This is a genomic window from Pseudomonas sp., assembly GCF_035277045.1.
Lineage (GTDB): Bacteria > Pseudomonadota > Gammaproteobacteria > Pseudomonadales > Pseudomonadaceae > Aquipseudomonas.
In genome coordinates this window covers 57,001-114,052 of the sequence record NZ_DATELE010000167.1, presented here as the reverse complement: position 1 = coordinate 114,052, position 57,052 = coordinate 57,001, and the positions used below count along the sequence as shown (strand labels likewise).

Below are 57,052 nucleotides of genomic sequence, written 5' to 3'. Positions count from 1 at the left end.
CTGTGGACCGGGTTGCGCGATGCCGACTGCAAGGTCGAGACCTACGCCGAGAAGGCCGGTACCAAGGCGTTCGAGGCGGCGTGGAACACATGCGTGGCACAGCGTAGCGACGACCGGTCGGAGTATCTGCAGTCGATTGGCCAGCAGTGAAACAGCGGTGCCTGCGCGCAGGCACCACACCGCCCCTTGGCTCACCAAGGCCCGTGGTAGACCTCCAGAGGCAATGCCTGGCCGTAGTACGAATACTTGATATGGCTCGGCAGGCCGCTCACGCTATTCAGATTGGCGTGTTCGAAGTCACCGGCCTCGGCCGCACTGTAACAACCCAGGTAGCTGCCGGCTGATCGCCAGCACAATGCGCGCTCCGGGGCCAGGTTCCTGATACGCGCGGACCGGGGAATCGTCACCTTGCCCTTGCACGCCGAGCCACTGGGGCTCACCTGTTGCGCGCCTGGGTACTCAACGGACATGTAGCAGGAATTTCCTTGGAAATTCGTTTCCGAGAAGACTTCGATGGTCACCAGGTTCGTCGCTGGCGGGTAGAAATTCTCCACCGTCTCCCTGCGCTCGTTGAGACGGCGCGCCGCGTCGTGGTGCTCGACCGTGCCCATGGCGCTGCCTTGGTAGCGCAGGCGGGGATTGGAGAAGTACGGCAGCGCGCCGTGCGAGGTGACCATCTGGGTGTGGAAAGCGGGTGCCACCGTACTTCTATAGCCATGCATGTAAGGCGGATTGGAGACTTTATCGCCAGGGTTCCAGCCGTGATTCACGCCCAGATTATGGCCCAGCTCATGCGCCAGCGACCCGGCGCAGGAGACGACCGAGTGGGCTTGTACCTTGGGTGATGACAACCAGGCCATGCCACAAAATTGAGTTGCGGTCGAATACATCGAAACCAGGTCCGCCCTCAATGTCTCGCGCACCTTGAGCACGTCTGCTCCAAATGGCCTGGCCAGGCGAATGTCGTCAAGCTGCTGGCTATAGGTTCTGCCCGTCTCGTCATAGTCGGCATCGTAGTAGCCGGCCAATTCGAAGGTGATGGCGACATCACTGTTTCTCATGTACTGGTTGGCATCGTTCAGTGCTTTCGCAAGTTCCGCCCGGTTGTTGGGCCGCGTGGCCCTGGACTGATTGGTCGTCACGAACAGCACGCGAATGGTGCTGTGGGCGGACTGTGCCTGCCGGCCGGCCCGGTCGCCGCCATGGTTGGGCACCAGGGGCTTCCCATGCGCGGGAAGCTTCGACTCGTCGACCTTGATCAGCGCATTTCGTCCAGGACCGACATGATCGAGCTGGTAGAGCTGTCCGTCGACGACAAGACTGCCGACCAGCTTGTCACCCTCGCGCACGATCGACAGGTAATACCGGGGATCGATGTCGATCTCCGAAGACGCGGCCGCCTGTGCCTGTGTCAGGTCGGACGGCTTGTAGCCGATCCACCCCTCGATGCCTGGGGTGATGGTCGTGAAGTCGCGCAGGTGAAAACGCGCGGTCTTGCCGTCGGGCAAGGTGACCGCCAGCTCCTGGGTATCACGGCTCACCACGGCCGGGTTGACCTTGATCAGGGTGACCTGTTCATTGGCGGGCGCTGCCAGCAGGGTGGCCAGGTAACTGTCGGCTGTGCGCTGCAGGACCGCGCGGTCCTGGGCAGGTTCGAGGGTGAAGAGCTGCGGTGCGCCGCCCGTGGTTGTAACTGCGTCATGGGTCGTTGGGGTGCAGGCTGATACCACCGCCAGTCCTGCGCCCATCAGACATGACTTCCAGAGTGCCCTTTTCATGGTTCCGCTCCTGTGAATTGAAGGCTCACTTAATTCCAGGAAGGGTATTTCGAGCTACTCGCAAGGCTGCCAGGTAGCGAAGAATGGGCAAAAAAATAACCCCGGGAAGCCGTGAGCTACCGGGGCCAAGAGCGAGCAACATCCACTGCGAGAGATGGGTGACCAAACCCGGTAAAGCCGTGAATGAACCCAGTGTGCAGGCTTACCGGCGTGGGGATTTAGCCGAAAACGACGTGTTCTTAGCCAAAGCAGCCATGCCCGGATTCTGCGCTTGCCCAGGTGCGGGCTTGGTCACAGAATCGGCTGACAATCTGGGCAGCAAACAAGGACTACAACCATGATGCATGCGGATTTGATTGACCAGGAAGACCTGGTGGGCCACCTGCGCGCCCTGGGTTTCGAGATGCCGGCCGGCGCTACCGCCGAGCAGGCCTGCGAATGCGCGGTGCGCGGCCTGAGCGAGCCGCGGGCCAAGGCGCTGCGGGGGATGGTGGAGCAGATGTATGGCGGCAGTGCGACCATTCTGCCGGCCGTGCGCCAGGCGATCGACCAGCAATTGCTGCCAGCGCTGGTGCAGTACATCAAGCGCGGCTGAGCCAAGCGGCGCCGCCCTGGCCAGGGCGGCGCCGGTCATTCACAGCCTCACGCTGGCAAATGTCGACTCGTTGCGCGCCTGGCTCAGCGAGGCCAGGGGCCCACTGTGTGGCGACAGCACCATGGCCTGTGGAATCGGCATCATCGCGACCTGCTGGGCGGTGTTGGAACCCACGCGCTCGTCACGCGGCGGAATGCCGAAATACTCGCGGTAGCACTTGGAGAAGTGCGGCGTGGAGACAAAGCCGCACACCGACGCCACTTCGATGATCGACATCGGCGTCTGCTTGAGCAGCTGCCGGGCGCGAATCAGGCGCAGCTTGAGGTAATAGCGCGACGGCGAGCAGTGCAGGTATTTCTGGAACAGCCGCTCGAGCTGACGTCTGGACACGGCGACATACACCGCTAGTTCATCCAGGTCGATCGGCTCCTCGAGGTTGGCCTCCATCAACGCGACGATCTCCTGCAGCTTCGGCTGGTTGGTGCCGAGCATGTGCTTGAGCGGCACGCGCTGGTGATCCTGCTCGTTGCGGATGCGCTCGTAGACGAACATCTCGGAGATCGCCGCCGACAGCTCGCGGCCGTGATCGCGGCTGATCAGGTGCAGCATCATGTCCAGTGGCGCGGTGCCGCCAGAGCTGGTGAAGCGGTTGCGGTCGAGGGTGAACAGGCGGGTGCTCATGCTCACCCGCGGGAAAGCCTCTTGCATCGAGGCCAGGCATTCCCAGTGCACGCTGCAATCAAAACCATCGAGCAGACCGGCGCACGCCAGCGCCCAGCTGCCGGTGCACACAGCACCCAGGCGGCGCGACTGGCGGGCCTGGCTCTGCAGCCAGGTGACATGCTCGCGGGTAACACTGCGCTGGATACCCACGCCGCCGCAGACGATCACGGTGTCGATGGGCGGCGCGCTGTGCATCGGGGCGTCCGGGGTGATCTGCAGGCCATCGCTGGCCCAGACCTGGCCACCGTCAGCGGTCAGCGTGTGCCAGCGGTACAGCTCGCGGCCCGACAGCTGGTTGGCCATGCGCAGCGGCTCCACGGCCGATGCAAGGGAAATGAGGGTGAAGTTGTCCAGCAGGAGAAACCCGATGGACTGGGGTGCTGTGCGGTTCTGGGACTGGGTCCCGGAGGTATACGACGTCATCGCGGTTTCTCCTCACACAATGCAGGGTGTGCCTCGGCGTGGGCACTGTTGTTGTAATGGCCCCGATTCGTATGCAGGGGCTTTGCCAATCCCAACGCAATTGCCATGCCTGAAATTGAACGTCGCTCCAACAAAACCCAAAAACGACGTCGCACGGCTGTCTATGCGCCTTTTCTTCTTAGCTTAGAAGTATAGGCAAACAACCGTGCCAGGGCATTCGCAGGCGATGACTGAGCAGTTCGGTATCACTTGTGGGACGGATGTCCAGAAACGACATTCATCGGTGTCACCGACAACCGCAGCGTCGCAGATGGAGTCGTGCGTGGGCGGGCGCGCCAAAAGGTGGCATGCCCGCCATGAAGGGGCGAAAACAGCGCAGTGTTCAGCACTCGATGACGCTGACGGCCAGGCCGCCGCGGGAGGTTTCCTTGTACTTGTCGTGCATGTCGGCACCGGTGTCGCGCATGGTGCGGATCACCTGGTCGAGGGAGATGAAGTGCTCGCCATCGCCGCGCAGCGCCATCTGCACCGCGTTGATCGCCTTGACCGCGGCGATCGCGTTGCGCTCGATGCAGGGCACCTGGACCAGGCCGCCGACGGGGTCGCAGGTCAGGCCGAGGTTGTGCTCCAGGCCGATTTCGGCGGCATTCTCCAGTTGCTCTGGGGTAGCGCCGAGGATTTCAGCCAGCCCCGCCGCCGCCATCGCGCAGGCCGAGCCGACTTCACCTTGGCAGCCGACTTCGGCTCCCGAGATGGAGGCGTTCTTCTTGCACAGGATGCCGACCGCCGCCGCGCCGAGGAAGAAGTCGACCACGTGGTCCTCGGACACCTCGTCGCTGAAGCGCATGTAGTAATGCAGGACCGCGGGAATGATCCCGGCCGCGCCATTGGTCGGCGCGGTGACCATGCGCCCGCCGGCGGCGTTTTCCTCGTTGACCGCCAGGGCGAACAGGTTGACCCACTCCATGGCGCTCAGGGTCGAGCCGATCACGTTGGGCTTGCCCAGTTCCTGCAGGCTGCGGTGCAGCTTGGCCGCGCGCCTGCGAACGTTCAGCCCGCCTGGCAGGATGCCTTCGTACTTCAGGCCGTTTTCGACGCACTCCTGCATCGCCTTCCAGAGCTTGAGCAGACCCGCGCGGATCTCTTGCTCGCTGCGCCAGACCTTCTCGTTCTCCATCATCAATTGCGCCACGCGCAGGTCGTTTTTCTTGCACAGCCGCAGCAGCTCGGCGGCGCTGCTGAAATCGTACGGCAATACGGTGTTGTCGGCGTCCAGCACGCCGCTGGCCGCCTGGGCGGCGTCGACCACGAAGCCGCCGCCGACCGAGTAGTAGGTGTCGCTGTGCAGCTCGTCCTGCTCGCCGAAGGCCACCAGTGTCATGGCGTTGGGGTGGTAGGGCAGGTTCTCGTCCAGCAACAGCATGTCGCGGGCCCAGACGAAGCTGACCGGCAGACGGCCGTCGAGCAGCAGGGTGTCGGTTTCACGCAGGTCGGCGATACGCGGGGTGATCTGGGTCGGGTCGATGGAGTCGGGCCACTCCCCCATCAGGCCCATGATCACGGCATTGTCGCTGCCGTGGCCGACGCCGGTCGCCGAGAGCGAGCCGTACAGGCGTACTTCGATGCGCCGGACCTGCTCCAGCTCGCCCCGCTCGCGCAGGCCCTGGACGAACAGGGCGGCGGCGCGCATGGGTCCGACGGTGTGTGAACTGGAAGGCCCGACACCGATCTTGAACAGGTCGAACACGCTGATGGCCATTGTCGAATCACCTCTTGTTGGGCTTGTCTCCCCGCCTGCGGCGAGGGGGGGCGAAGCTGCTAGGCTAAAAAAGCAGTCCGCCGCGAATGCACGCATCATCAGCCTTTTGCCAGCGCACCCGACGTCTGCAACCGACGTACTTTTGTCCGCCTACGCCGCACGCGAACGGCCTTCCGAGCGCCGTTTTCATGCAGCCGCGCGCCGCAAAAGCGGCTCCCTGGTGGTGGAAAAACCTGTATGCGACATCGCCTACGCTGGATGCGACCCGTCCTGTACTGGATACGACCCACCCCGTATGCGTTTGCCCAATGCTGGTAGATGATCGAAGCGACTCGATTGCACGGCCCCGATCCTGCTGCCCGGCAGGATCCGCCGACCGATGCGCCTCATAAAGCACGGCGGCCCGGGACATCCGAAAAAAAATCCAAGGAGTCCATCCATGAAAGGTTCACCCTCGCTGTTGCTGGCCGCCCTACTGAGTGCGCCGCTACTGGCCCAGGCTGCAGAACCCAAGCAGTGCCACACGGTCAACTTTTCAGACGTCGGCTGGACCGATATCACCGTGACCACCGCTGTGACCAGCGTCGTCCTCGAAGCACTTGGCTACAAGACCCGCACCACCATGATCTCGGTGCCGGTGACGTACAAGTCGCTGGCCGACGGCAAGAACATGGACGTTTTCCTCGGCAACTGGATGCCGACCATGGAAAACGACATCAAGCAGTACCGCGACGCGGGCACCGTGGACACGGTGCGCGCCAACCTCGAGAACGCCAAGTACACCCTCGCCGTGCCCCAGGCCTTGTACGACAAGGGCCTGAAAAACTTCGCCGACATTCCCAAGTTCAAGAAGGAACTCGACGGCAAGATCTACGGCATCGAGCCGGGCAACGACGGCAACCGCACCATCCAGAGCATGATCGACAAGAACGCCTTTGGCCTGAAGGAAGCCGGCTTCAAGGTGGTCGAGTCCAGCGAGGCCGGGATGCTCTCGCAGGTCGATCGCGCGCAGCGTCGTGGTACCGACGTGGTGTTCCTGGGCTGGGAACCGCACCCGATGAACAAGCGTTTCAAGATGCAATACCTGTCCGGTGGGGACGATTTCTTCGGTCCCGACTTCGGCAAGGCGACCGTCCTGACCAATACCCGCAAGGGCTATGTCGAGGAATGCAGCAACGTGGGCCAGTTGCTGAAGAACCTGTCGTTTACCCTGGACATGGAAAGCACCCTGATGGGCAACGTCCTAGACGAAAAGATGAAGCCCGATGCCGCCGCCGAGGCGTGGCTCAAGAAGAACCCGCAGGTACTGGACACCTGGCTGACCGGGGTAACGACCGTGGATGGCAAACCCGGACTGGAGGCGGCCAAGGCCAAGTTGACGCAGTAGCAGCAAGCACGCCCCGGAGCCGGACCGTGCCGGCCCCGGGCTGACTTCAATCTTTGCAGGTGGAAGCTCGCTATCATGCTTATCGATCAAAAAATACCACTGGGCCAGTACATTGCGGCCTTTGTCGACTGGTTGACGCAAAACGGCGCCGACTACTTCGACGCCATCGCCCAAGGGCTGGAGTTCATGATTCATGCGGTGACCGGCGCGCTGACCTGGTTCAACCCGTTCGTGCTCACCGCCCTGATCGCCGCGCTCGCTCACTTCATCCAGCGCAAGTGGGCGCTGACCGCGTTCTGCGCCCTCTCCTTTCTACTGATCTACAACCTGGGCTACTGGCAGGAGACCATGGAAACCCTCGCCCAAGTGATGTTTGCGACCTTTGTCTGCGTGGCCATCGGCGTGCCGCTGGGCATCGTCGCCGCGCACAAGCCGATGTTCTACACCGCCATGCGCCCGGTGCTCGACCTGATGCAGACGGTGCCGACCTTCGTCTACCTGATCCCCACCCTGACCCTGTTCGGCCTGGGCGTGGTGCCGGGGCTGATCTCCACGGTGGTGTTCGCCATCGCCGCGCCCATCCGCCTGACCTACCTGGGCATCTGCGACGTGCCGCAAGAGCTGCTCGACGCGGGCAAGGCTTTTGGCTGCTCGCGGCGCCAACTGCTGTCGCGCATCGAGTTGCCGCACGCCATGCCGAGCATCGCGGCCGGCGTGACCCAATGCATCATGCTGTCGCTGTCGATGGTGGTGATCGCGGCCCTGGTGGGCGCCGATGGCCTGGGCAAACCCGTGGTCAACGCACTGAACACGGCCGATATCGCCCTGGGCTTCGAAGCTGGCCTGGCGATCGTGCTGCTGGCGATCATGCTCGACCGTATCTGCAAGCAACCGGATGTAACGGTAAGGGGTGAAGCATGAGCATCATTCGCTTCGAGGACGTAGACGTCATCTTTTCCAACCGCCCTCGCGAGGCCCTGAGCCTGCTCGACCAAGGCATGACCCGCGAGCAGATCCTGAAGAAGACCGGGCTGGTGGTGGGCGTCGAAAAGGCCAACCTGGATATCAACAAAGGCGAGATCTGCGTGTTGATGGGTCTGTCGGGCTCGGGCAAGTCGAGCCTGCTGCGTTGCATCAACGGCCTCAACACGGTCAGCCGCGGCAAGCTGTTCGTCGAGCATGAGGGCTCGCACATCGATATTGCCCACTGCACCCCGGCCGAGCTGAAGATGATGCGCACCAAGCGCATCGCCATGGTGTTCCAGAAGTTCGCCCTGATGCCCTGGCTGACGGTGCGCGAGAACATCAGCTTTGGTCTGGAGATGCAGGGCCGGCCCGAGAAGGAACGGCGCAAGCTGGTGGACGAGAAGCTGGAGCTGGTGGGCCTGATGCAGTGGCGCAACAAGAAGCCCGACGAGCTGTCTGGCGGCATGCAGCAGCGGGTCGGTCTGGCGCGCGCGCTGGCGATGGACGCCGATATCCTGCTGATGGATGAGCCTTTCTCGGCGCTCGACCCGCTGATCCGCCAGGGTTTGCAGGACGAGTTGCTGGAGCTGCAACGCAAGTTGAGCAAGACCATCGTGTTCGTCAGCCATGACCTGGACGAGGCCCTGAAACTCGGTAGCCGCATCGCGATCATGAAGGACGGCCGGATCATCCAGTACAGCAAGCCCGAGGAAATCGTGCTCAACCCGGCCGACGAGTATGTGCGCACGTTCGTGGCCCACACCAACCCGCTCAACGTGCTGTGTGGCCGCAGCCTGATGCGCACGCTGGACCAGTGCAAGCGGATCAACGGCTCGGTGTGTCTCGACCCGGGTGGCGATTCGTGGATCGACCTGGCCGAAGGCAACACCATCAAGGGCGCGCGTCAGGGCGTCAACGGCCTGGACCTGCAGAACTGGGCGCCGGGGCAGGCCGTGGAAGCCTTGGGTCGCAAGCCGACCTTGGTGAATGCCGACATCGGCATGCGCGATGCGCTGCAGATCAGGTATCAGACGGGGAACAAGCTGGTGTTGCAGGAGGGGAATTCGGTGGTGGGGATTCTGGGGGACAGCGAGCTGTATCACGCGTTGCTGGGCAAGAATCACGGGTGAGGACAGGGCCGCTTCGCGGCCCATCGCGGGACAAGCCCGCTCCCACAGGTTGCCCATGCACCCTGGCATCTCCCACAGAGAAATGAGCTGCACCCAGGAGTTGGATACCTATCCAATTCCTGGGGCTGTGGCGGTATCTCCCACAGAGAAATGAGCTGCCCCTGGAGTTGGATACGCATCCAACTCCAGGGGCAATGCAGTTCCTGTGGGAGCGGGCTTGTCCCGCGATCGGCCGCAAAGCGGCCGCAGACTCACGCGATCAGCGCACCACAATCCCACGCTGTGCCATGTAGGCCTTGGCCTCTGGCACGGTGTACTCGCCGAAATGGAAGATGCTCGCCGCCAGCACCGCGCTGGCATGCCCTTCCAGAATCCCGTCCGCCAGGTGCTGCAAGTTGCCCACGCCACCGGACGCAATCACCGGAATGCCCAGCGCATCGCTGATCGCCCGGGTAACACCCAGGTCGAACCCGCTCTTCATGCCATCCTGGTCCATGCTGGTCAGCAGGATCTCGCCCGCCCCCAGCCCTTCCATCTTCCTGGCCCACTGCACGGCGTCCAGCCCGGTCGGCTTGCGCCCGCCATGGGTGAAGATCTCCCAGCGCGGTTCTTCGCCCGGCGCCGAAACCTTCTTGGCGTCGATCGCGACGACGATGCACTGCGAGCCGAACCGGTCGGCCGCCTCGCCCACGAACTCGGGGTTGAACACCGCGGCCGTGTTGATCGACACCTTGTCGGCACCGGCGTTGAGCAGGTTGCGGATGTCTTGCACGGTGCGCACGCCGCCGCCCACGGTCAGCGGGATGAACACCTGGCTGGCCATGCGCTCGACGGTATGCAGCGTGGTGTCACGGCCATCGACGCTGGCGGTGATGTCGAGAAAGGTAATCTCGTCGGCACCCTGCTCGTCATAGCGGCGAGCGATTTCCACCGGGTCGCCGGCATCGCGGATGTTCTCGAACTTGACGCCCTTGACCACCCGGCCGTTGTCCACGTCCAGGCAAGGGATGATGCGTTTTGCCAGCGCCATGCGGGAGTCCTCAGCCTTTGTAGGCATCGCAGAAGGCCTGGGCCTCGGCGACGTCCAGGGTGCCTTCGTAGATCGCGCGGCCGGTGATGGCGCCGACGATGCCAGGCGCCTTGGCGTCCAGCAGGGCCTTGATGTCACCCAGGTTGTGGATGCCACCGGAGGCGATCACCGGAATGCGCGTGGCTTCGGCCAGGGCCTTGGTGAAGGGCACGTTGCAGCCCTGCATCATGCCGTCCTTGGCGATGTCGGTGTAGACGATCGCCGAGACCCCATCGGCCTCGAAACGCTTGGCCAGGTCGATGACCTGCACCGAGCTGACTTCGGCCCAGCCGTCGGTGGCGACGAAGCCATCCTTGGCATCCAGGCCGACGATGACCTTGCCCGGGAACGCGCGGCAGGCTTCGGCGACGAACTCAGGCTCCTTGACCGCCTTGGTGCCGATGATCACGTAGCTGACGCCGGCCTTGACGTAGTGCTCGATGGTTTCCAGCGAGCGGATGCCGCCGCCGATCTGGATCGGCAGGGTGGGATAGCGCTTGGCGATGGCGGTGACCACTTCGCCGTTGACCGGCTGGCCTTCGAAGGCGCCGTTGAGGTCAACCAGGTGCAGGCGGCGGCAGCCACCTTCGACCCACTTGGCGGCCATGCTCACCGGGTCATCGGAGAACACCGTGGAGTCTTCCATGCGGCCCTGGCGCAGGCGCACGCAGGCACCGTCCTTGAGATCGATAGCGGGGATAATCAGCATCTTCTGAACCTGTCTAATCGGTAAGCTGCGATGCTCGGGAAGTCAGGGCTTCTCGAGCGCCCACAGGTCGCTTTCGATGCTCTCGAACCGCTCCTTGAGGTGCAGCTGAACATCGGCAATCGCCCTGTTGTAGTAATGCGGTGCAATGTCCTTGCTGAACAGGTCGAGCACCTCGGCCACCTCGAACGAGCCCAGTTGCAGCTCGAAACGGTCTTCGAGAAACCGCTTCAAGGTATCGAGCGCCTCGCGCTCCTGCTCCGGGGCGAGGGTAATGACGGGGGCCTTGGCTTTCGACCGGCTCATCACCAGCGCCCGTCCCAGGCGATGAAGTTCTGCAGCAGCTGCAGGCCGTGGGTGTGGCTCTTCTCGGGGTGGAACTGCACGGCGAAGCGCGAGCCCTCGGCCAGCGCCGCGGCGAAGTCGACGCCGTAATGACCGCGCCCGACCACCTGGCCCGGCTTGCCGGCGTTGATGTAGTAGCTGTGCACGAAGTAGAAGCGCGCGCGGTCCGGGATGTCGTGCCACAGCGGGTGATCGACGGCACGGGCGACTTCGTTCCAGCCCATGTGCGGCACCTTGAGGTGCTCGCCGTCTTCGACAAGGTCCTTGCCGAAGAACTTCACCTGGCCGGGGAACAGACCGATGCAGTCGACGCCGTCGTTTTCCTCGCTGCGGTCGAGCAACGCCTGCATGCCGACGCAGATGCCGAGGAACGGACGGTCCTGGCTGACTTCACGCACCAGGCTGTCGAAGCCCAGGCGGCGGATCTCGGCCATGCAGTCGCGAATCGCGCCTACACCGGGGAAGACCACGCGGTCGGCCTCGCGGATGACCGCGGCGTCGCTGGTCACCAGCACCTTGCCGGCACCCACGTGCTCCAGGGCCTTGGCCACCGAGTGCAGGTTGCCCATGCCATAGTCGATAACGGCTACTGTCTGCATTACAGGCAACCCTTGGTCGATGGCATCTGGCCAGCCATGCGCTCATCGCGCTCGATGGCCATGCGCAAGGCGCGGCCGAAGGCCTTGAACACCGTCTCGATCTGGTGGTGGGTGTTGTGGCCGCGCAGGTTGTCGATGTGCAGGCTCACCAGGGCGTGGTTGACGAAACCCTGGAAGAATTCCTGGAACAGGTCGACGTCGAAGCCGCCGACCGAGGCGCGGGTGTAGGGCACGTGCATCTGCAGGCCGGGACGGCCGGAGAAGTCGATGACCACGCGCGACAGCGCTTCGTCCAGCGGGACGTAGGCGTGGCCGTAGCGGAAGATGCCTTTCTTGTCGCCGATGGCCTGGGCGAACGCCTGGCCCAGGGTGATGCCCACGTCCTCAACGGTATGGTGATCGTCGATGTGCAGGTCGCCCTTGCACTCGATGTCCAGATCGATGAGCCCGTGGCGGGCGATCTGATCGAGCATGTGTTCGAGGAAAGGTACACCGATATCAAATCGGGCCTTGCCAGTGCCATCCAGGTTGATCGAGGCCTTGACCTGGGTTTCCAGGGTGTTGCGCTCGACGTAAGCCTTACGTTCGACCATCACCAGCTCCGCAAAATCATTGGGCGAAAAGGGCATCATTATAGGCCCAGAACCGCCCGGCTTGAAACGCGGATGACATATGGCAGGCAGAAATGTCACTAGAAGGACATTGCGGTGTCGAATTTCGCAATACCGCTGTGTCAGGGCCGGCCTCTTCGCTGGCAAGCCAGCTCCCACAGGTATAGCGCCAGTCTTGAGAGCAGCGTCGTTCCTGTGGGAGCTGGCTTGCCAGCGAAGAGGCCGGCCCATGACACAGCAAGTGCATGGGCGGCAGCGCCTGAATAAAAGGCGCCGCCACGCTCAGGTCAGTGGAACAACACCGCCGTCTTCTGCAGGGTCACCCAGATGCCCCACGCCAGCGGAATCCCCACCGCCAGCCAGGCCGCGACCGCCAGCGGCACGCTGCCCGGGGCCGCTTTCCATTGCAGCGACTGGCTGCCATCGGCGCCCTTGTCGTGGCTCAGGGCGCGTTCGGCCGCAAGCTCGGCGTCGGTCATGAAGTGCTTGTCGGCCACCGGACGCACCAGGGCGTTGCAGATGAAGCCCAGCACCAGCAGGCCGGCCAGGATGTACAAGGTGATGTCGTAGGCCGCCGCCCGCTCCACGCCCAGCGCCAGCTGGTACTCGCGCAGGTAGGTGATCAGCACCGGGCCAAGCACGCCCGCCGCGGCCCAGGCTGTCAGCAGCCGGCCATGGATCGCGCCGACCATCTGGGTACCGAACAGGTCGGCCAGGTATGCCGGCACGGTGGCGAAACCGCCGCCGTACATCGACAGGATGATGCAGAACGCCGCGACGAACAGCGCCACGTTGCCCAGGTGGCCCATGTTCGGCACCAGCGAATACAGCGCCACGCCCAGGGCGAAAAAGGCGAAGTAGGTGTTCTTGCGGCCGATGTAGTCAGAGAACGATGCCCAGAAGAACCGGCCGCCGATGTTGAACAGGCTCAGCAAGCCAGTGAAGCCTGCCGCGATCGCAGCGATCTGCCCCAGCTGCGTGGCGTTCAGCTCGCTGAAGCTCAGCTCGTTGCCCAGCAGCTTGCCGGCGAACACTTCCTGCAGCAGGGGCGAGGCCATGCCCAGGATACCGATGCCGGCCGAGACGTTCAGGCACAGCACCAGCCAGATCAGCGCGAACTGCGGGGTTTTCCAGGCAACGCTGACATGCACGTGGCGGCTGGTGATCATGGTGTTGGCCTTTTTCACCGCAGGTATCCAGCCCTCGGGCTTCCAGCCGGTCGGCGGCACGCGGTAGGCCAGGGCGCCACCGGTCATGAACACGAAGTAGATCAGCGCCATCACCACGAAGCTCTGCCACACGCCGACTTCACCGGCGCTCGAGAAATGCCCCATCAGCGCCGTCGCCAGCGGTGCGCCGACCATGGCGCCGCCACCGAAGCCCATGATCGCCATGCCGGTGGCCATGCCGCGCTTGTCCGGGAACCACTTGATCAGCGTCGAAACTGGCGAAATGTAGCCCAGCCCCAGGCCGATCCCCCCGATCACCCCCGAGCCCAGCCACATCAGCCACAGCTGGTGGGTGTACACCCCCAGCGCCGAAATCAGCAGGCCGCCGCACCAGCACAGCGCCGACACCAGGCCGGCCTTGCGCGGACCCGCATGCTCCAGCCAGCCGCCGAGGACCGCGGCCGAGCAGCCGAGGAAGACGAAGAACAGCGTGTAGATCCAGCTCAGCATGGAGATCTGCCAGTCGCAGTCGGCGCTGAACAGGCGAGCGATAAAGCCCATGTCCGGCGCGCAGGCCACCGACGAGCTGATGCCGATTGCCTGGGACAACGGCAGCCAGAACACCGAGAACCCGTAGGCCATGCCGATGCACAGGTGGATGGCCAGGGCGGCCGGCGGTACCAGCCAGCGGTTGAAGCCCGGCCGGGCGATGATGCGCTCCTTCGACAGGAAGCCAGGCGCTGTCGCGACGGCCCCCGCCGTGATACTGCTGTTCATGAGGATTTATCCTTTGTAGGTGTAGGCATGACTCTGGACGTGATGCCCGGCTCTTGTGGGTGCACACAGGCACAAACCCGGCCGTTCTCGGCAAATTCCGCGACAATAGGCCGCAGTAGCTCCAAAAGCGGCGCAAGATTAGCACTTGCGCGGGCCAATGGAAGCATTCTGATACTGTTGTTTTTTCGACAGCTGCCGTGGTGCCTTTCCTGGGAAGCTTGCCAGCAATGCGCTGGCCGGATACTCAGCGACCAACGTCACGGCGCTATACTCTGCCGCTGAATTTTTGAATCGGACTACAAGGACTCGCCCATGAAAGCGTTCGGCAAAATCCTGGGGCTAGGGCTTCTCGGGTTGTTGCTGATCATCGTGGCTCTGGGCTTTGCCCTGACCCACCTTTTCGATCCCAACGACTACAAAGACGAGATTCGCCAGCTGGCGCGCGACAAGGCACACGTCGAGCTGACCCTTAACGGCGACATCGGCTGGAGCCTGTTCCCCTGGCTGGGCCTGGAGCTGCACGAAGCCAGCATCGCCACCCTGAACAACCCACAGGCTCCCTTCGCCGACCTGCAGATGCTGGGCCTGTCGGTACGCGTGCTGCCGCTGCTGCGCCGTGAGGTGCAGATGAGCGATGTACGCGTCGAAGGGCTGAACCTGGTCCTGAACCGCGACGAAAACGGTCATGGCAACTGGGAAGACATCGGCAAGCCGCTGCCAGCCAAGAATGCGGATGGCACGCCGGCGGCCCCCGAAGCGGGCACCGCGCAAGCGCCAGGCCAGCAGGAAAGCGCCAAGGAGCGCGCGGTCAAGCTGGACATTGACAGCCTCACCGTCAACAACGCCCGGGTGCAGTACACCGATGCCAGGAGCGGCCAGAGCCTGAGCGCCGAGAGCATCCAGCTCAGCGCCGGCGCCGTGCATGAAGGCACCAATATCCCGGTGAAGATGACCGCCTTCTTCACGCTCGGCCAGCCGAGCCTGCGCACCCGCACCGAGCTCAACGGCGAGCTGCGCTTCGACCGCAGGCTCAAGCGCTACAACTTCGAAGACATGCGCCTGGCCGGCGAGGCCTCGGGCGAGCCGTTGGCGGGCAAGACCATGACCTTCGCCGCCCAGGGCCAGTTGCTGGTCGACCTGGCCGCCAACGTCGCCGAATGGAACGGCCTGAAGATCTCCGCCAACCAGCTGCGCGCCCTTGGCGAGCTGAACGTGCGTGATCTCGACAAGGCGCCGCAGCTCAGCGGTGGCCTGTCGATAGCCCAGTTCGACCTGCGTGCCTTCCTCGACAGCATCGGCCATCCGCTGCCCGCCACCGCCGATCCCGCCGCGCTGGGCAAGGTGGAAATGGTCAGCCGCCTGCAAGGCACCTCGAACAGCCTGGCGCTCGAAGACCTGGCCGTGAAGGTCGACGACAGCACCTTCAGCGGCCGCGTTGCCATCGAAGACTTCGCCAGACAAGCGCTGCGCGTGCAGCTCAAGGGTGACCGGTTCGATGCCGACCGCTACCTGCTGGCCAAGAGCGAGGAAGCCAAAGGCGCCACCGCCGCCCGCCAGGCCGAGGTCAAGCAGCAGGAAGCCAGCGCCGTCGCCGCGCCAAGCTCCACCCCGCTGCCGACCGCGCCCACCCAGGTTGCCTGGAGCACCGACAAGCTGCTGCCGGTCGACCGCCTGCGCCAGCTCGACCTGCAGGCCGACCTGAGCTTCGGCGCGCTGACCCTGACCAAGCTGCCGATCACCGACGCCAGCCTCAAGGCCCAGGGCCAAGGTGGCCTGATCACCCTCGAGACCCTGCGTGGCGGCCTGTACAACGGCACGTTCGAGGCCCACGGCAATCTCGACGTGCGCCCTGCGGTGCCGCAGGTCGGCGTGACCACGGCCATCAAGCGCGTGCCGGTCGAGCATTTCATCAAGACCGATGACGCCACGCAGACCCCGCCGGTGAAGGGCCTGCTGACCCTGTCCAGCGCGCTGACCGCCACCGGCAACAGCCAGAAAGCCCTGATCGACACCCTGAACGGCAATGCCAGCTTCATCATCAACGATGGCGTGCTGGTCAACGCCAACCTCGAGCAGCAGCTGTGCCAGGCCATCGCCACGCTCAACCGCAAGCAGCTCAGCGGCGAGCCACGCGGCAAGGACACGCCGTTCCAGGAGCTCAAGGGCAGCCTGGTGATTCGCAATGGCGTAGCCAGCAACCCCGACCTCAAGGCGCGCATTCCGGGCCTGGCGGTCACAGGCGAGGGCGACCTCGACCTGCGGGTGCTGGGCATGGACTACCGCGTCGGCGTGGAAGTCGAAGGCGACAAGCGCGAGATGCCCGACCCGGCCTGCCAGGTCAACGAGCGCTACGTTGGCGTCGCGCTGCCATTGCGCTGCCGCGGGCCGCTGGAGCTCGGCGCCAAGGCGTGCCGCCTCGACCAGGAAGGCCTGGGCAAGGTGGCGGCCAAGGTCGCCGGCAACCGTCTTAACGAAAAACTCAACGAGAAGATCGACGAAAAGCTTGGGGATAAAGTCAGCCCCGAGCTCAAGGACGCGCTCAAGGGGCTGTTCAAGCGATGAGTCCCGAGCAGTTCTCCAGCGCCGTGCTGGACTGGTTTGACCGTCACGGCCGTCACGATCTGCCCTGGCAACAGGGCATCAACCCGTATCGGGTGTGGGTCTCCGAGATCATGCTGCAGCAGACTCAGGTGAGCACCGTGCTCAACTACTTCGACCGCTTCATGCAGGCCCTGCCCACCGTGCAGGCCCTGGCCGAAGCGCCGGAGGACGAAGTGCTGCACCTGTGGACCGGGCTGGGCTACTACACCCGCGCCCGCAACCTGCAAAAAGCCGCGAAGATCGTCGTCGAACAGCATGGCGGCGAATTCCCCCGCAGCGTCGAGCAACTGACCGAGCTGCCGGGTATCGGCCGCTCCACCGCGGGCGCCGTGGCCAGCATCAGCATGGGCATCCGCGCGCCGATCCTCGACGGCAACGTCAAGCGCGTGCTGGCCCGTTACACCGCCCAGGAGGGCTACCCCGGCGAGCCCAAGGTGGCCAACGCGCTCTGGGCCAACGCCGAGCGCTTCACGCCCCACACCCGCGCCAACCACTACACCCAGGCCATGATGGACCTGGGCGCCACCCTCTGCACCCGCAGCAAGCCCAGTTGCCTGCTGTGCCCGCTGCAGAGCGGCTGCGAGGCGCACATGCTCGGCCTTGAGACCCGCTACCCGGTGCCCAAGCCGCGCAAGGTGCTGCCACAGAAGCGCACGCTGATGCCGCTGCTCGCCAACCATGAAGGCGCCATCCTGCTTTACCGGCGCCCTTCCAGCGGTCTCTGGGGTGGCTTGTGGAGCCTGCCAGAGCTCGACAGCCTCGAGCAGCTCGACGATCTCGCCGTCCAGCACGGCGTACGCCTTGCGGGCAGCCAGGCCCTGGACGGCCTCACCCACACCTTCAGCCACTTCCAGCTGGCCATCGAGCCCTGGCTGGTGCGCGTCGACCCCGTCGGCCAGCACGTGGCCGAGCCCGACTGGCTCTGGTATAACCTCGCCACCCCGCCGCGCCTGGGCCTCGCCGCCCCGGTCAAGAAACTGCTCAAACGCGCGGCCGATGAACTGATTGGAGAGCCGCAATGACCCGCACCGTACTGTGCCGCAAATACAACGAACAACTCCCCGGCCTCGAGCGCCCACCGTACCCCGGCGCCAAGGGCCAGGACATCTACGAGCACATCTCGCAGAAGGCCTGGGCCGACTGGCAGAAGGAGCAGACCATGCTCATCAACGAGAAGCGCCTGAACATGATGAACGCCGAGGACCGCAAATTCCTTCAGGGCGAGATGGACAAGTTCTTCTCCGGCCAGGCGTTTGAACAGGCCGAAGGCTACGTGCCGCCGAGCGAATGACCCCGTAAAACCGTAAGCGACGGAATTAATTTAAGAAATTTTCAAAAAGTCGTTGACGCAAACCTGAAAAAGCCTTTTAATGCGCCCCGTTGCCCAGATAGCTCAGTCGGTAGAGCAGAGGATTGAAAATCCTCGTGTCGGCGGTTCGACTCCGTCTCTGGGCACCAAAACAAATGAAACCCCTGAATCGAAAGATTCAGGGGTTTTTTGTTTGCGCCCGGGAAATGCCAGTCTTGGGTTTCCCCGTCAACTGCGTTTCAATACCTCCCCTTTTCCGCTACCCCCAGGATTGCGCCCCATGGCCTCGAACACCAAACAACAGAAACGCGCCAAGCGCGCCGCCTCCAAGGCCAAGCAGAACCGCATGGTGCGCAGCGGGCAGGCGGTCAAGGCGAGCAGCGGCGAGAGCAGCAGCGTCGAGCAGGTGTTCAGCAAGGCGATGGAGTCGGACAGCTACAGCGAGCTGTTCGAGAAGATGAAGAAAGCCCAGGAAGGCGGGCTGGTGCCGATGATCTCGGTGTTCCTGGTCGACCCGCTGCTGACGCTGGTGCTCAAGGGTCACAAGGAAGAGCACGCCACCGACTACATCGTGCTGGTGTTCAATGCCTACCGCACCTGGCTCGACGGCGCGGATGAAGACACCACCATGGCGTGGCTGGAGAGCGATGAGTTCCAGGAAGCGTATGTGACCGCCTCGGAGAACGTCGCCAAGGTGCAGCAGGCGCAGAAGCAGTTTGGTTGATGGGATGAACTTGTATCCCTGAGTGCCTGCCAGTCTTGTAGTGACCTTTAGGTTTTGGGGCCGCTCCGCGGCCCAATCGCGGCACAAGGCACGCACACAGGTGCTCGGCTGCGCCGGGCACTGCTGCGTCTGGGACTGCGAAGCAGTCCCTTGTGGGAGCGCGCCTTGTGCCGCGATCGAGGGCAAAGCCCTCGCCGGGCCACATCACTGCCGCGTTGCGCGATGCCGGCAGGGAACATCAAACAACGTCCCCCTGACGAAAAAGGCCATGCCCCTCGCGGGACACGGCCTTTTTTCATATCACAAGCAATCAGCCATCCAGCGCAACCCGCCCCGCCGCCAGCTTCTCGCCCTTGCGCTTGCGCTGCACCAGCAGCCCCGCCGCCACCACACCAATGCTCAGCAACGCCGTGGCCACGATCTCCGCCCGGTGATCCGGACGAATCGCCATCACCACCAGCACCGCCACGATAAACGCGATGGTCGCCCAGGTCAGCCCGGGGAACAGCCACATCTTGAAGGCGATCTGCTCGCCCCGCTCCATGCGCTGACGGCGCATGCGCAGTTGCGAGATGGCGATCACCAGGTACACCAGCAGCGCGATCGCGCCGGAGCTGGCCAGCAGGAACTCGAACACCTGCGCAGGCGCCATGTAGTTGGCGATCACGGTCAGGAAGGCCGCGGCGGTCGACAGCAGTACCGCGACGTGCGGAGTGCCTGCCTTGGTGGTGCGCTGCGCAACGGCAGGCGCGTCACCACGCTTGCTCAGCGAGAACAGCATGCGCGAGGAGGTGTACAGCGCCGAGTTCAGGCAGCTGGTCACCGCGATCAGCACGACGATGTCGACGATCAGCTTCGCATTAGGCACGCCAATACGGCTCAGCACGGTCTGGTACGAACCGCCGGCGGCCAGGGCCGGGTCGTTCCATGGCACCAGGGCCACGACCAGGAAGATCGACACCAGGTAGAACAGGCAGATACGCCAGATAACCGAGTTGGTGGCCTTGGTGATCTGCTTGCCCGGATCCTTCGACTCGGCAGCGGCGATGGTGACGATCTCGGTCCCCATGAACGAGAACATGGTGGTCAGCATGGCCGCCAGCACGGCGCCCAGCCCGTTGGGCATGAAGCCCTGGGTATCGAACAGGTGGCTCGCCCCGCTGACCTGGCTGTTGGGCACAAAGCCGAACATGGCCGCGCAGCCAGCGACGATGAAGGCCACGATGGCCAGTACCTTGAGCAGCGCGAACCAGAACTCGAACTCGCCGTAGTTCTTGACGCTGAACAGGTTGGTGGCGGTCAACGCCAGGGTAATGACCAGGGTAAACACCCAGAAGTCCACGGCCGGGAACCAGGCATGCAGGATGGCCGCCGCGGCGTTCGCCTCAAGCGGGATCACCAGCACCCAGAACCACCAGTACAGCCAGCCAATGGTGAAGCCGGCCCAGTGACCGATGGCGCGGTCGGCATAGGTGGAGAACGAGCCGGTATCCGGCGAGGCAATGGCCATTTCGGCCAGCATGCGCATCACCAGCACCACCAGGGTACCGGCGGCGGCGTAGGCAAGGATGACTGCAGGACCGGCTTCGGCGATGGCATGGCCGGAACCGACGAACAGGCCGGCGCCAATCACGCCAGCAATGGACAGCATGGTCACATGCCGTTGCTTGAGCCCCTGAGCGAGGTCATTGGAATTGTGCGTACCGCTCATATAACTACCTTTGCAAGGAGTGGCTAGGTATCAGCTTGGACGGGGCGGCCGCCTGATCTGCAGGCACCGTCGAGTCCGGTCCGTCTAGCTGGCAATAACCGCGCCATTTGCAAAAACGCTTCGTCAGAAAGCCGTGCTTGCCGCGTACGTCAAGGCTTGCCGGGCATTCGGCCAGCGCTTGACCGAAAGGACACCAAAAGCGCTCATTACGGAAATACTCACTTACAAGTGCACCAAAGGTGCCCCTCGGTAACACCTGCGCACACAATAAGCGCAGAAAAAAGCGCAACCCGAAGGCGCAACTCCCCCGCGTTGAGCCTTGGCTCCAGGTGTTACCGGCCAAAAACGGCTGGCCAGTCACAGTCAAAGCTGGCACCATCGCGCCTTTTTTCATCAGGGTCCCAAGGCTGGGCAGACCGCGCCGCGGACATCCGCGCGACAGTCCACTGCAACGATGCGACAAGTGCCCTGCCATCCCCCAATTGCCCTAGTGACCCGGTTGGTTGTCATTGCGCCGCTATGCTAGCTTGGCGCTCGCCAGGAAGGCCGCCAACAGCTGGGATCGCACAGAACACATGAGGACCGCACATGGCCCAGGCCACGCCCGCGCTGGAAATCCGCAACCTGCACAAACGCTACGGCGAGCAGGAGATACTCAAAGGCATTTCGCTGACCGCGCGCGACGGTGACGTGATCTCCATCCTGGGATCGTCCGGCTCCGGCAAGTCCACCCTGCTGCGTTGCATCAACCTGCTGGAAAACCCCCATCAGGGCCAGATTCTTGTCGCCGGCGAAGAGCTCAAGCTCAAGCCCGCGAAAAACGGCGAGCTGTTCGCCGCCGACAACCGCCAGATCAATCGCCTGCGCAGCGAGATCGGCTTTGTCTTCCAGAACTTCAACCTGTGGCCGCACATGTCGATCCTCGACAACATCATCGAGGCGCCGCGCCGCGTGCTTGGCCAGAGCAAGGCCGAAGCCATCGAGCACGCCGAGGCGCTGCTGGCCAAGGTCGGCATCCACGACAAGCGCCACGTCTATCCGTCGCAGCTCTCCGGCGGCCAGCAGCAGCGTGCGGCCATCGCCCGTACCCTGGCCATGAAGCCCAAGGTCATCCTGTTCGACGAGCCGACCTCGGCCCTCGACCCGGAGATGGTCCAGGAAGTGCTTAACGTTATTCGCGCGCTCGCCGAAGAAGGGCGCACCATGCTACTGGTAACCCACGAAATGGGCTTTGCCCGTCAGGTGTCCAGCGAAGTCGTCTTCCTGCACCAGGGCCTGGTCGAGGAGCAAGGAACGCCGCAGCAGGTTTTCGAAAACCCGACCTCGGCGCGTTGTAAGCAATTCATGTCCAGCAACCGCTAACGGAGCAACACGCATGCAGACCTACAAGAAATTCCTCCTGGCAGCTGCCGCCACGCTGGTGTTCTCGGCCAACGCCATGGCCGCCGAAAAACTGCGCATGGGGATCGAGGCGGCCTACCCGCCGTTCAACAACAAGGATGCCAGCGGCCAGGTGGTCGGCTTCGACAAGGACATCGGCGACGCCCTGTGCGCGAAGATGAAGGTCGAGTGCAGCGTCGTCACGTCCGACTGGGACGGCATCATCCCGGCCCTGAACGCCAAGAAGTTCGACTTCCTGGTGTCGTCGCTGTCGATCACCGACGAGCGCAAGCAGGCCGTGGACTTCACCGACCGCTACTACTCCAACAAGCTGCAGTTCATCGCACCGAAAAACGTCGACTTCAAGACCGACAAGGACTCGCTCAAGGGCAAGTCCATCGGCACCCAGCGCGCCACCCTGGCCGGCACCTGGCTTGAAGACACCTACGGCTCCGACATCGACATCAAGCTGTACGACACCCAGGAAAACGCCTACCTGGACCTCACCTCGGGCCGCGTCGACGCCATCCTTGCCGACAAGTACGTCAACTACGACTGGCTCAAGACCGACGCTGGCAAGAACTACGAGTTCAAGGGCGAGCCTGTGGTCGAGAGCGACGAGATCGGCATCGCCGTGCGCAAGGGTGACGACGCGCTGCGCAACAAGCTCAACGCTGCCCTGAAAGAAATCATTGCCGACGGTACGTACAAGAAGATCAACGACAAGTACTTCCCGTTCAGCATCTATTGATTCGCCCCGACCGGCACCGCCGCGCGCGGTGCCGGTCCCTTGAACACAGCTGCCCATGAATATCGACCTACACGGATTCGGTCCGGCCCTGCTGGCCGGCACCCTGATGACCGTCAAACTGGCGCTCTGCGCCCTGCTGCTGGGGCTGGTCCTCGGCCTGCTCGGCGCGTTGGCCAAGACCTCGCAGGTCAAGCCACTGCAATGGCTTGGCGGCGCTTACTCGACCCTGGTGCGCGGCGTGCCCGAGCTGCTCTGGGTTCTGCTCATCTACTTCGGCACCGTCAGCCTGATGAACCGGCTTGGCGAAGCCCTGAACATGCCGGGCCTTGAGCTCAACGCGTTTGCCGCGGGCGTCATCGCCCTGGGGCTGTGCTTCGGCGCGTATGCCACGGAAGTTTTCCGCGGCGCGATCCTGGCCATCCCCAAGGGCCACCGCGAAGCCGGCCTGGCCCTGGGCCTGTCGCGCGGACGCATCCTGTCGCGGATCATCCTGCCGCAGATGTGGCGCATCGCCCTGCCCGGCCTGGGCAACCTGTTCATGATCCTGATGAAGGACACCGCGCTGGTCTCGGTGATCGGCCTTGAAGAAATCATGCGCCACTCGCAAATCGCCGTGACCGTGAGCAAGCAGCCCTTCACCTTCTATATGGTTGCCGCCTTGATCTACCTGAGCCTGACCGTGGTCGCCATGACCGGCATGCACTTCATGGAAAAACGCGCCGCCCGCGGCTTCGCGAGGGCCAGCCAATGAACTGGGAAGTGATCATCAAGTGGCTGCCGCGCCTGGCCCAGGGCGCGACCCTGACCCTGGAGCTGGTGGCCATCGCGGTCATCGCCGGGTTGATCCTGGCCATCCCGCTGGGCATCGCCCGCGCCTCGCGCCACTGGTACGTGCGCGCCGTGCCTTATAGCTACATCTTCTTCTTCCGCGGCACGCCGCTGCTGGTGCAGCTGTTTTTGGTCTACTACGGCCTGGCGCAGTTCGATGCCGTGCGCAGCAGTTCGCTGTGGCCGTACCTGCGCGATCCGTTCTGGTGCACGGTGCTGACCATGACCCTGCACACCGCCGCCTACATCGCCGAGATCCTGCGCGGCGCGCTGCAGGCGATCCCGCGCGGCGAGATCGAAGCGGCGCGAGCCCTGGGCATGTCGCAGGCCAAGACGCTGATCTACATCATGCTGCCGCGCGCCTCGCGCATCGGCCTGCCCGCGTACAGCAACGAAGTGATCCTGATGCTCAAGGCCAGCGCCCTGGCCAGCACCGTGACCCTGCTGGAACTCACCGGCATGGCCCGTACGATCATCGCCCGCACCTACCTGCCGGTGGAGATCTTCTTTGCGGCGGGGGTGTTCTACCTGCTGATCTCGTTCCTCCTGGTGCAGGGCTTCAAGCTGCTCGAGCGCTGGTTGCGCGTCGACGCCTGCCAAGGCCGCTGACCACTGCTACGGGGCTGATCACAGCCCCGTTTTTCATGGACTGCCATGACCACGCCAACCTTTCTGCAGGGCGACCAGCTCCTCGCCCGCTTCCAGGCCCTCGACGCCTTCCTCTGCAAGCACCAGGCGCTATGGCGGCCGCGGCCGTTCATGCATCTGCGCCTGCCCTGGGAGCACGATCATCCCGAGCTCGCTGCCTGGCTGCGCTCGCGCACGCTTGAGCAGGCCGAGGCCTATCAGCAGCATCCTGAACGGCTGGCCGCGCCCGCGCCTTTTCCACAGCTGGCAGAGACCGCCTCCGAGCTCAGCGCCATCGGTGAACTGCCGGATCACGGCTTGCACCCCGCAGGGCACCGCCTGGACGCCAACGTGCCGGGGCGCAAATGGCAGCAGATAGAAGCCTTTGCCCGCCGCTTGGGCTTTCGCGAGCCCGCGCGGCATTGGCTGGACTGGTGCTCGGGCAAGGGGCATCTCGGGCGGCGCTTGCTTCAGCCGGGACAGCAGCTGACCTGCCTTGAGTACGATGCCGAGCTGGTGGCCGCCGGACAGGACCTGAGCGCGCATCACGGCTTGGCGGCTCAACATCTGCACCAGGACGTGATGGCAGCGGACAGTGCCCGCCACCTCGATACCGGCAAGAGCGTGGTCGCCCTGCACGCCTGCGGCGACCTGCACGTGCGCCTGCTGCAGCTGGCCAGTGAACAGCGCTGTAGCCAGTTGGCCGTGGCGCCCTGCTGCTACAACCGCATCAAGGCTGAGGGTTACCAGGCATTATCCACAGCCGCGAAGGCTTCGGCGCTTGAGTTGTCCCTGACTGACCTTGGCCTCCCGCTCAGCGAGTCAGTCACCGCAGGCGCCCGCGTAAGGCGCCAGCGTGATTGCTCTATGGCCCGGCGCCTGGGGTTTGATCTGTTGCAGCGCGAACAGCGCCAGCGTGATGACTACCTGCCGACACCTTCTTTGCCCGTCAGCTGGCTGGAAAAGCCGTTTCCCGAGTATTGCCGTGACCTCGCCGAGCTCAAGCAGGTGGCCCTGGTGGGTGAGCCAGATTGGGCGTCGCTGGAAGCGGCTGGCTGGGAGCGGCTGGCCCAGGTGCGCAATCTGGAGCTGGTCCGCAATCTGTTCAGGCGACCCCTGGAACTGTGGCTGGTGCTCGATCGTGCGCTGTTCTTGCGCGAACAAGGGTATGAAGTGCGGCTTGGCGTGTTCTGCGAGCAACCCCTGACACCCCGCAATTTGCTCCTGCTAGCGGAGCTGGCGAACGGTTGACAGCCTGTGGATAAGTCTGTGCACAAGCTTTTGATGAAAGTCCCGGAATAAGGCGTTCAAGGCTCGTTTTGGACCGATGGCGACCAACCCGTCAGAATCTAAAACCAGCAAAAACAGGCCTTTGCGCAAAGACCGGTGGTACAGACGAACAACCTGGATTTATCTCGAAGTTGGCACGCAGCTTGTGAATAAGCATCTTCGCCGAATGATCTAATCGATCCAAACGGAGGGCTGGACAGTGAGCCCACGGGGCCGTCACATTTGCTGGCAAGATGGCTTGGCTATCCGAGCGCGTAGGCGGTTAAAGTTCCCCGCTTTCTCTCCCGAATGGAGCCCGCACCGTGATCCACGCCCGTACGTTCGCCCTGCTCGCACTCGTCCTGGCGGTGGTCGGTTGCAGCCCAGCGCGCCCGTACCAGATGCCCTCGGACCCCAAGGTGCCCGCGCTGCAGAACGAAGATGACCAGGACCTTCGATTGAACCGCCACGAGCCTTGCCGCAGGCGCGGCTGCGACGATCACAAGCTCTTCTTCAACCCCGCCCAGCCCGAGCCCGACGTGAACAGCATCAACCGCGGCTGGTAGGAAAAATCTCTTTTCTGGGCGGTGACTTACGTCTTTTCAACAGAATCGCACGGAAGTGGTTTACAGGCGCCAACCGATCGCTATAATGACGCCCCTGTGCCGGTATAGCTCAGATGGTAGAGCAACTGACTTGTAATCAGTAGGTCCCGGGTTCGATTCCTGGTGCCGGCACCATACGCAGTACCGAAGAAGGCTCACCGAAAGGTGGGCCTTTTTTGTTTTTGGGGGCCTAGAGTATCCACAGATATAACGCCTTCAGGGCTAGTCATTCTGCGGTAGACCGTAACCCCTCTACCGGCGCACCGATTCTATAGGGGACTGCAATCCCTCTGCCCGGCGCAGCCGGGCATTGTGGAAGCAAATGTCTTCTACCGAGGCGATCATAGCCCCCGGCCCGGCATAGCCGGGCATTGTGGAAGCAAATGTCTCCTACCGAGGCGATCATAGCCCCCGGCCCGGCATAGCCGGGTCCTGTGGGAGCGTGCCTTGTGCCGCGAAAGGGCTGCAAAGCGGCCCCAAAATCGCACTGGCACCACAGGACTACTCAGACACTGCGCAAAAAATCCCCCACACCTCATGCAGCATCCCGCACACACAAAAAAACCCGCCAACCTGGCGGGTTTTCCCGTTATTGCCTATGCCCCCGGGGGAGCTTGCGCCTGGCGTCAATCCAACCACCCGAGATCGCCGACGCCGCATGTGGCAGATAAATAAACGCCATGCACCACTCCACCCCCGGACCAGATAGAGCCCCACCCTCAGTACTCTGCCGACCCCTGTGGAAGATTCAATAGTGCGTGCCAACCCTGTGGGAGCTACAACGGGCAGCATGTCCCACAGCAAGGATTACACCACTCAACTGCCCTCAAGCTGGGGAGGTACAGTGTTCACACCACACGCCACCGGTGGGCATCGCAACACCAATGACCAGCTAAAGGAGGTGATGTTGAGTAGCCACAGCCGCTTGATCTCCAGCCGGACGGTTGAACCTGACGTAGCTGATGCTGAATGCTAGGTGATACATAATAGCGTCCAAGGAGACAAACGAGTGATTTATCCAATTGCGCTTTATCCTGGCGATGAGCAACACGCTTGGGGTGTCGAAGTTCCAGATATTCCAGGCTGCTTCTCAGCTGGTGACGATCTCGACGATGCTATGGCCATGGCCAAGGAAGCGATCAAGGGTCATTTGGAATTACTGGCCCAGGATGGAGCGGCGACTCCCACCGCACATAAGTTGACCGCCCATTCGGCCAAACCTGAGTTTGCAGGGTGTATTTGGGCTGTGGTGGACCTAGATGAAACGAAATAGCATCGATCCCATCCGATAGCTGCCTGTTTCCACCCAACGCTGATTCAAGCCCTGCACAGGACCTGTGGAAGACTTTACCGTGTGCTGCAAACTCATTGTGTATCTGTAGAAGCGGGCCTGCCCGCGATGAGGACCTACCGGGCAAGCCAGGCGTGTGACCCATGTTGCCTAGGATCACGAGCAGGCCCGCCCTACAGTACGCCGGCGCCCTAGGAGTCAGTGCAAATTCTGTGGGAGCTGGCTTGCCAGCGAAGAGGCCAGTCCTGACGCACCATGAGTACGGACCAAGCGCTGCTCACGAACCTGACACACTGCTCTGCCTGATATGCAGGGATGCCATCTATGAGACTCAGCTTTCCCATCGATATTTTTGGAGCAGACTTGCCTACCGTGAAGCCAGCGCCCACACCATAAACGCAGGTAACGCCTTTCCCATTGCCCGAATTCGATGTTGACCAAGGGATTGCTCATTACCAGTGGCAAGCGGGTCCGCCTCCTTCTACTGGAGCAGGACAGATGCTCCCAACCGCTGCAGCCCCTAAACGCACAAGGCTTTGCGGCATTCCCCCTCGTGACAATCGGCGTGACAAACGCCGATGTCACCAGCAACAGCCTTGTAGATGATGGTGCCGCAGACCAGGGAATGGACTGCACCTGACTGACAGTCAGGCATGCCCCGGTCATCGCATTGCTGCTTGCACCTGGCTCAGGATCTTCAGGCTCTGGTCTCGTCAGCCAGTGCTGCCTCCACCCGCCCACCGGTATCGGTGCTCAGGAGGCCAGATCATGAGATGCCCTTGCTCTTGGTCGTAAAGAGCCGCCAGTCCCGCGTTAGAGGACATCCCCACAGGTCGCAGGGGCCTTGATCCCTGATAACACTCAGCATTCTTGGCGGGATTACGTGGGGGATATTTTAAAAACTTGGCTTCGAGAGGAGATTAGTAATGGGATTGCTAGATAGAAGGAGCACTAGCCGATGGTGCTGGGGATAAAAACATCCCTTTGAAACATCACCTAACCTCGCGCTAAAACTGAAATTCCATTTACTCTCTGCGGACCGCCAACATACAGAATAAGCATTTAAGTATAAATTGACAGGTCCGCGTGTAGCATTCTGCACTCAGATATTTAGAACATTTTCACTATAGAACGGACCAACACCATACTCATCGTTATTCAATTCATCTAAAACCATGGATGTGCAATAGATGAGCTGGAAGTCAGTTCGCCCTTTAAACAAATCAACTAAAGTTTTTTGGAAGAGACGACTCCGATACTCCGTCATCCCACCATTTTCAATAGCGTCTAGCATCATAAACCTAGGAAGCCTATAATCTTTGTTTTCTATAGACTCTATAAGTGCAGACACATTCAATGCATTTTTCTTAACATAGTTTGAGCTGCCTGAAAATTTAACTCGACCATTTACCAGCATACGATCCTTGGCAAAATCTATCTCAATATCTTCTACATTTGCCTGTTCGAAATCTTCTTCATAAGATTTTCCATCGACACGACGCTCTTCGCCAAGGATTGATACAATATTTTCGCACAAACCAAAGTATATATTTTCACGACGCTTTTTATTTCCAGCATGAGCAGCAATCAACCGCTCCCGCAGATCACTTATCACAGAGGATAATTGCACCTTCTTATTCTGATTACGATTCAACTCATTAATTACGGAGATTTTTCTTTCCGCCACTGCATTTTGAGATTCTAGATACCCAATCTTCCGAGAGTTACTTACCAACTCAGCTGACACCGTGCCTGCCTGCTTGGCCAGAGCAGTTAACTCGACCTGTGATTTTTGCATACTTATTTGAGCGATCTCAATGCTCGATAAAAGCCCCATTCTATGCTCAATGTAGTCATCTTGGACTTTTTTATTATTTTCAATTTGGAAGTCTAACTGATTAAGAAGCTCCATATAATTGTTAGAGCCACTGCTGTCCTTACTCGGAACCTTGCACAGATGGCAGTAACCGTCTAATGGCTCAGCAACCGTCTCCAAGCAACAAGGGCATCGAGTGTAATTCACTGTACCAATCGCAGCATATGCGGCTTTTGATTCAAGCAAGGCTTTCTTACGAAACAAAAGTGATTCTTCGAACATATGACAATCTGCAATCTCCCCTTCAAGCAAAAAAAGCTCTTGACGGAATCGTTGCAACTGCTTGTCGTAGTTTGCTACTACGGACTCTAACATCTTATATCGTTCTGAATTCTCTCGCAGCGCAGCATCAGAGCTTAAGGTAATTGGCGGCTCGTTCGAAAGCCGGATTATCTCCTTAATATTCTCACCAATAATTTGATTGAGTAATTCAGGGGTTAGATTAGACTCATCTCCTAATACTCGATACATCGCTATAAGATCCGCATGAATTCGTTCAAACTCACGCTCAGCCAAAACTAAGTCTTGACGAAGCTTATGAGTATCTAGGTTATCCAAACCTAATAAGAATTCAGCGATTGCAGTTCGTATTCCCTCACTGTCTGCTCTGGGATTATCTTCAGTTCGAAAAATCTTAGTCGAGGCAGTTTCCTGATCCACGTAAAGAAACCGAAGTATTTGATGCATTGTCAGATTTGCGTAATCGTCTGTTTTATGCGAATCCCAACCTAGCAACTCAAACATTTGTTGAGAGAACGACATTTTGCCATCTGATTCATTTCGACGCGATCCGTATGTTTTCCAAGCCTCGCTCCCCTTACTCTCATCATCGTACACCCCCTCTCGAATCGATATAGGGGGAACTCTTCCTTTTAAAATGTTCCTTCTCAGAGTAAAAATATTACCATTTATCGACAGCTCGCAAAAAATAATATCACACTTATCTGCTGGGTGAAGCCACTGATTTTCTTTAATCTCTCCTCCCAGCGCATAAAACAGGAGTTCAAGTATTGTGGTTTTACCTACGGAGTGGTCGCCTCTTATGACATTTATACCTTCATGAAAGCGCTCATCATAAACGCGACCACCACGATAAGCTATTATAAGACGCCGTATAAACATAGTAGACTTAGTCATATCTATATTCCATTAACCCACTTCGAGCTTTAAGTCCATTTTTGCCATTAAGAACTGACTTTGAAACATAATTAGTAACTATGTCGAAAGCATCAGATCTTGAAAACTCGTCCGCTTCACAGTAAGAGATCAACTCAACAGGTACATTTTCAATTATCAACCGAACGTCATCAGAATTAACTTGAATTAGCCCTTTCTCAGCCAGAGAACGAACTGCTGAATCCTGAATCAAGCTTAATTCATGAAACAATAATTGAGGTGATGTAGTAATCTCAAATGGATCTGCCAATTTCATTATGTAAGATGACCGCCTATTAATTGGGCGTGGCAGCGGATTTATTTTCTTTAGAAGATGCGGATAAAGGTAATAAAAATCCAAAAGTCTGAGCATGCTCATGCTTAGATCATCACCATCAATAGATCGGAGTATATTAACCAACCTATAACAGCAATGGTTTGCGTCTGCAGCAGGATGATAGATAAGCATCAGTTCCACACCACGTGACATTTGTCAGTCAAAAAATAGATCATGCCGTCAATCACATCGCTGGACATCATTCCGCCAGCCAGCGCAACTTCTTGATATAGCGGATCAACGATCGTCGCATTCAGCATCAACTTTACATCAACTTCACTTGCCCCACACCTAATCAAGGGCAAAACATTATTATTAAAACGGGTCAATATAGTACCAAGGACATAATTGAAAATGACCTGGTACGACCTAACATTCTCAAACCTAGCAATCATTTTAGCTGCTTTATTATTGGCAATTCGCGCCTCATGCAGATACCCCAGCCTATTAGCAGAACTAAGCTTAGCTTCAAGACCTACAACGGGCCTCGACTCTTCGTTCTTGATTCTGCTCTGAAGTTCCTCCAATAAAAAAACATAATGCGGATCATCTTCTTTTAACTTTTCGTGCCTTTCTATCAGTGCCCCTAAAGTCTGAGCACCTAGAGCAATATCAAACTTTGGCAGTTGCACAACTGTACCACCGAAGTTCATACTACCAAATACTGTATTACTCTCTATATTATTACCAGAGACGACAAGATTTCGCGAAGAGGCCGATATGTATTTTGCAATATCTGCCGGAGTAAGATCCAACCCAGAAGCCAATACAAGCTGCTTGTTATTATCAGACACAAATTACATCCCACCAATATTCATATCTTTTTTAATTGTATTTCCTCGGATCTCATTATTTTTTATTTCGCCAACACCAACCGCGATATTAAGGTTTTCACCAACCTCGTTATCAACAACATTGTTACCCGAAAACACACCATCTTTTTTTCTATTGCCCGCTCTAATCCAAAGAGCCCCCATAGAAATACAAAACAAAAATACCACGACAACAACGATGAGATTCAACAACAAGCTAGACTTGAAAATCTCGGATTTCTCTAAGATAAGAGAGATCATGGAGACGAAAGCCCAGGTTGCTATGACTGATGGCCCACCGACTTTAAGAGCAATTTTCCAATCCATAAAAAATCTCCATACTGATCATTACAAAAATCTTTACAATCGCTGAGCGAAAACCTTTTCTTTTTAGTAAGACGTGCGGCAACGCGAGTTGAAGATTAGTACTGTTCACCAACCATCCCCACAAGCGCAGGCCGAGCGCAGGCCGAGTGACATCGAAACGCTATCAATGTGGGTTTCGCTTGTCCACATCTCATCGGCTCTGCAACAGAATCCGCGTACGGCCTAGGCAGATCTTGGATAGGCCAAGTGCTCTCAGCACGCTGACAAACGTTCGAGCGACTGGAAGGATACTTTTAGAGATACCGCTGTTTTTTTTGAACAGATATCTTAATCAAATCAGTTACTTATGCGACTTTTCGACTCCTGGTGCCAGAGGGTCATCGCAAGGTGGGCCCTTTCATCTCTGGGTTTGGACCTCCGGGTGACCGTCAGCAGGGTCTCCGCAGGTAGAACCCCTGTCTGCGTTTCGATGCGCCTGGAATCTGTTGTGAATTGCAAACCCCGATACCCCGGCCAGGATCATTGCACTCACGCTGATTCCTGGGCATTTGGACAGGCACCCCGCACCCGCCTAGGCGTAGAGATCCAAACCAGCTGATGGTAGAGATCCTGGGCTGAGACCCCACCATTCAGCGCGTCCCGCGAGGAGCACCAAAAGCGCTTTGACAGAGCGGCCAAGGGCGAATACCCTTTTTATCTTAAATTTTAGATATCCCTTTGAGGAAGCCATCCAATGGCGCTTCAATTCCACGAAAGCCCGTTCCACGTCACACACGACCAAGAAACGGCCAGCAAAATGCTTCTGAAGATGGACCTCTCCATCTTTATCACCGACTGCATCAAAAAAATGGGCCTCAAGCAGAATAAGGCCGCAGTCAGGCTGAACGTGACTCAGTCACGCGTATCCGAGCTAGCCAATGGCAAGATCGAGAAATTCACGCTAGACGCCATGATGGACATGCTCGACAAGCTCGGTTTTCGCGCCTGTCTCACCCTCTCCACAAACGATGCTGGATCGTTGCCTCAAATCGTCATTTCTCAAACGCCGAGCAGCTAAACGTCGTAGCCCATGCTCCTGAGTTCTTGCTTGAACTCTTTCATCCGACCTTCAGCGACCTGCATCGCATGACGTTCGGAGCCGTTCGTGGTTTTCACGAAAGAATGCAACACAACGACCATGTCAGCGTACTTCGCAACGTACACGCATCTGTACGCTGGGCTGCCATTGATGATGAACTCAATTGCCCCCAGCGCATAAGCTTCAGCGCAATATACCCGCCATGCCTATGGTTGCTTCGGCACCTACGCACAAATTGAGCGGGTTTTTATGCCCAGGTGTTTCGCATCCAGGCTTGCGAAAGCCTGCCATTGGCATTCATCCAGAACACGCACATCAGACTACAATTCATCCAGCGAAGCTTTCACACGCTGGGGCGCTGCAAGGCGCTCGCGGATTGTAGCGAGCAGTGTTTCATCCTCCTCAGCCATCAGTACAGGCTTGAAGGGCAACTGGCCCTGTTCAGCCACGTATTGCAACGCTTGGCGCATCAGCTCGGATGGGGTTATGCCCAGCTTTTCGAGCTGGGGGTAAGCACGCGCTTTGAGATCGTCGTCGATACGAACGGTGATAGACGCCATGGTGTGGATCTTCCTGGGATGACATCGGCCTGTACAGTGGCCTAGTGTGGCTCATTGAGCAATGAACTGGCGCGTTCAGCGGATCGCTACAGCGCTGCGGCTCGACTCTGCTAAAAGCGCTGCAACACGGCGTTTCATAGCGGGCCGCACGGACGCCTGTTTTCTAGGTATGGTCCTCGCCTGACAGCTGTACGCAGGAGGCATTCATTGCCTGCGGGATTGCTATTGGCCCGTCGACCAATCTGCGTACGGCTGTCACGTCAATCCAAACCGGAACTACCTGTAGGCTGTTGTATGGATTTGTTGCGGCCGCTTGCCTCATAGATCCTTGAGGGATAGGCTTCCCCCGTCGCTGCACTTCAGCGATCGGGCTTGGTCGCCCGACCAACAAAATGTAAATGCTCCCATTCCGCGTTTACCGGTGCCTTGCGCCTGTATCATCGCGCTATGGCAGCTGTGCGCGGGAGGCATTCGTGCCTGCCGGGTTTACCTTTTGTCCCGGTCGACCAATCCGCGTACAGCTGTCACCCAACTGTTTGGTCGCAGTTGGTGTCGGCTCCACTCACAAACGGAGTCATGCCAATGACAAAAACAAAGATTGTCCCAGATCCACCCCGCACCCTGCTTGGCGTCACCGCCAGCACCACCTTCGGCTCCTGCGATGCAGGCCACCCTCCCATGTTTACCGTCCGTGAAGGCCTCGAAGCCGAGGATGTGCTTGTGCACGTTTCTTTGCTGCTGGAGGGCATCTATGACACCACCAAGCAGGCTTGTGACCAGATGGTGGGGCTGCCTAACAAAGGCTTGCTCTGGTCGACGCTGCACTCCGCTGAAATGGCCAAGGGTCTGGTCGATGCGGTGCTGGATGGGTTGGAAGGTGAAGCGTTGAGGCGTACGCCTGCTGGTTGAGTCAGGGGGTCGCTTTTAGCCAGGCGACCTGGCCAGTTGTTTGTAGCGATGCGCTTGGTTTAGCCAGCAAGCGCATTTTTGAATAGTCCGGGCCATAAACCTGATCTGCCCTGTCTGCCCTCATCGCGGGCAAGCCCGCTCCTACAAATATAAGTGAGCTTTCGGCACACCATAGACTCTCTCCCAGGTAGTTCGCTGCAGTCAGCATTAGTGCGACCTTCTATGCTTGGCAGGCCTCAGATATGGGCAAAGCGCCAGAGCTGCCATCAATTCCTCGGCCTCCCTAATCCTTGATTGTTGTAGGAATAGTGCCGATCTTAGATAGTTTTTTTCGCCTTCAAGGTGCGAAATTATGCGGTTGTTACAGGCCTCGATGGAGCGCCCATTACTGTGTCCAGCGGCGCTACAATGCGCCCCTTTCACCCATGAGCTACCGCAATGCAATGGAATGACCTCGTCATCAATGGTGCCACCAAGAGCATGAAGCACCTACAGCCACTCGTACTTACTTTCGACGTTGCGGGTCAAAAGCTGACGGTCAAGTTCGAATTTGGTTTCCACTGCTTTACGGACGATAAAGGTGAAGGCGAGCTATTGAGGCATAAGGGCGAGAAGCGCTATTTCTGCCCATCGCGTTATCACTGCAGCACGCAGTTGCGAGACTATATCGAGCGACGTTTCTTCGAGGGCATGGTGGTACCGCACAATAGCAAGCATGGTGGCCAGCGATACTTCTGTCTCGATCTGCATGATTACGCCATTTTCTTTTCAATCAGCAAGCCGCAGGGCACAACGAATCATCTGCGCCTGCATGTGATTTCGGCCTACGACGTAGCCAATTGGGGGCGGCATTCGCTCCCGCGCGGCAAAGCATTCAACGTGCGTTACGTCTTGGAAATGCGCAACAACGGTAAATCGGTGTGATCAGAAAGCAAAAAGCCCCGGTGCTTGCGCACCAGGGCTCTCTGTAAATCAATATCGGCCTGTTCTTTCAGCTTTCGCCTTATCCTGCACACTGGCTAGGAGAGCTTTCGCTCCGAAATCGATACCCCCTCAATTGAGGGTTCCGGTCTGTATCGACTCGCACATTATCCAGATGCCTGAATTCAGTGTCAACTCGGCGCCCGCTGCCTGCCTCACGCATTCTCCAATATCCGCCGCGCCCGCAAGATCACCGGCAGATCAATCAACTTCCCATTCAGGCTGATCGCCCCTATCCCTTCGTGCGCCGCGACCGTGTCCAGCACGGCATGCGCCCAGAGCACTTCATGCTCCCCGGGGCGGAAGCCGTCGTTGATCACCGCGACCTGCTTGGGATGCACGCACAGTTTCCCGGCGAACCCTTGCTGCCGCGCGCGGTGTACATCGCTACCCAGCAGCTCGAGGTTGGACAGGTCGATGGTCACGCCATCCACCGGCGCCCCGATGCGGGCCAGCGCGGAGGCGATGACAAGGCGGGAGCGGGCGTATAGAAGCTCTTCGCCGTCTCCGAGAATGCCGGTGTCGACCTGGAAATCCACCGAGCCAAACGCTAGGCACTGCACTTTGGGCGCGCTGGCGATGGCTTCTGCGTTCCACAGGCCGCGTGCACTCTCGACGATGGGCAGGATGCGCAGGTGTTCCGGCAGGCGGTCGGCCAGCGCCGCGATCTGCTCGGCGCTTTCGGCCTTGGGCAACGATACGCCGAGCAATCCGGGGGCGTCTAGCAGGCCGCAGTCTTCGGCGTGCCACGGCGTCTCGCTGCCGTTGATGCGCACCCAGCCCTTGCCGCCGGCGGCGAGCCAGGCGCGTATGGCTTCGCGGGCTTGATCCTTGCGCTCGGGAGTCACGGCGTCTTCGAGGTCGAGTATGACGACGTCGGCGCCAGCGGCGCAGGCTTTGTCGAAACGCTCCGGACGGTCTCCGGGGACAAACAGGTACGAACGGGCAGCCATGGCAGGTCTCCAGTCAGGGGATAAAACCGAGGGGTTGAAGCGGACAGCGTCAGCCGGGGTCGCCGCGAACCGTGGCGACGCGGGCGAAGCGGCCCAGGGCCAGTGCGACGACAAGCATCAGCACGCCGAACAGCGCATAGCCACTGGCCAGGGAATCGCCGGAATGGCTCGTCGCGGCAAACAACGGTGGGCCGGCAACGACGCCGAAGTAGGTGAAGAACAAGGTGCCGCCAGTGTATTGCCCGGCGCTCCCGGGCGGTGCCAGGCGGGCGACTTCCGCCAGGTAGACACCGTTCCAGCCAATTGCCGTGGCGCCGAAGAGCATGCTGACCGCCGCTACCAGCGGCAGCGGCCAGCCTTGGCTGAAGGCTGCGGTCAGCAGCGATGCGGCGGCCATGATCAATGCCAGCACGGGCAGCAACCGGCGGGGCTCCAGCCAGCGGTCGGCTATCCAGCCCCAAAGCAAGCGCCCCGCCACGCCGGCGCCTTGGGTCAGGGCGAGGATCAGGCCAGCGCTGACCAGCGCCAGGCCGTAGTCGTGGGTCAGGTAGCTGACCAAGTAGGTGGTCAGGCACAGCTGCATCGCGCCGAAGAACAGCGAGCACAGCGCCAGGTTACGCATGCGCGGCATCGCGAAGATCATGAACAGGGGCTTGAGCAGGTCGCGCCGCGAAGCCTTGAGCTGGGGGTTGCGGTCATCGTCGAGCGCCGGGCGCACCCGCTGGGCGATCACGGCCATCACCAGGCAGGCCGCGGCCACCATGCACAGCGCGCCGCGCCAGCCGCTCGCGCCGACCAGGCTGGGCACCAGCATGCCGGCCAGCACGCCGCCGATCGGCACGCCGGTCTGTTTGAGGGAAAACATGAAGCCCATCAGGTGCGCAGGCGTGGTGCGGGCCAGGATGTGCGAGCTGGCCGGGGTCACAGGCCCATACCCGGCGCCAAGGGCCAAGGCACTCAAAACAAGGCACCACAGTTGCCCGCCCGCCGCGAGCCCAAGGCCGGCCCCGCACAGCAGCAGGCACACCTGGCTGACGCGGATCGCGCCGAAACGCAGTATCCAGTTGCCGCTGAGCAGGCTGGAGAGCATTGCCCCCAGGTAGATCAGCGCCACGAAAAGACCGATCTGGGCAATGCTGCCGCCCAGCTCGCGCAGGGCGGCCGGCGCCAGCACCGGCACGGTGAACGTGGCCATCGACACCAGCGCCTGGATCGACAAGGTGACGGCCAGCGGGACGTAGCCGTTACTCGCCATTGGTGCCCTGCCAGGTGAGACGCTGGGTGATCGAATAACTGAAGCGCTCGCCCGGATGGACGTTCACCGCCACCTCCAGCAGCTCATCGTTGCTGCCCACGTACTTGCGCACGATGTGCAGCCCCGGGGACCCGACTTCCACCTGCAAGGCCCTGGCCTGGCCGGCGTCGAGGTTGATCGCGCTGATGGTCTGGCGCACCTCGGCCACCTGCACGCCGAAGCGTTTCTGCAGCAGTTCGTAGATGGGCGTGCGGCCATCGCCAAATGCCTCCAGGGCGGCACCGTAGGCGCGAGGCACATACACCAGGGTACGGGCCAGCGGCGCGCTGTCGCCCTCGCGATGACGCAAGCCCCGCGCCATCATCCAGGCCTGGCCGGGCTTGCATTCGAGCAGCTCGGCCAGCTCCTCGTCGGCGTTCAGCTCCTCGGGCGCCTCAAGCTCCATGCGCACGTCGCGCACATATTGATGCAGGTCGGAGATGCCTTCACTGGCCTGCACATAGCGCGATGCCGCCTGGGTGGCCTTGACCCGGGTGCCGACCCCTTGCTGCTTGCTGATCAGGCCAAGCTCGTTGAGCCGGCGGATCGCCTCGCGCACGGTATGCCGGCTGACGTTGAACTGCTTGCACAGCTCGTGCTCGGTCGGCAGCAGGCTGTTGAGCGGATAACGCCCCGCCGTGATCGCCTCCACCAGCGCTTGCGCCAGGATCAGGTAGCGGGGCTGTCCAGCGGACAACAGTGAAGGCAGTTCCTGGATCATTTCATCTGACTCCTGCAGATTTCTTGTTTTCGGCTTCCATGCCTTGCAGCGCGCCCAGTATCGCCTGGTTATGCGCGCCAAGCCGTGGTGCGGGCTGGTTGGGCAACGTCTCGCCCGGGCAGCGGATCGGACAGGCGAGTGTCTTGATCGTACCGCGCACGGGATGCTCGACGTCGAAAATCACCCCTTGCTCGTGGGCGAACGGATTATCCAGGGCCTGGCCCACATCATTGACCGGGGCGGCCGGCACCTGCCCGCCAAAGTGCTTGAGCCAGTAGGCCGTGGGCTGCTGCATCAGGACTGCATCGAGGTCCTCGGTGAGCTGGTCGCGGTGCGCCAGGCGCGCCTTGAAATCACAATAGCGCGGGTCGCTGATCCACTGCGGCTTGTCGATCAGGTTGGCCAGCACCGCCCAGAACTTTTCCTTGTTGCACATGATGAACATCCAGCCGTCCTGCGTGCGGTACAGCTGGCTGGGCGTCAGCGAGGGATGCGCGGAGCGTGGCGTGCGCTCGGTCTTCACGCCGTCGTTGAGGTACCAGGTACCGAGGTAGTTGATGTTGTGCATGGCCACGTCGAACAGGCTCACGTCCACATCCCGGCCCACGCCGGTGGCACGCGCGCCGACCAGTGCCGAGACCAGCGCCAGCGCCGCGGTGGTGCCGGTCATCATGTCGATGATCGACAGCCCGAACCGGGCCGGTGGCCCGCCTGGCTCGCCGGTCAGCGAGCAGTAGCCGGCCTCGGCCTGCATCAGGTAGTCATAACCGGGCCAGGCCTTGCGCGCACCTTCACGGCCATAGGCCGAGAGGTGGCAGCAGACCAGCGCGGGGTTGTGCTCCTTGAGCTGGGGGTAGGTCAGGCCAAGCTTTTCGGGGAGGTCGCCGCGCAGGTTGTCATAGAGCGCATCCGCGCCCTTGATCAGCTCGATCAGCAGGGCCTTCTCGTCGGGGTTCTTCAGGTTGAGCGTGACGCTTTTCTTGTTGCGGTTGAAAGACTGATAGAAGTGGCTGTCGCCCTGCTCGAAATAGTAGGGACCGACATGGCGGCCGATTTCACCGCCGTCGGCGGGGTTCTCGATCTTGATCACCTCGGCGCCAAGGTCGGCCAGGTGCTGGGTGCCGAACGGGCCGGCACCGTACTGTTCGACGGCGATGATGCGCACGCCTGCTAGGGGCAAGGTCATACCGGATTCCTCTGCACGAGTTGCTTGGCGATGATGATGCGCTGCATTTCGTTGGTGCCCTCGCCGATGGTCAGCAGCGGCGCGTCGCGGTACAGGCGCTCGACGTTGTATTCCTTCGAGTAGCCGTAGCCGCCATGGATACGCATGCAATCGGTGGCGTTCTCCAGTGCCGCCTCGGTGGCAAAGTACTTGGCCATGCCCGCTTCCATGTCGCAACGGTCGCCCTTGTCGTAGGCCTTGGCAGCGGATTCGGTGAGCAGCCGCGCCGCCTCGACCCGCGTGGCCATTTCGCCAAGCTTGAGCTGGATCGCCTGGTGCTCGCAGATCGGCTTGCCAAAGGTCTTGCGCAGTTGCGAGTACGCCGTGGCCTCGTCCAGCGCCGCGCGCGCCACGCCGACCCCACGGGCCGCGACGTTGATGCGGCCCAGCTCAAGGCCAGACAACACCTGCTTGAGGCCAACACCCTCGACGCCACCAATCAGGCAATCCACGGGCACCTTGTAGTCCTCGAACACCAGCTCGCAGGTGTCGATGCCGCGGTAGCCCAGTTTCTCCAGCTTGCGCGCCACCTTGAAGCCAGGCCCCTTCTCGGCGATCAGCCAGCTCATGCCCTTGTGCCGCGGCTCGGCAGCCGGGTCGGTCTTGACCAGCAGCGCGACCACGCCGCCGTACAGGCTGTTGGTGATCCAGGTCTTGGCGCCATTGACCACGTAATGATCGCCCTCGCGGCGGGCCACGGTGCGGATGGCTTGCAGGTCGGTGCCAGCGTCCGGCTCGGTGAAGCCGACCGCGCCACGCAGCTCGCCGCTGGCCATGCGGGGCAGGAAACGCTCCTTCTGCGCTGGCGTGCCATGCCGCTGGATCGCCGAGGCCATGATCAGGTGCGAGTTGATGATGCCGGACAGCGACATCCAGGTGCTGGAGATACGCTCGACGATCTTCGCGTAGGTGGCCGTGGACAGCCCGAGCCCGCCGTATTCAGGGTCGATGATGCAGCCGAACAGGCCCATGGCCTTCATCTTCTCGACCATCTCTTCGGGGTAGATGTCGTTTTTCTCGAGTTCGTGCACGAAGGGTTTGGCTTCGGTTTCCAGGAAGCGGTCCAGGGCGTCGAGGATCATGCTTTCCTGCTCGTCGTATTCACTCATCGCGTTGTCTCCGGATTGTTCTTGTAGTGGGATGTCACGCGGCTGCGGCCAGCACGCGGGAAAGCTGCCGGGCACTGCCGGCGTCGAGGCCGAGCACGGCGTCGAGGATTGCCTGGGCGCGCTGTGGAGCCACGGCGGTATGGGCGTTGTCGCGGTACTTGGCGACGATGTCGGCGCTGGACAGCGGGCGGTCGGCGGCGCCGCGGTTGATCGCTTCGCGGTGGCGCAGCTCGCGGCCGTCGCGCAGGGTGACGATCACTTCGCCCGAATAGTGGCGAGGGAAGCCCGAATGCGGATCGACCTCGTAGTGGACCTTGTCCATCAGTGCCAGGGCCGCTGGATCGGAGAAGGCCTGCGGCTCAAGGTCGGCCAGGCCGAAGCGCCCGCGCAAAAGGCCGCTGGCGATGGCGTAAGGCACGCTGAACTGCGCCTCGTAGCTGCTACCGGGTTTGCGCTTGCTGGCCACCGGCTCGCAGACGATACCGACGGTTTCCCGTGGCACCAATGCGATTACCCGGACAATGTCCTCCACACGCAAGCCCTGCCCGTGCAGGATCACCGCCGAGTCGGCCACCGCATGGGTGAAGTGGCACGCCGGCACGGGCTTGACCGCCACTTCGCCAACCTCCCAGGCCGTGCCCAGGTCTTCGGTCGCCAGGGCATAATCGCACTCCCCTTCGCGCCCGCCGAGATGGCTTTTGAACAGGCCGAACCGCCCCTCGTACACTGCCTTCGGACCGCTGAACCCGTGACGTGCCAGGGTCGCCGCGGTGAGACCGGCGACACCGGCCCAGCCTGGATGCATGCGCTTGGTCCAGGCGCCATCCTCGAGAAACTCCAGGCTGCCGGAGGCGGTGCTCAGGGCGATGCCTTGGGTCATGGCCAACTGCTCGGCGGTCTGGCCTTGCAGTTTGCCGGCGATCAGCGCGCAACCGAAGGCACCGACCAGCCCCGTGGGGTGGAAGCCGACTTGGTGGAAGCCGCCCTTGGCCACGGCCGCGAGCCGCGTCGACACTTCCATGCCGAGGATGTAGGCGGTGAGCAGGTCGCGGCCGCTGGCGTCGTACTGCGCGGCAATGCCCAGCGCGGCCGGCAGGCAGCTGGCGGTGGCGTGGATGACCCCGCGTCCGTGAGTGTCGTCGTAGTCCAGGCCATGCACCAGCACGGCGTTGAGCAGCATGGCGTCGCGCAACGAGAGCTTGGCGCCCAGGCCGATCACGTCGCTGTCACCACTGCCCAGCTCGCGCGCGGCACTGAGGGTGCGCTGGGCGAACTCGTAGCGGGTCGAGGCCAGGGCAATGCCCACGGCATCGAGGATCAGGTACTTGGCACGCTCGCGCGCCGCCTCGGGCACGGCATCGTAGTGCAAGCCTTCGGCGAAGCTGGCAAGGGTCGCGGCGATGGGGGTAGCGGTATCGGTGTTCATCGTGGTTGTCCTCGTCAGTTGACCAGCGCCAGGGAGATGGCCGGGATGAAGGTGATCAGCGCCAGACCAAGCAGGCGCACGCCGTAGAAGGGGGCTACGCCGCGGGCCACCTCATGCACCGGTTGTTTGGAAATCCCGGCCATGACGAACAGGTTGAGGCCGATGGGCGGTGTCAGGGTGGCGATCTCGACGTTGGCCACCATGATCACGGCAAAGTGAATCGGATTGATGCCCAGGTGCGTTGCGATGGGAAACAGCAGCGGGGCGGTCAGCACGATCAGCGCAATGCCGTCGAGGAACATGCCCAGGACCAGCAGGATCACGTTGGCCATGATCAGGAACTGCCAGGGGCTAAGGTCCATCGCGCTGACCATGGACACCAGGCTCGCCGAGACGCCCATGCGTGCCAGTGCGAAACCGATCAGGCTGCCACCCATCACCACCGCGAAAATCATGGTGGTCTGCAGCAGCGAGTCGCGGGCGGTATCCCAGATGCCGCCGAGGGTCACGCTGCGGTACACCACCAGGCACAGGAAAGCGGCGTAGGCGGCGGCGAAGGCCGACACCTCGGTCGGTGTCAGGTAGCCGGTGTAGATGCTGCCAAGGATCAGCACGGGCATCAGCAGCGCCGCGCCGGCAGTCGGCAATTTGCGGCTGAAGGCGCCCCAGTCGGCCCGCTGCGCCTGGGCTCCATAGCCGTTCTTGCGGGAGAAGTAGGTGACCGCGATCATCAGCAGGCAGGCTTCCATCAGTCCGGGCACCACCCCTGCAATGAACAGCTGGTCCACCGGCAGGCCGACGATCGAGCCGATCAGGATGAAGCCAAGCGATGGCGGGATCATCAGGCCCAGGGTGCCGCCCACCGCGACGATGGCAGCGGAGAAGCGCGGCGGGTAGTTTTCCTTGGTCAGGCCGCCAACCGTGGACGAGCCGATAGCCGCGGCCGAGCCCACGCTCGAGCCCGATACCGCGGCGAAGAACACGCTGGCGATCATTGCGGTGAGCGCCAGCCCACCGCGCACCGCACGCACCACGCTGCCCACCAGCTGGATCAGGAGCTCGGCAATGTTGCCGCGCATCATCAGGTTGCCGGCCAGTACGAACATGGGGATCGCCATCAACGGATAGCTGTTGATGGACTTGAACGCAGTCTGGGCGATGACGGTGGTCGGCACGCCCGCCACGAACAGGATCAGCCCGGTGGTGACAAGGCCCAGCGCGACCGCGACATGCGTGCCGATGGCCAGGAACATGAGCATCGTCAGCAAAGCGAGAACTAGCAGCATGGCGATGCTCTCCTAGAGTTGCGAGCCGGTGATTTCACCGTTGCCGAAAGGATCCCGGCCACGCAGGGCGATCACCAGGCAGCGGATGTAGTAGATGAGGAACAGCACCGCCCCCAGCGGCATGATGGTGAACAGCAGCCAGAGCGGCAGATCCAGGTTCGATTCGGTGACCATGCCCATGGTGTAGTAACGCTGGATCTGGGGCAGCGCGGCATAGAACAGCAGGCCGCAGAAACCGATGCCGACCAGGCTCGATAGCACCAGACACAGCTTCTTCAGCACAGGCGGCAGGCGTTCGACGAGCATCTCGGTACGAATGTGGTAGCCGGCGTTGCCGGCCGCGCCGAGGGTCAGGAAAAATGCCCACACCATCAGGTAGCGCACGGCCTCTTCGGCCCAGAAGGCGCTGGTACCGACGGTCGCGCGCAGTACGCCCTCGTAGAGCATCACTGCGATGGCCATCATGAACATGCAGGTAGCGATGTTGAGCAGGACCTTGCGCTCGAATACCAGCCACCAGTTGCGCCGCCTGGGCGTGGCGGCCAGTGGGGGGTCGCCAAGCGCCTTGTCCGCAGGTTTTATGGTCGAGGGCTGTATGTTCATAGCGAGCACCGCTTGGCCACGGCCTGCATCGCCGGAAGTACCTCGGGATGGGCGGCGGAGAAGGTCTGCTTGTTCGATTCGGAGATCTTTTCCCAGCGGCCGATTTCCTCGGGCGTCGCGGTATGGAACTGCAGGCCCTGGCCGGTCATCTTGTCGATCAGCTTCTGATCCTCGACCACCACTTCCTTCCACTGCTTGGCAACGATCTCGTCCATGCTCGTGGTGATCGCCTCCTGTTGTGCCTGCGGCAGGGCATCGAACCACATCTTGTCAACGACCACGGCGTAGGTGGTCAGCGAGAAGTTGGGAACGTACCAGCCAAACTTGCCGGTCTTGCCGATCATCTCGGACCACCCGGCAGCGGAGGTGAAAACGCCGTCGATCGCACCCTGGCCCAAGGCGCTGCTCATCTCGGAGGCCGGCATGGATACGGGGCTGGCGCCCAGGCTGCGGATGGTATCGAGGAACACTCGGCCGCCGATCACACGGACCTTCGCGCCCTTCACGTCCTCCAGTTTCTGCACGTCGCGGTCGGCGAAGACGAAGAACAGGTCGGCGGCGCGCAGCAGTCCAAGGATCTTCAGGTTGCGCGGCTCGATATAGGACGACATGAGCTGGGTCAGGCCCTTGGCGTAGCACTGGTCGGTCATCAACTGGTCGGTGAGGGTGAACGGCAGGTTGATGGCCCCCAGGCGTGGGTCGATGGTCTCGATCCGCACCGACACTGGCCAGACCATCTGCACCGCGCCCGTGCCCAGCGCCGCCAAGGCGTCCTGGTCGTTGTAGAGCTGGGACGACGGGAAGACCTTGACGTCGATCTCGCCATCGGTGCGCTGGTCGACCTTTTTGGCGAACTCGTTCATGTAGCCGGTTTTTCCAGTGGCTGGCGGCCACTTCGTTGGGCAGCACCAGCTCCTCGGCCAGGACCACCGGCGTGAAACCCGCCAGGGCACAGGCAGCGGCCGACGCCGCGATGACGCGCTTGAGCATGGACATGGTGTTTCCTCGGTTTTGTTGTTGTTGAGGAATTGCAGTACGGCGTTCAGCGGGTGGTCCGAAGGTGCTGGGTCAGTACCCGGCGGCTTCGTCGAGGGTGTTGCCCTCGCGCTTCTGGATCAGCACGTTGCGCTCGAAGGTCATGAACACCGTGCCGTCGGCCTTGGTGCCGGTGGTCTTGACGGTGATGATTCCCTGGTTGGGCCGTGACCGGGACTCACGCTTGTCGAGCACCTCGGAGGCGGCATAGATCGTGTCGCCCGGGAATACCGGCGCGGTCAGCTTGATGTCGGTCCAGCCAAGGTTGGCGATGGCCTTGCCGCTGACATCCGGCACCGTCATGCCAAGCACGATGGCGACGGTCAGCCCGCTGTTGACCAGCGGCTTGCCGAATTCGCTCTTGGCGGCGTAGGCGGCGTCGCAGTGCATGGGGTGCAGGTTCATGGTCAGGAGGGAAAACTGGATGTTGTCGGCATCGGTGATGGTCCGGCCGGGGCGGTGCTCGTAGGTATCACCGACCTCGAAGTCCTCGAAGTAGCGGCCGATCTGCCCGCGATAACGCTGCTCGCCAATTTGCTTGACGCTCATGGGGGAACTCCTTCTTGTTGTTCGACGACCGTGGGGCCGTTCTAGTTATCAGGTTGTCCGGACAACAGGATAGGAGATGAGAAATGGGCTTGCCATGGGGTGGTGAGGAAAGGGGGTCGGGTGGGGGGCTAAAAGTCGTTTTGGGTGGGCGAGGATGGGTCTATGACGGGGCCTTTGGCAGTTATTACCGCTCGTCGGCAGGGCTTGCCGGTGTCGATTTCCGGCAAGCCTTTTCGTTTCCAGCGCTTAGAACGCGGTACTGACCGTCAGCGACATATTGCGCGGATCACCATAGATCGCGCCGGCGTAGAAGCCGTAGCGGGTGTAGTAGTGCTTGTCGAAGAGGTTGTTGGCGTTGAGGCTGACAACGGTGTCGTCGGTGAGCTGGTACTTGGCCATGGCATTCCACAACGCATACCCCGACCAGTTCACGTCCGTCGAGCTGCGGCTGACGCCATCAGTAGGCTGGCCAGCGGGGGTGGAGGTTGCGCGGATATTGGTTTGCGCGGTGACGCCTGTGCCCAGGGTGAGCCGGTCGAGGGGGCCGGAAAGGCGGTAGGTGGTGGAGGCCTTGAACAGGTGCGAGGGGTCACTGCGGCCGTCGCTGTCGAGGCGGCGGAAGTGCAGGTAGGTGTAGCCGGCGTAGACGTTCCAGTTGGGGGTCAGGGCGCCGGCGACTTCGAGGTCGATGCCGTCGGTTTCCTGGCCGGAGCCGGAGGTGTAGGCCTGGGCGCCAGTCGGGGTCAGCTCGGCGCCGTCGGTGACGGCCTTGTTTTCCTGCTTGGTGCGGAAGTACGCGGCGGAGGCGTTCAGGCGGCCGTCGAACCATTCGCCCTTGATGCCGGTTTCGTAGCTCTGCCCACGGATCGGCTCGACCTTGCTGCCGCTGCTGGTTTCTTCGGTCTGGGGGGTGAAGATGTCGGTGTAGCTGGCGTACAGCGAGTAGGTGTCGTTGAGGTCGTACACCGCGCCGAGGTACGGGGTGACGATGCCGTTTTCTTCCTGGCTGCTGCGCACGCCGGCGGTGCTGCGGGTGATCGCCGAGTAGTTGCTGGTGCGCACGCCGAGGATGACCGACAGCGGGTCGGTGATGCTCAGGCGGGTGGCGGCGTACATGCCCTGCAGGCGGGTGGTGGTCTTGCTGTGCAGGCCGGTCCTGGAGGCGAGGATGGAGAAGTCGTCGTCCACGCCGTTGCGCCAGTCACTCAGGCCGAAGCCGTTGTTGGCGCGGAACTGGCAGCCGACCGAAGGGGCGCTGACGCGGTTTTCGCCGACCATGGTGCAAGTGTATTGCAGGGTCCAGGCGACGGTGCGGCTGTCGTTGTAGCCGAACATGGCCTGGTGGGTGCGGCCGAACAGCTGGAACGGGCCGCTCAGGTCGATCTGCGCGGACTGCTGGGTGGTGTCGCTGGAGCTGTGCAGGCCATTGAGCACGGCGCCGCTGCCATCCTGGTCGAAGTAGCCGGTGTAGACGCCGCGGCTGAACTGGTTGACCTTGGCCAGGCCACGGTGGTTGAGCGTCTCGCTGGTGCTCTGGGCGGCCTTGAAGTCGAGGGTCCAGTCGTTGTCGAAGCGGTGCTGCAGCGAGCCGAAGGCGGTGCGGGTGATGTACTCGCCAAAGCTCCAGCTGGGCACGACGTTGGTGCTGCGCGGCAGGTCGGTCTTGCTGCCATCGGCGTACCAGATCGGGATGTTCGCGCCCCAGCCCCCGCCGACCACCTTGTTGTATTCGTACTGGTAGCCGGCGCCGAGGGTGGTGGCGTCGTCGAGGTCGAACTCGAAGTTGGCCAGGGCCGCGCGGGAGCGCTCGGACTGGTTGTCGCGGAAGGAGTTGGCATCCTGCTGGGTGACGACGAAGCGCGAGCGCAGGCGGCCGTCTTCTGTCAGCGGCAGGTTGAGGTCGGCGCCCAGCCGGCGCTTGTCCCAGCTGCCATAGGTGGCGTAGGCGCTGCCGCCGAAGGTCTTGCCGGGGGCCTTGCGGATCAGGTTGACGGTCGCCGAGGGGTCGCCGGTGCCACCAAGCAGGCCGTTGGCGCCGCGCACGATGTCGATGCGCTCGTAGAGGTCCATGTTCAGCGCGTTGCCGCCGCCGCTGAAGTCCGAGCCGCCCTGGAACTGCAGGCCGTCGACCTTCCAGTTGCTGATCGAATAGCCACGGGCGCGGTAGTCGGTGCGCCCGCCTACTTCAGACTTGCTCATGCTGATGCCCGGCGCGGCATCAAGGGCCTGCTCGATCGAGCTGACCTGACGGTCGTCGAGCTGCTGGCGGGTGATGGTGGTCACCGACTGCGGCGTCTGGCGCGGCGTGAGGTTGAGGCCGGTCGAGCTGCGCGTGCTTTCCACCGTGTAACCCAGTTGCCCGGCATCGTCGGCGGGCAGCAGCGCGCTGTCTTCGATCTTGGTGGCGTCCAGCTCCAGCGGCTGGCTGTCGGCGATGGCGGTGCCGCTCAGGCTCATGGCCACGAAGAGCGCCAGCGGGGTGAGGCGGCTGCCGCCTCGGGTGAATGCGTGATGTACGGTCATGATGCCCTGTATTGTCATTGGTAAAGCGTCGTATTCGCAGATGGTTCTTTGGTAGGATTCTAGGGATCTGCCCTTCGGGCTCCATGCCCGGCTTGTACGGGGATGTAATGGAACGTAACGGGCGCTGTCGCAGTGCCCTTCAGGTATGAAGACCCCGATGAGCACGACCCTGCTGGTAGTGGACGATGACGACGAGATCCGCGAACTTCTCTGCGATTACCTGACTGATGAGGGCTACCACGTGCTGGCCGCCGCCGATGGCGAGCAGATGCACGCGCAGCTCGAAACGCATGCCGTCAACCTGGTGGTGCTCGACCTGATGCTGCCTGGCGAGGATGGCCTTAGTCTGTGCCGGAAACTGCAGGGCCTGCCGGGCCTGGCAGTGATCATGCTTTCGGCGAAGGGCTCGACCCTGGACCGGATCATCGGGCTGGAGGTCGGCGCCGACGACTACCTGGCCAAGCCCTTCGAGCCCCGCGAACTGATCGCCCGCATCAAGGCCGTGCTGCGCCGGCCGCAGCGCCTTGAAGCGCTGGCCCAGGAGCCTGGCCCGGACGAGCAGCGCTTTGCCGGCTATCACTTGGAGCACGCGAAACGCCTGCTGACCTGCCCCGACGGCCAGGTGCTGAGCCTGCCCCGCTCCGACTACCGGGTCCTGCGCGAGCTGCTCGAGGCCAACGCCCGTGTCGTCTCCCGTGATCTGCTGACACGCAGCGCGTTTGGCCGCGACCACCTGCCGGACGACCGCTCGGTGGACATGTGTATCAGCCGCCTGCGCCAGCACCTGCAGCATGGCGACGCGAATGCCGTGCAGATCCTGACCATTCGCAACGAAGGCTATCTGCTGAGCATCGCCCGCCTCTGCACGGCCGACTGACGTGCGCCTGCCCTCCTTCCTGCGCCGGCTGTGGCCCAGGACCCTGTTTGGCCAGCTACTGCTGATCATGGTCAGTGGCACGCTGCTGATCCAGCTGATGTCCAGCAGCATCTGGTTCGACGTGCGCTTCGCCCAGGTGCTCGAGGCACCGGTACGCCTGATCGCCGCGCGCACCGCGCCCCTTGTCACCCAGGGTGTCTGCGCGGGCGACAGGGCCGCGGTACCGGCGCATTACCAGATGCGCTGTGTCGACACCCTGCCCGCCAGCGAACGTGATGACCGACAGGGACGGCGGCGAGTGGAACTGCTGCTCAACCAGGCGCTGGCCTATGAAATGGGCCAGCCGCAGGACGTGCGCCTGATCCAGGTGCGGATGACCGATGAGCTGGGCCAGCCGATCGTCTGGCGCAGCCTGTTCGGGCTGCGCACGGCGCAGGCTCATGTAACCTTCGCGGTCCCGCTGCAGGGCGGCCGCTGGCTGGTCGTGGAAGGGCAGGAACTGCAGGGCTGGAGCGGCGAATCGGCGTGGGTGCTGATCAGTGATTACCTGCTCAGGGTGTATGCGCTGCGGATCGTCGCGGTGCTGGTGGTCTGCCTGTTCGCCGTGCGCCTGTGCCTTCGCCCGCTACGGCGCCTCAGCGATGCCGCGCTCGGGCTGGGCCAGAACCTGGAACAGCCGCCGTTGCAGATGGAAGGCCCCGAGGAAGTGCGCCAGGCCGCGCAGGCGTTCAATGCCATGCAGCAGCGGCTGATCGCCCTGGTCAACGACAAGGCGACCTTTCTGGCTGCTGTCTCCCACGACTTGCGCACGCCGTTGACGCGGATGCGCCTGCGGCTCGAGCGGCTGGAGCCGGGCGAGCACCGTGAACGCCTGAGACAGAACATCACGCAGATGGACGCGATGATCGGGCAGGTACTGGACTACTCGCGCGCGGGTGAGCAGCGCAATCTGCAACGGGCCGACCTGGACAGGCTGGTGGCACGGGTGTGCGCAGACCTGGCGAGTGCGCAGGAACCGTTGCCGGTGAGTGGGATGGCGGGTTGCGTGGAGGTGGATGCGCTGATGATCCAGCGGTGCGTGCAGAACCTGTTGGTGAATGCGTTGCGGTATGCGAGGGATGTTTCGGTGAGGCTGGAGCGGGAGGCGTCTGGCGTGCTGATTCATGTAGAGGACCGGGGGCCGGGGATCGCGCAGGCGCTGTTGCCGACCATCGCCCAGTCGTTTGCGCGGGGGGAAGGGTCGCGCAATCTGGCCACGGGTGGGTATGGATTAGGGTTGAGTATCGTGACCCGAATTGTGGATGGGCATGGGGGGAGACTGGAGCTGGCCAATCGCGCCGAAGGTGGTCTGCGGGCGACAATCGTTCTTCCGACTACGGTTTGCTGTTCTGGGTAGGCGCGCGGCTTGCACCGGGGCTTGAAGGTTGCCGAGCCTGCGGCCGGTGCAGCCGGGCCCTGTGGGAGATCTCCCACATAAGGCAAAGAGGGATTGCAGTGCCTGAGGGATGCAGAAACAAAACAGCCCCGGCGGGGCCGGGGCTGTCTGGGCACGCTATCAGTATCAGAAGATGCTGATCGGGTACTCGACGAATACGCGGACTTCGTTGCCGTCGTCGTTGTAGCCGTTCTGGCGAACGCTGTCCGAGGTACGCAGGAACGAGCTGCGAACCTTGAGGGACAGGTCCTTGGCCGGACCTTCCTGAACCACGTACTGGACCTGGTTGAAGATCTCGCGCTCTTTACCTTCGCCGAAGCCGTGGGTGTTGATGTTGTCACCACGCACGTACGCGACCTTGTAGCTCAGACCCGGTGCGCCGAAGGCGCTGAAGTCCAGGCCGTAGCCGATCTGCCAGGAACGCTCGTCTTCGGCGTTGAAGTCGGACCAGTACGAGTTGGCCAGGTAGATGGTAGAACCACCGTCACCCACGCCGCCACGGTTCTGGTACCAGCCGTAGTTGTAGCCGGTGTCGCCGGTGCTGCGCTGGTGGGCGATGGTCACCGAGTGCGGGCCGAAGGCGTAGGTCGCCGCCAGGCTCCAGATGGTGTTGCGGTCGCCGGTCAGGTTCGCATCACGCTCGTACTTCTTGTCGATGCTGGTCTTGTAACCGTTGAAGTCCAGGGTCAGCGACTGGTCGTCGGCGATCGGGTGAACGTAGTTCACGCCCAGGTAGTGCTTCTTCAGCACGTCTTCGACGTCGGAGGTGTACAGCGCAGCCGTCAGGTTGTCGGTGAACTGGTAGCTGCCGCCAAACACGTTGATCGACTTCAGGCCACCGCTGTCACGGCCTTCGGCGCTCTTGCGCGCTTCCTGGGTGAAGCGACCGGCGTTCAGCTCCAGGCCCTTGATCTCCTTGGAGGTGATCAGGGTGCCGGTGAAGCTTTCTGGCAGCAGGCGCGCGTCGTCGTGCTGCAGCACCGGCAGCGATGGCATCTGGTCACCGTACTTGAGCACGGTGTTGGAGACGCGGAACTTGATCGCGGCGCCGCCACGGGCCAGGTTGTGCGGCGAGTTGGCAGGCGCGGTGTCGCTTGGCTGGAAGAAGTCGACACCGGCGCCGCCGTTGTGACCCTTGCCGCCGTCCAGGCGAACGGCGTACAGACCGAAGGCGTCGACGCCCACGCCCACGGTGCCCTGGGTGAAGCCCGACGAGAAGGTGCCGATGAAGCCTTGGCCCCATTCGATCTGGTCGTTGTTACCGTGTTTCTTGTCGCGGTTGATGTAGGCGTTGCGCAGCAGCAGGTTCAGGCTGCTGTCTTCGACGAAGCCCTTGCTGGCGGCCTGATCGTTGGCCTGGGCCTGGGTGGCGGCGACGAGCGCCAGCGCGATCAGGCTGATCCGTGTTTTCAACATGTTGTTTTCCTTATCTCGAATTCAAAACGCTCTGCATTCAAAACGCCCGTAACCAACGCCCCTTCGTAGGTTCGGCGCTATGCGGATCCGGCCGTTCAGGCTCTGCCAAATAGCGGCAGCAAGCCGGTACGGCACCAAGGCCATGGAACGGCTAGCAGGCGCAGGGGTCGAATCCTATCCGCCTGCGATCGCGTATGTCAAAAAATCGTGAAAAACAGATGCTTTTTCCTACATTCCTACACCGCACTGGTGCATTTCCCTACAAAAACGCCTCTTTTTTGGACATTTTCTCTAACAAGTAGAGCGCGCAAATAAAAACGCCACCGCAGGGCGGTGGCGTTTGATAAGGGGACGATCAGGTCCGGTCAGTGCCAGCGGATGGCTCTGGCGACTCAGCGTTTGATAGGCGCCGGTTGCTGCTGGGTCAGGCAATGGATATTGCCGCCGCCCAGCAGCAGCTCGCGGCCAGGAATCATCACGATCTCGTGGTCCGGGAAGATATCCCCCAGGATGGCGCTCGCCTGGGCGTCCGCCGGATCATCGAAGCTCGGGGCGATGATGCCGCCGTTGACGATCAGGAAGTTGACGTAGGAGCCCGCCAGGCGCACCGAAGGGTTGCGCTCCTGGCTGCCGTCGACCTGGTCAACGCCGGCGCACTCTTCCTCGGTGGCATACAGCGGGCCAGGAATCGGCATCTTGTGCACCACGAACTCGCGGCCCTTGGCGTCGCGACTGTTCTGCAGCACTTCGAGCGCGGCATGGCAGCGTGCGTAGTTGGGGTCTTGCGGATCATCGGTCCAGGCCAGCAGCACCTCGCCCGGGCGCACGTAACAGCAGAAGTTGTCGACGTGGCCGTCGGTCTCGTCGTTGTACAGGCCGTCGGGCAGCCAGATGATCTGGTCCACGGCCAGGTGATCGCGCAGGATCTGTTCGATCTGCCCACGGTCCAGGTGCGGGTTGCGGTTGGCGTTGAGCAGGCACTCTTCGGTGGTGATCAGGGTGCCTTCGCCATCGACGTGGATCGAGCCGCCTTCGAGCACGAAACCTTCGGTCTGGTAGCGCTGCAGGCGCTCCATCTCCAGCACCTTGCCGCCCAACTGTTCGTCGCGGTTCCACGGGGCATAGAGACCGCCATTGAAGCCGCCCCAGGCGTTGAAGCCCCAGTTGACGCCACGCACTTCGCCGCTGTCGTTGACCACGAAGGTCGGGCCGGTGTCACGCACCCAGGCATCGTCGTTGCTGATCTCGACGACGCGGACGTTGGGCAGGTCGAGACGGCTGCGGGCATTTTCGTACTGGGCGGCGGAGACGCCCACGGTGACGGGCTCGAAACGGGCGATGGCCTTGGCCAAGGTGATATGCGCGGCCTGCGCCGGCTTGCCGCCCAGGCGCCAGTTGTCCGGGCGCTCGGGCCAGATCATCCATACCTGGGTCTGCGGTGCCCACTCGGCAGGCATGTGGAAACCGTCGGCGCGCGGGGTCGTTGTGAGGGTCTTCATGATTCAACCTTTGCCAATGCCGGGCGAGGGATGCTGCCTGCGCCTGGGCGGTGAGCGATCGGGGTTCGAGCGTGTACAGGCCGAAAGTGTGCACCAGCACGCTGTCCGCTGTCTCGCCGGGTCGATTTATAGCCGATTAATATCGGCTTTAAAAGCTGGATAACGAAATAATGACCAAACAAACGCCCCGTTAGCCGATAACAATCCGCTGTCGGGGCCATACCCTGCGCGCTACAGGTCTTCGGACAAAATCCGTTCGATGCTGTCCACGAAATAATCCACGCTCGCCTTGGTGGTGCACATTGGCGGCTTGATCTTGAGGATGTTCAGGTGGTCGCCCGTGGGCTGCATGAAGATGCCCAGGTCGCGCAGGCGGTTGCACAGCTGGGTGGTTTCCTCGCTGGCCGGCTCCAGCGTCTGGCGGTCACGGACCAGCTCCAGGCCAAGGTAGAACCCCGAGCCATGCACGGCGCCCGCCAGCGGATGCCTGTCGACCAGCGTCTGCAGCCGCGCCTTGAAGTAACCGCCGACTTCGCGGGCGTTCTGCCACAGACCTTCCTCGTGCATCACATCCAGGACCGCCATGCCGATGCGGCAACTGACCGGGCTGCCGCCAGCCGACGAAAAGAAATACCCCTGCGCCTCAAGCGATTCGGCAATCTCGCGGCGGGTGATGACCGCGCCCAGGGGCTGGCCGTTACCCATGCCCTTGGCCATGGTGATGATGTCCGGCACCACGCCCTGCTCCTCGAACCCCCAGAAGTATTCGCCCAGCCGGCCGTAGCCGACCTGCACTTCGTCGGCGATGCACACTCCGCCCCGGCTGCGCACCTTGGCATAGGTCTCGCGCAGGTAACCCGGCGGCAGGGCGATGCCGCCTGCGTTGCCGTACACCGGCTCGCAGATGAAGCCGGCCAGCTGCCGGCCCTGGGTATCCAGGCCTGCGAGTTTCTCGTCGACATCACGCAGGTAATCGGCGGTGCTTTCGGGCCCCCGGTAACGCCCACGATAGGTGTTGGGCGCCATTACCGGATGGACCCAGTCGGGCCGCGTCTCAAGCGCCTGGGGGTTGTCAGCGATGGAGGTGGAGATGGCATCGGTGGCCACCGACCAGCCGTGGTAGGCCTCCAGCACGCTGAGCAGGTCACGTCCGCCACTGTGGGCCCAGGCCAGGCGGATGGCCAGGTCATTGGCCTCGGTGCCGCTGTTGACCAGAAACACCCGGTCCATGCCCTCGGGCGCCAGCGCCAGCAGCCGCTCGGAAAACTCGGCGATGGCCGCGTAGTGAAAGCGTGAGTTGGTATTGACCAGCGACCACTGCCGCGCCGACTCAGCGGCCATGCGCGGATGGCCATGGCCGAGCACCGCGACGTTGTTGAGCATGTCGAGGTAGGACCGCCCCTGCAGGTCGATCAGGTAGTTGCGCCAGCCACGCTCGATATGCGGCGGCTGCTCGAAGTAATGCTTCTGCGAACGGGCAAAGCTTGCGTCGCGACGGGCCAGCAACGCGTGGGGATCGGGCAGGGGCGCGGCCTCGCAGGCAAAGCCCAGCATCGCCTGCGGCGAGGGGCAGAGCGCAAGCCAGGCCTCGGCCTGGGATGGCCTTGCGAAGAACGGTGGCTGCACGCCAAGGTCGCGGCACAGTTGCACGCTCAGCCAGCTGCCGGCCTGCCCGAACACCTGGCCTTTGGCCAGGGTCTCGCCTGTCTCGGGCGCCTGCTCGATGCCATCGAGCCACAGCGCCCACTGCGCCGTGCGCAAACAGCCCTGGCCATCGCCCGTCCGGTGCCAGGTTCCGGCCTCGGGGGCCTGCAGCACGCTGCCGCCGGCAAGCTGGACTTCAACGCCCAGCGCACAGGTCGCGGGTTCTTCGGGGCTATCGACCTGGGTTCGCGAGAGCCTGAACTGCCCATGCAGGCTGCAGGCAGCGCCCGATGCCTTCGCATGCCGCGCCAGCAGCGACTGGTCAAAACCGGACTGTTCCCAGTTGCCGGCCTCGCAATGCTCGCTGAGCACCCCCAGGTCGACCTGCTGCACCGCGTGCCCGGCGAACCCTGGCAACAAGGGCACGCACTGGGCCAGTTCCAGCGGTGGCAACTGGCGCCCGCCGGCCTGCAGGATCGCCGCCTGCATCAGCCCGAACGGCACGCTGCTGGCCAGTTCGAAGATCGCCCATTCATGGGCCAGGTTGTCACGGATGTACGGGTTGCCGGGTTCGACGCTCAGTTGCTGCTCGCTGCTCAGCACCAGCACTGCGGCGCGCATCAGCACCAGCGGCCAGAGGGCCTGCAGTTCGGCTTCCTGCAACGGGTTGATGGCGTGGTAGGCAGCCACGGCCGCCGTGATACGCAGCGGATCGCCCTCGGCGTGGTGCAGCAATGACGCGCAGGTAACCGAGAGCTCGGCGATTCGCCAGGTGCGCAGCAGGTCGCCAAAGTCGATGACGCCCTGGAGCTGCCACTGGCGCTGGGCATCGCGGGCCCAGACGGTATTGTCGTCGGTGATATCCAGGTGCACGGCCTGCACCGGCAATTGATCGGTCCACGCTCGCAGGTGCTCGCTGGCCACCCGTGCCACATGCGCGACCCGCGCGCGCTGGGCTGGGTCGCCCAGCACGGGCAACAGCTGCTCGATCAGCGCCGGCGCATGACGGGGGTCCCATTGCAGGGTGCGCTCAAGACCTGGATGGTCGAAACCGGCCAGGGCGTTGTCCACCTGCGCGCACAGCGTGCCCAGTTCGCTCATCAGCCGTACGGGCATGTGCTTGAGGCGGGTCAGCGGCTGCCCGTGGACATAGTCGAGCAGCCTTGCCCGCAAGGGTTGACCGTCGACCTGCAGCGCCAACAGCTTCTCACCGGTGCCAGCTGGCCGCACGGCGGGCACCGGCAGCCCGCGCTCGCGCAGGTAGGCCAGCGCGGCATGCTGCGCCTCCAGTTCCACCTCCGCATAGCTGGCGTGGCACACCTTCAGCACGAAACGGCCTTGCGCGCTGTCTACCCGGAAGTTGAGGTCCTGCTGGCTGCCCAGCGATTGCAAGGTCCCTTCCAGGGCATAGCACGAGCGCAGCAGGTCATGGGCCTGTGCTTCGCTCAACACGGGGCAGGGCTGGCTGGAGCGTTGGATCAGGGTGCGCAGGGGCATGGGAAGGGGCCTCGGTTTTTTTCCGCTTATATCGCCACCGCTTCTGCCGATACACAAGGGGCAGGCGAAAAAAGCGACAGGCAAGCACGCCTCCACGACCCTGACCTGTGATACTCGCGGCGTTCGACACGCTAGACTTGACCCGATTCATTGCCCGATGCTGGAGGCATCCCGACATGCGCATTCTCATCACTGGCGGCGCCGGTTTCATCGGCTCAGCGCTGATTCGCCACCTGATCGGCAATACCGGTCACGAGGTGCTCAACCTCGACAAGCTGACCTACGCGGGCAATCTGGAATCATTGCGCAGCGTTGCCCTGGATACCCGCTACGAGTTCGTGCAGGGCGATATCGCCGATCAGCCTCTGCTCGGCGCCCTGCTGGAACGCTTCCAGCCGGAGGCGATCATGCACCTGGCCGCCGAGTCGCATGTCGACCGCTCGATCGACGGGCCTGCGGCGTTCATCCAGACCAACATCGTCGGCACCTACAGCCTGCTCGAAGCGACGCGTGCCTGGTGGAGCAGGCTGCCCACCGCGCAGCGCGAGGCGTTTCGCTTCCATCACATCTCGACCGACGAGGTGTACGGCGACCTGCACGGCGCCGACGACCTGTTCAGCGAGACCACCCCCTACGCCCCCAGCTCGCCCTACTCGGCGAGCAAGGCAGCGTCCGACCATCTGGTCCGCGCCTGGCAGCGTACCTACGGCCTGCCTGTGCTGATCACCAACTGCTCGAACAACTACGGCCCGTTCCACTTCCCCGAAAAGCTCATCCCGCTGGTGATCCTCA

The 57,052-nt window shown here is 61.9% G+C and carries 51 protein-coding genes, 2 tRNA genes and 1 pseudogene (2 of these 54 running past the window's edge); 24 read left to right on the top strand and 30 right to left on the bottom strand.

Annotated elements, in window-relative coordinates; all coding sequences use genetic code 11:
• On the top strand, positions 1–150 hold the 3' end of the coding sequence (locus VJS90_RS08555; RefSeq protein WP_324120961.1) for a lysozyme inhibitor LprI family protein. It extends 252 nt beyond the left edge of the window; the window shows 150 of its 402 coding nt (coding positions 253–402); its start codon lies beyond the left edge, outside the window; the stop codon is at positions 148–150.
• A gap of 41 nt (positions 151–191) precedes the next feature.
• On the opposite strand, the gene VJS90_RS08550 is transcribed toward VJS90_RS08555, so the two are convergent.
• The gene (locus VJS90_RS08550; RefSeq protein WP_324120959.1) at positions 192–1,778 is read right to left on the bottom strand and encodes a zinc-dependent metalloprotease family protein; all 1,587 of its coding nucleotides are present in this window, start codon (positions 1,776–1,778) and stop codon (positions 192–194) included.
• 337 nt (positions 1,779–2,115) lie between these two features.
• On the opposite strand from VJS90_RS08550, the gene VJS90_RS08545 reads away from it, so the two are divergent.
• Positions 2,116–2,373 (top strand): hypothetical protein, encoded by a 258-nt coding sequence (locus VJS90_RS08545; protein WP_324120957.1) that lies wholly within the window; start codon positions 2,116–2,118, stop codon positions 2,371–2,373.
• 39 nt (positions 2,374–2,412) lie between these two features.
• Here VJS90_RS08545 and VJS90_RS08540 read toward each other — a convergent pair whose 3' ends face one another.
• Entirely contained in the window at positions 2,413–3,519 is a 1,107-nt protein-coding gene (locus tag VJS90_RS08540) for a GlxA family transcriptional regulator (RefSeq protein WP_324120955.1), read from the bottom strand.
• Positions 3,520–3,901: 382 nt separating this feature from the next.
• A complete protein-coding gene (locus VJS90_RS08535; RefSeq protein ID WP_324120953.1) occupies positions 3,902–5,278 on the bottom strand; it encodes an L-serine ammonia-lyase in 1,377 nt (458 codons plus the stop codon).
• A 439-nt stretch (positions 5,279–5,717) separates the two neighbouring features.
• Between VJS90_RS08535 and VJS90_RS08530 the strand changes: the two genes are divergently transcribed.
• From VJS90_RS08530 to choV, 3 genes are all read left to right on the top strand, one after another.
• Positions 5,718–6,665: a choline ABC transporter substrate-binding protein gene (locus VJS90_RS08530; RefSeq protein WP_324120951.1), complete on the top strand. Its 948-nt coding sequence runs from the start codon at positions 5,718–5,720 to the stop codon at positions 6,663–6,665.
• 72 nt (positions 6,666–6,737) lie between these two features.
• On the top strand, positions 6,738–7,586 hold the full coding sequence (gene choW, locus VJS90_RS08525) for a choline ABC transporter permease subunit (RefSeq protein ID WP_324121008.1): 849 nt from the start codon (positions 6,738–6,740) through the stop codon (positions 7,584–7,586).
• The gene (choV, locus tag VJS90_RS08520; RefSeq protein ID WP_324120949.1) at positions 7,583–8,761 is read left to right on the top strand and encodes a choline ABC transporter ATP-binding protein; all 1,179 of its coding nucleotides are present in this window, start codon (positions 7,583–7,585) and stop codon (positions 8,759–8,761) included. Before choW ends, choV begins: the two co-directional genes overlap by 4 nt.
• 259 nt (positions 8,762–9,020) lie before the next feature.
• On the opposite strand, the gene hisF is transcribed toward choV, so the two are convergent.
• The 6 genes from hisF to VJS90_RS08490 all read right to left on the bottom strand — a co-directional run bounded on the left by hisF (position 9,021) and on the right by VJS90_RS08490 (position 14,037).
• Entirely contained in the window at positions 9,021–9,791 is a 771-nt protein-coding gene (gene hisF / locus VJS90_RS08515; RefSeq protein ID WP_324120947.1) for an imidazole glycerol phosphate synthase subunit HisF, read from the bottom strand.
• A 10-nt stretch (positions 9,792–9,801) separates the two neighbouring features.
• Positions 9,802–10,539 carry a 1-(5-phosphoribosyl)-5-[(5-phosphoribosylamino)methylideneamino]imidazole-4-carboxamide isomerase gene (hisA, locus tag VJS90_RS08510; protein ID WP_324120945.1) on the bottom strand — a complete coding sequence of 246 codons (738 nt, stop codon included), beginning with the start codon at positions 10,537–10,539 and terminating at the stop codon, positions 9,802–9,804.
• A gap of 42 nt (positions 10,540–10,581) precedes the next feature.
• Positions 10,582–10,842, bottom strand: coding sequence for a DUF2164 domain-containing protein (locus VJS90_RS08505; protein WP_324120943.1), 261 nt, complete (start codon positions 10,840–10,842; stop codon positions 10,582–10,584).
• Complete coding sequence (gene hisH / locus VJS90_RS08500; protein WP_324120941.1) at positions 10,842–11,480, bottom strand: imidazole glycerol phosphate synthase subunit HisH; 639 nt, start codon at positions 11,478–11,480, stop codon at positions 10,842–10,844. The genes VJS90_RS08505 and hisH overlap by 1 nt, the downstream gene beginning before the upstream one ends.
• Complete coding sequence (gene hisB / locus VJS90_RS08495) at positions 11,480–12,073, bottom strand: imidazoleglycerol-phosphate dehydratase HisB (protein ID WP_324120939.1); 594 nt, start codon at positions 12,071–12,073, stop codon at positions 11,480–11,482. The genes hisH and hisB overlap by 1 nt, the downstream gene beginning before the upstream one ends.
• A 305-nt stretch (positions 12,074–12,378) precedes the next feature.
• The gene (locus tag VJS90_RS08490; protein ID WP_324120937.1) at positions 12,379–14,037 is read right to left on the bottom strand and encodes an OFA family MFS transporter; all 1,659 of its coding nucleotides are present in this window, start codon (positions 14,035–14,037) and stop codon (positions 12,379–12,381) included.
• Between the two features lie 312 nt (positions 14,038–14,349).
• On the opposite strand from VJS90_RS08490, the gene VJS90_RS08485 reads away from it, so the two are divergent.
• From VJS90_RS08485 to VJS90_RS08465, 5 genes are all read left to right on the top strand, one after another.
• Positions 14,350–16,599 carry an AsmA family protein gene (locus VJS90_RS08485; protein WP_324120935.1) on the top strand — a complete coding sequence of 750 codons (2,250 nt, stop codon included), beginning with the start codon at positions 14,350–14,352 and terminating at the stop codon, positions 16,597–16,599.
• Positions 16,596–17,660 (top strand): A/G-specific adenine glycosylase, encoded by a 1,065-nt coding sequence (gene mutY, locus VJS90_RS08480; RefSeq protein WP_324120933.1) that lies wholly within the window; start codon positions 16,596–16,598, stop codon positions 17,658–17,660. The genes VJS90_RS08485 and mutY overlap by 4 nt, the downstream gene beginning before the upstream one ends.
• Positions 17,657–17,929, top strand: a complete 273-nt coding sequence (locus VJS90_RS08475; RefSeq protein WP_324120932.1) for an oxidative damage protection protein — start codon at positions 17,657–17,659, stop codon at positions 17,927–17,929. The genes mutY and VJS90_RS08475 overlap by 4 nt, the downstream gene beginning before the upstream one ends.
• Before the next feature lie 91 nt (positions 17,930–18,020).
• Positions 18,021–18,096: transfer RNA gene (locus VJS90_RS08470), tRNA-Phe, on the top strand.
• A 131-nt stretch (positions 18,097–18,227) separates the two neighbouring features.
• Positions 18,228–18,671, top strand: a complete 444-nt coding sequence (locus VJS90_RS08465) for a hypothetical protein (protein WP_324120931.1) — start codon at positions 18,228–18,230, stop codon at positions 18,669–18,671.
• A gap of 310 nt (positions 18,672–18,981) precedes the next feature.
• Here the strand turns inward: VJS90_RS08465 and gabP are convergent, their stop codons facing one another.
• Positions 18,982–20,382 (bottom strand): GABA permease, encoded by a 1,401-nt coding sequence (gabP, locus tag VJS90_RS08460; protein ID WP_324120929.1) that lies wholly within the window; start codon positions 20,380–20,382, stop codon positions 18,982–18,984.
• A 588-nt stretch (positions 20,383–20,970) separates the two neighbouring features.
• On the opposite strand from gabP, the gene VJS90_RS08455 reads away from it, so the two are divergent.
• From VJS90_RS08455 to VJS90_RS08420, 8 genes and pseudogenes are all read left to right on the top strand, one after another.
• Entirely contained in the window at positions 20,971–21,744 is a 774-nt protein-coding gene (locus VJS90_RS08455) for an ABC transporter ATP-binding protein (RefSeq protein WP_324120927.1), read from the top strand.
• A 13-nt stretch (positions 21,745–21,757) separates the two neighbouring features.
• Entirely contained in the window at positions 21,758–22,513 is a 756-nt protein-coding gene (locus VJS90_RS08450) for an ABC transporter substrate-binding protein (protein ID WP_324120925.1), read from the top strand.
• A 55-nt stretch (positions 22,514–22,568) separates the two neighbouring features.
• Positions 22,569–23,264: an ABC transporter permease gene (locus VJS90_RS08445; RefSeq protein ID WP_324120924.1), complete on the top strand. Its 696-nt coding sequence runs from the start codon at positions 22,569–22,571 to the stop codon at positions 23,262–23,264.
• Positions 23,261–23,950: an ABC transporter permease gene (locus VJS90_RS08440; protein WP_324120923.1), complete on the top strand. Its 690-nt coding sequence runs from the start codon at positions 23,261–23,263 to the stop codon at positions 23,948–23,950. Before VJS90_RS08445 ends, VJS90_RS08440 begins: the two co-directional genes overlap by 4 nt.
• Before the next feature lie 45 nt (positions 23,951–23,995).
• Complete coding sequence (locus VJS90_RS08435; RefSeq protein WP_324120921.1) at positions 23,996–25,219, top strand: methyltransferase; 1,224 nt, start codon at positions 23,996–23,998, stop codon at positions 25,217–25,219.
• Between the two features lie 341 nt (positions 25,220–25,560).
• On the top strand, positions 25,561–25,803 hold the full coding sequence (locus VJS90_RS08430; protein WP_324120919.1) for a hypothetical protein: 243 nt from the start codon (positions 25,561–25,563) through the stop codon (positions 25,801–25,803).
• 98 nt (positions 25,804–25,901) lie between these two features.
• A tRNA-Thr gene (locus VJS90_RS08425) sits at positions 25,902–25,977 on the top strand.
• 874 nt (positions 25,978–26,851) lie between these two features.
• A pseudogene (locus VJS90_RS08420) lies at positions 26,852–27,112 on the top strand (type II toxin-antitoxin system HicB family antitoxin); the annotation flags it as partial.
• Between the two features lie 1,123 nt (positions 27,113–28,235).
• Here the strand turns inward: VJS90_RS08420 and VJS90_RS08415 are convergent.
• Genes VJS90_RS08415 through VJS90_RS08400 form a run of 4 tightly spaced genes read right to left on the bottom strand, consistent with a single transcriptional unit; the run spans position 28,236 to position 31,640 of the window.
• Complete coding sequence (locus tag VJS90_RS08415) at positions 28,236–30,146, bottom strand: hypothetical protein (protein ID WP_324120918.1); 1,911 nt, start codon at positions 30,144–30,146, stop codon at positions 28,236–28,238.
• Positions 30,139–30,633, bottom strand: coding sequence for an ABC-three component system middle component 5 (locus tag VJS90_RS08410; protein ID WP_324120916.1), 495 nt, complete (start codon positions 30,631–30,633; stop codon positions 30,139–30,141). Before VJS90_RS08410 ends, VJS90_RS08415 begins: the two co-directional genes overlap by 8 nt.
• On the bottom strand, positions 30,633–31,295 hold the full coding sequence (locus VJS90_RS08405) for an ABC-three component system protein (RefSeq protein WP_324120914.1): 663 nt from the start codon (positions 31,293–31,295) through the stop codon (positions 30,633–30,635). Before VJS90_RS08405 ends, VJS90_RS08410 begins: the two co-directional genes overlap by 1 nt.
• A 3-nt stretch (positions 31,296–31,298) precedes the next feature.
• On the bottom strand, positions 31,299–31,640 hold the full coding sequence (locus VJS90_RS08400; protein WP_324120912.1) for a hypothetical protein: 342 nt from the start codon (positions 31,638–31,640) through the stop codon (positions 31,299–31,301).
• Between the two features lie 733 nt (positions 31,641–32,373).
• On the opposite strand from VJS90_RS08400, the gene VJS90_RS08395 reads away from it, so the two are divergent.
• On the top strand, positions 32,374–32,697 hold the full coding sequence (locus VJS90_RS08395; RefSeq protein ID WP_324120910.1) for a helix-turn-helix transcriptional regulator: 324 nt from the start codon (positions 32,374–32,376) through the stop codon (positions 32,695–32,697).
• Here the strand turns inward: VJS90_RS08395 and VJS90_RS08390 are convergent.
• Both VJS90_RS08390 and VJS90_RS08385 read right to left on the bottom strand, forming a co-directional pair.
• Positions 32,694–32,882: a type II toxin-antitoxin system RelE/ParE family toxin gene (locus VJS90_RS08390; protein WP_414704919.1), complete on the bottom strand. Its 189-nt coding sequence runs from the start codon at positions 32,880–32,882 to the stop codon at positions 32,694–32,696. The two genes, VJS90_RS08395 and VJS90_RS08390, sit on opposite strands and share 4 nt — an antisense overlap.
• Positions 32,883–33,038: 156 nt before the next feature.
• Complete coding sequence (locus VJS90_RS08385) at positions 33,039–33,278, bottom strand: type II toxin-antitoxin system RelB/DinJ family antitoxin (RefSeq protein WP_324120908.1); 240 nt, start codon at positions 33,276–33,278, stop codon at positions 33,039–33,041.
• Positions 33,279–33,854: 576 nt separating this feature from the next.
• On the opposite strand from VJS90_RS08385, the gene VJS90_RS08380 reads away from it, so the two are divergent.
• Both VJS90_RS08380 and VJS90_RS08375 read left to right on the top strand, forming a co-directional pair.
• Complete coding sequence (locus VJS90_RS08380) at positions 33,855–34,187, top strand: DUF3077 domain-containing protein (protein ID WP_414704915.1); 333 nt, start codon at positions 33,855–33,857, stop codon at positions 34,185–34,187.
• A gap of 480 nt (positions 34,188–34,667) precedes the next feature.
• A complete protein-coding gene (locus VJS90_RS08375) occupies positions 34,668–35,111 on the top strand; it encodes a hypothetical protein (protein WP_324121002.1) in 444 nt (147 codons plus the stop codon).
• A gap of 212 nt (positions 35,112–35,323) precedes the next feature.
• Here VJS90_RS08375 and VJS90_RS08370 read toward each other — a convergent pair whose 3' ends face one another.
• From VJS90_RS08370 to VJS90_RS08320, 11 genes are all read right to left on the bottom strand, one after another.
• Complete coding sequence (locus VJS90_RS08370; protein ID WP_324120906.1) at positions 35,324–36,121, bottom strand: CoA ester lyase; 798 nt, start codon at positions 36,119–36,121, stop codon at positions 35,324–35,326.
• A gap of 49 nt (positions 36,122–36,170) precedes the next feature.
• The gene (locus VJS90_RS08365) at positions 36,171–37,376 is read right to left on the bottom strand and encodes an MFS transporter (protein WP_324120904.1); all 1,206 of its coding nucleotides are present in this window, start codon (positions 37,374–37,376) and stop codon (positions 36,171–36,173) included.
• Complete coding sequence (locus tag VJS90_RS08360; RefSeq protein ID WP_324120902.1) at positions 37,366–38,136, bottom strand: GntR family transcriptional regulator; 771 nt, start codon at positions 38,134–38,136, stop codon at positions 37,366–37,368. Before VJS90_RS08360 ends, VJS90_RS08365 begins: the two co-directional genes overlap by 11 nt.
• A gap of 1 nt (position 38,137) precedes the next feature.
• Positions 38,138–39,322 carry a CoA transferase gene (locus tag VJS90_RS08355; RefSeq protein WP_324120900.1) on the bottom strand — a complete coding sequence of 395 codons (1,185 nt, stop codon included), beginning with the start codon at positions 39,320–39,322 and terminating at the stop codon, positions 38,138–38,140.
• Complete coding sequence (locus VJS90_RS08350) at positions 39,319–40,470, bottom strand: acyl-CoA dehydrogenase family protein (protein WP_324120898.1); 1,152 nt, start codon at positions 40,468–40,470, stop codon at positions 39,319–39,321. The genes VJS90_RS08355 and VJS90_RS08350 overlap by 4 nt, the downstream gene beginning before the upstream one ends.
• Before the next feature lie 34 nt (positions 40,471–40,504).
• Complete coding sequence (locus VJS90_RS08345) at positions 40,505–41,896, bottom strand: MmgE/PrpD family protein (protein WP_324120896.1); 1,392 nt, start codon at positions 41,894–41,896, stop codon at positions 40,505–40,507.
• A gap of 14 nt (positions 41,897–41,910) precedes the next feature.
• Complete coding sequence (locus VJS90_RS08340; protein WP_324120894.1) at positions 41,911–43,182, bottom strand: TRAP transporter large permease; 1,272 nt, start codon at positions 43,180–43,182, stop codon at positions 41,911–41,913.
• A gap of 12 nt (positions 43,183–43,194) precedes the next feature.
• Positions 43,195–43,785, bottom strand: a complete 591-nt coding sequence (locus VJS90_RS08335) for a TRAP transporter small permease (RefSeq protein ID WP_324120892.1) — start codon at positions 43,783–43,785, stop codon at positions 43,195–43,197.
• Positions 43,782–44,648, bottom strand: a complete 867-nt coding sequence (dctP, locus tag VJS90_RS08330) for a TRAP transporter substrate-binding protein DctP (RefSeq protein WP_324120890.1) — start codon at positions 44,646–44,648, stop codon at positions 43,782–43,784. The genes VJS90_RS08335 and dctP overlap by 4 nt, the downstream gene beginning before the upstream one ends.
• Positions 44,649–44,853: 205 nt before the next feature.
• On the bottom strand, positions 44,854–45,369 hold the full coding sequence (locus VJS90_RS08325) for a MaoC family dehydratase (RefSeq protein ID WP_324120888.1): 516 nt from the start codon (positions 45,367–45,369) through the stop codon (positions 44,854–44,856).
• A 246-nt stretch (positions 45,370–45,615) separates the two neighbouring features.
• A complete protein-coding gene (locus tag VJS90_RS08320; RefSeq protein ID WP_414704914.1) occupies positions 45,616–47,910 on the bottom strand; it encodes a TonB-dependent siderophore receptor in 2,295 nt (764 codons plus the stop codon).
• 139 nt (positions 47,911–48,049) lie between these two features.
• Between VJS90_RS08320 and VJS90_RS08315 the strand changes: the two genes are divergently transcribed.
• Positions 48,050–48,769 carry a response regulator gene (locus VJS90_RS08315; RefSeq protein ID WP_324120884.1) on the top strand — a complete coding sequence of 240 codons (720 nt, stop codon included), beginning with the start codon at positions 48,050–48,052 and terminating at the stop codon, positions 48,767–48,769.
• Positions 48,770–48,836: 67 nt separating this feature from the next.
• Positions 48,837–50,165, top strand: coding sequence for an ATP-binding protein (locus VJS90_RS08310; protein ID WP_324121000.1), 1,329 nt, complete (start codon positions 48,837–48,839; stop codon positions 50,163–50,165).
• A gap of 165 nt (positions 50,166–50,330) precedes the next feature.
• On the opposite strand, the gene VJS90_RS08305 is transcribed toward VJS90_RS08310, so the two are convergent.
• The 3 genes from VJS90_RS08305 to VJS90_RS08295 all read right to left on the bottom strand — a co-directional run bounded on the left by VJS90_RS08305 (position 50,331) and on the right by VJS90_RS08295 (position 56,260).
• On the bottom strand, positions 50,331–51,620 hold the full coding sequence (locus VJS90_RS08305) for an OprD family porin (RefSeq protein WP_324120882.1): 1,290 nt from the start codon (positions 51,618–51,620) through the stop codon (positions 50,331–50,333).
• A 392-nt stretch (positions 51,621–52,012) separates the two neighbouring features.
• Positions 52,013–53,119, bottom strand: coding sequence for an agmatine deiminase (gene aguA, locus VJS90_RS08300; RefSeq protein ID WP_324120880.1), 1,107 nt, complete (start codon positions 53,117–53,119; stop codon positions 52,013–52,015).
• A gap of 231 nt (positions 53,120–53,350) precedes the next feature.
• Complete coding sequence (locus tag VJS90_RS08295) at positions 53,351–56,260, bottom strand: aminotransferase (protein ID WP_324120878.1); 2,910 nt, start codon at positions 56,258–56,260, stop codon at positions 53,351–53,353.
• Between the two features lie 176 nt (positions 56,261–56,436).
• Here VJS90_RS08295 and rfbB point away from each other — a divergent pair, with 176 nt between their 5' ends.
• Positions 56,437–57,052, top strand: partial view of a dTDP-glucose 4,6-dehydratase gene (rfbB, locus tag VJS90_RS08290; RefSeq protein WP_324120876.1) — the 5' portion only. It continues 467 nt past the right edge of the window; the window shows 616 of its 1,083 coding nt (coding positions 1–616); it begins with the start codon at positions 56,437–56,439; its stop codon lies beyond the right edge, outside the window.

Coding starts and splice junctions, on each gene's coding strand:
- VJS90_RS08440 (WP_324120923.1), top strand. CDS start 23,261: ATGAACTGGGAAGTGATCATCAAGTGGCTGCCGCGCCTGGCCCAGGGC.
- VJS90_RS08490 (WP_324120937.1), bottom strand. CDS start 14,037: ATGAACAGCAGTATCACGGCGGGGGCCGTCGCGACAGCGCCTGGCTTC.
- VJS90_RS08380 (WP_414704915.1), top strand. CDS start 33,855: ATGCCAATGACAAAAACAAAGATTGTCCCAGATCCACCCCGCACCCTG.
- VJS90_RS08345 (WP_324120896.1), bottom strand. CDS start 41,896: ATGAACACCGATACCGCTACCCCCATCGCCGCGACCCTTGCCAGCTTC.
- hisF (WP_324120947.1), bottom strand. CDS start 9,791: ATGGCGCTGGCAAAACGCATCATCCCTTGCCTGGACGTGGACAACGGC.
- VJS90_RS08310 (WP_324121000.1), top strand. CDS start 48,837: ATGGTCAGTGGCACGCTGCTGATCCAGCTGATGTCCAGCAGCATCTGG.
- VJS90_RS08445 (WP_324120924.1), top strand. CDS start 22,569: ATGAATATCGACCTACACGGATTCGGTCCGGCCCTGCTGGCCGGCACC.
- VJS90_RS08315 (WP_324120884.1), top strand. CDS start 48,050: ATGAGCACGACCCTGCTGGTAGTGGACGATGACGACGAGATCCGCGAA.
- VJS90_RS08305 (WP_324120882.1), bottom strand. CDS start 51,620: ATGTTGAAAACACGGATCAGCCTGATCGCGCTGGCGCTCGTCGCCGCC.
- VJS90_RS08355 (WP_324120900.1), bottom strand. CDS start 39,322: ATGACCTTGCCCCTAGCAGGCGTGCGCATCATCGCCGTCGAACAGTAC.
- VJS90_RS08370 (WP_324120906.1), bottom strand. CDS start 36,121: ATGGCTGCCCGTTCGTACCTGTTTGTCCCCGGAGACCGTCCGGAGCGT.
- VJS90_RS08385 (WP_324120908.1), bottom strand. CDS start 33,278: ATGGCGTCTATCACCGTTCGTATCGACGACGATCTCAAAGCGCGTGCT.
- VJS90_RS08505 (WP_324120943.1), bottom strand. CDS start 10,842: ATGAGCCGGTCGAAAGCCAAGGCCCCCGTCATTACCCTCGCCCCGGAG.
- VJS90_RS08360 (WP_324120902.1), bottom strand. CDS start 38,136: ATGATCCAGGAACTGCCTTCACTGTTGTCCGCTGGACAGCCCCGCTAC.
- mutY (WP_324120933.1), top strand. CDS start 16,596: ATGAGTCCCGAGCAGTTCTCCAGCGCCGTGCTGGACTGGTTTGACCGT.
- VJS90_RS08325 (WP_324120888.1), bottom strand. CDS start 45,369: ATGAGCGTCAAGCAAATTGGCGAGCAGCGTTATCGCGGGCAGATCGGC.
- hisA (WP_324120945.1), bottom strand. CDS start 10,539: ATGCTGATTATCCCCGCTATCGATCTCAAGGACGGTGCCTGCGTGCGC.
- VJS90_RS08475 (WP_324120932.1), top strand. CDS start 17,657: ATGACCCGCACCGTACTGTGCCGCAAATACAACGAACAACTCCCCGGC.
- VJS90_RS08400 (WP_324120912.1), bottom strand. CDS start 31,640: ATGGATTGGAAAATTGCTCTTAAAGTCGGTGGGCCATCAGTCATAGCA.
- VJS90_RS08530 (WP_324120951.1), top strand. CDS start 5,718: ATGAAAGGTTCACCCTCGCTGTTGCTGGCCGCCCTACTGAGTGCGCCG.
- VJS90_RS08540 (WP_324120955.1), bottom strand. CDS start 3,519: ATGACGTCGTATACCTCCGGGACCCAGTCCCAGAACCGCACAGCACCC.
- VJS90_RS08535 (WP_324120953.1), bottom strand. CDS start 5,278: ATGGCCATCAGCGTGTTCGACCTGTTCAAGATCGGTGTCGGGCCTTCC.
- VJS90_RS08320 (WP_414704914.1), bottom strand. CDS start 47,910: ATGACAATACAGGGCATCATGACCGTACATCACGCATTCACCCGAGGC.
- VJS90_RS08395 (WP_324120910.1), top strand. CDS start 32,374: ATGGCGCTTCAATTCCACGAAAGCCCGTTCCACGTCACACACGACCAA.
- VJS90_RS08410 (WP_324120916.1), bottom strand. CDS start 30,633: ATGCTTATCTATCATCCTGCTGCAGACGCAAACCATTGCTGTTATAGG.
- VJS90_RS08545 (WP_324120957.1), top strand. CDS start 2,116: ATGATGCATGCGGATTTGATTGACCAGGAAGACCTGGTGGGCCACCTG.
- VJS90_RS08295 (WP_324120878.1), bottom strand. CDS start 56,260: ATGCCCCTGCGCACCCTGATCCAACGCTCCAGCCAGCCCTGCCCCGTG.
- VJS90_RS08335 (WP_324120892.1), bottom strand. CDS start 43,785: ATGAACATACAGCCCTCGACCATAAAACCTGCGGACAAGGCGCTTGGC.
- hisB (WP_324120939.1), bottom strand. CDS start 12,073: ATGGTCGAACGTAAGGCTTACGTCGAGCGCAACACCCTGGAAACCCAG.
- choV (WP_324120949.1), top strand. CDS start 7,583: ATGAGCATCATTCGCTTCGAGGACGTAGACGTCATCTTTTCCAACCGC.
- VJS90_RS08365 (WP_324120904.1), bottom strand. CDS start 37,376: ATGGCGAGTAACGGCTACGTCCCGCTGGCCGTCACCTTGTCGATCCAG.
- VJS90_RS08375 (WP_324121002.1), top strand. CDS start 34,668: ATGAAGCACCTACAGCCACTCGTACTTACTTTCGACGTTGCGGGTCAA.
- VJS90_RS08415 (WP_324120918.1), bottom strand. CDS start 30,146: ATGACTAAGTCTACTATGTTTATACGGCGTCTTATAATAGCTTATCGT.
- VJS90_RS08435 (WP_324120921.1), top strand. CDS start 23,996: ATGACCACGCCAACCTTTCTGCAGGGCGACCAGCTCCTCGCCCGCTTC.
- VJS90_RS08450 (WP_324120925.1), top strand. CDS start 21,758: ATGCAGACCTACAAGAAATTCCTCCTGGCAGCTGCCGCCACGCTGGTG.
- VJS90_RS08455 (WP_324120927.1), top strand. CDS start 20,971: ATGGCCCAGGCCACGCCCGCGCTGGAAATCCGCAACCTGCACAAACGC.
- aguA (WP_324120880.1), bottom strand. CDS start 53,119: ATGAAGACCCTCACAACGACCCCGCGCGCCGACGGTTTCCACATGCCT.
- dctP (WP_324120890.1), bottom strand. CDS start 44,648: ATGAACGAGTTCGCCAAAAAGGTCGACCAGCGCACCGATGGCGAGATC.
- VJS90_RS08485 (WP_324120935.1), top strand. CDS start 14,350: ATGAAAGCGTTCGGCAAAATCCTGGGGCTAGGGCTTCTCGGGTTGTTG.
- VJS90_RS08350 (WP_324120898.1), bottom strand. CDS start 40,470: ATGAGTGAATACGACGAGCAGGAAAGCATGATCCTCGACGCCCTGGAC.
- hisH (WP_324120941.1), bottom strand. CDS start 11,480: ATGCAGACAGTAGCCGTTATCGACTATGGCATGGGCAACCTGCACTCG.
- VJS90_RS08340 (WP_324120894.1), bottom strand. CDS start 43,182: ATGCTGCTAGTTCTCGCTTTGCTGACGATGCTCATGTTCCTGGCCATC.
- VJS90_RS08465 (WP_324120931.1), top strand. CDS start 18,228: ATGGCCTCGAACACCAAACAACAGAAACGCGCCAAGCGCGCCGCCTCC.
- VJS90_RS08550 (WP_324120959.1), bottom strand. CDS start 1,778: ATGAAAAGGGCACTCTGGAAGTCATGTCTGATGGGCGCAGGACTGGCG.
- gabP (WP_324120929.1), bottom strand. CDS start 20,382: ATGAGCGGTACGCACAATTCCAATGACCTCGCTCAGGGGCTCAAGCAA.